General features: G+C 61.4%; 54 protein-coding genes and 1 other RNA gene. 32 read left to right on the top strand and 23 right to left on the bottom strand.

Annotated features, from left to right (window positions below):
* Positions 1-5 precede the first annotated feature (5 nt).
* Positions 6-887 (top strand): acetylxylan esterase, encoded by an 882-nt coding sequence (locus IH881_02995; protein ID MCH7866636.1) that lies wholly within the window; start codon positions 6-8, stop codon positions 885-887.
* A gap of 10 nt (positions 888-897) precedes the next feature.
* On the opposite strand, the gene IH881_02990 is transcribed toward IH881_02995, so the two are convergent.
* The 5 genes from IH881_02990 to IH881_02970 all read right to left on the bottom strand — a co-directional run bounded on the left by IH881_02990 (position 898) and on the right by IH881_02970 (position 4,002).
* Positions 898-1,737 carry an EI24 domain-containing protein gene (locus IH881_02990; GenBank protein ID MCH7866635.1) on the bottom strand — a complete coding sequence of 280 codons (840 nt, stop codon included), beginning with the start codon at positions 1,735-1,737 and terminating at the stop codon, positions 898-900.
* Positions 1,738-1,797: 60 nt separating this feature from the next.
* Positions 1,798-2,661 carry an ATP phosphoribosyltransferase gene (gene hisG / locus IH881_02985; protein MCH7866634.1) on the bottom strand — a complete coding sequence of 288 codons (864 nt, stop codon included), beginning with the start codon at positions 2,659-2,661 and terminating at the stop codon, positions 1,798-1,800.
* Complete coding sequence (locus IH881_02980) at positions 2,661-3,008, bottom strand: phosphoribosyl-ATP diphosphatase (GenBank protein MCH7866633.1); 348 nt, start codon at positions 3,006-3,008, stop codon at positions 2,661-2,663. The genes hisG and IH881_02980 overlap by 1 nt, the downstream gene beginning before the upstream one ends.
* 101 nt (positions 3,009-3,109) lie before the next feature.
* Positions 3,110-3,388, bottom strand: coding sequence for a hypothetical protein (locus IH881_02975; protein ID MCH7866632.1), 279 nt, complete (start codon positions 3,386-3,388; stop codon positions 3,110-3,112).
* Between the two features lie 143 nt (positions 3,389-3,531).
* Positions 3,532-4,002 carry a nucleoside deaminase gene (locus IH881_02970; protein ID MCH7866631.1) on the bottom strand — a complete coding sequence of 157 codons (471 nt, stop codon included), beginning with the start codon at positions 4,000-4,002 and terminating at the stop codon, positions 3,532-3,534.
* A gap of 99 nt (positions 4,003-4,101) precedes the next feature.
* Here IH881_02970 and IH881_02965 point away from each other — a divergent pair, with 99 nt between their 5' ends.
* The gene (locus IH881_02965; GenBank protein ID MCH7866630.1) at positions 4,102-5,184 is read left to right on the top strand and encodes a thioredoxin domain-containing protein; all 1,083 of its coding nucleotides are present in this window, start codon (positions 4,102-4,104) and stop codon (positions 5,182-5,184) included.
* A gap of 90 nt (positions 5,185-5,274) precedes the next feature.
* Positions 5,275-5,472, top strand: coding sequence for a twin-arginine translocase TatA/TatE family subunit (locus tag IH881_02960; GenBank protein MCH7866629.1), 198 nt, complete (start codon positions 5,275-5,277; stop codon positions 5,470-5,472).
* Here the strand turns inward: IH881_02960 and IH881_02955 are convergent.
* Positions 5,469-7,058, bottom strand: a complete 1,590-nt coding sequence (locus IH881_02955; GenBank protein ID MCH7866628.1) for a zinc-ribbon domain-containing protein — start codon at positions 7,056-7,058, stop codon at positions 5,469-5,471. The genes IH881_02960 and IH881_02955 overlap by 4 nt on opposite strands.
* A gap of 243 nt (positions 7,059-7,301) precedes the next feature.
* On the opposite strand from IH881_02955, the gene IH881_02950 reads away from it, so the two are divergent.
* The 4 genes from IH881_02950 to IH881_02935 all read left to right on the top strand — a co-directional run bounded on the left by IH881_02950 (position 7,302) and on the right by IH881_02935 (position 10,770).
* Entirely contained in the window at positions 7,302-8,282 is a 981-nt protein-coding gene (locus IH881_02950; protein MCH7866627.1) for an ArsA family ATPase, read from the top strand.
* Complete coding sequence (locus IH881_02945) at positions 8,279-9,445, top strand: ArsA family ATPase (GenBank protein MCH7866626.1); 1,167 nt, start codon at positions 8,279-8,281, stop codon at positions 9,443-9,445. The genes IH881_02950 and IH881_02945 overlap by 4 nt, the downstream gene beginning before the upstream one ends.
* The gene (locus tag IH881_02940; protein MCH7866625.1) at positions 9,442-10,002 is read left to right on the top strand and encodes a hypothetical protein; all 561 of its coding nucleotides are present in this window, start codon (positions 9,442-9,444) and stop codon (positions 10,000-10,002) included. The genes IH881_02945 and IH881_02940 overlap by 4 nt, the downstream gene beginning before the upstream one ends.
* Before the next feature lie 120 nt (positions 10,003-10,122).
* Complete coding sequence (locus IH881_02935; GenBank protein ID MCH7866624.1) at positions 10,123-10,770, top strand: hypothetical protein; 648 nt, start codon at positions 10,123-10,125, stop codon at positions 10,768-10,770.
* Between the two features lie 18 nt (positions 10,771-10,788).
* On the opposite strand, the gene IH881_02930 is transcribed toward IH881_02935, so the two are convergent.
* A complete protein-coding gene (locus IH881_02930; GenBank protein ID MCH7866623.1) occupies positions 10,789-11,811 on the bottom strand; it encodes an acyltransferase family protein in 1,023 nt (340 codons plus the stop codon).
* Between the two features lie 32 nt (positions 11,812-11,843).
* Complete coding sequence (locus IH881_02925; GenBank protein ID MCH7866622.1) at positions 11,844-12,812, bottom strand: NAD-dependent epimerase/dehydratase family protein; 969 nt, start codon at positions 12,810-12,812, stop codon at positions 11,844-11,846.
* 79 nt (positions 12,813-12,891) lie between these two features.
* On the opposite strand from IH881_02925, the gene IH881_02920 reads away from it, so the two are divergent.
* From IH881_02920 to IH881_02840, 17 genes are all read left to right on the top strand, one after another.
* Positions 12,892-13,983 carry a histone deacetylase gene (locus tag IH881_02920; GenBank protein ID MCH7866621.1) on the top strand — a complete coding sequence of 364 codons (1,092 nt, stop codon included), beginning with the start codon at positions 12,892-12,894 and terminating at the stop codon, positions 13,981-13,983.
* Between the two features lie 193 nt (positions 13,984-14,176).
* Complete coding sequence (mraZ, locus tag IH881_02915; GenBank protein ID MCH7866620.1) at positions 14,177-14,620, top strand: division/cell wall cluster transcriptional repressor MraZ; 444 nt, start codon at positions 14,177-14,179, stop codon at positions 14,618-14,620.
* Positions 14,621-14,818: 198 nt separating this feature from the next.
* Positions 14,819-15,766, top strand: a complete 948-nt coding sequence (gene rsmH, locus IH881_02910; protein ID MCH7866619.1) for a 16S rRNA (cytosine(1402)-N(4))-methyltransferase RsmH — start codon at positions 14,819-14,821, stop codon at positions 15,764-15,766.
* The gene (locus tag IH881_02905) at positions 15,763-16,185 is read left to right on the top strand and encodes a hypothetical protein (protein MCH7866618.1); all 423 of its coding nucleotides are present in this window, start codon (positions 15,763-15,765) and stop codon (positions 16,183-16,185) included. Before rsmH ends, IH881_02905 begins: the two co-directional genes overlap by 4 nt.
* Entirely contained in the window at positions 16,182-18,284 is a 2,103-nt protein-coding gene (locus IH881_02900) for a penicillin-binding protein 2 (protein MCH7866617.1), read from the top strand. The genes IH881_02905 and IH881_02900 overlap by 4 nt, the downstream gene beginning before the upstream one ends.
* Entirely contained in the window at positions 18,284-19,831 is a 1,548-nt protein-coding gene (locus IH881_02895) for a UDP-N-acetylmuramoyl-L-alanyl-D-glutamate--2,6-diaminopimelate ligase (GenBank protein MCH7866616.1), read from the top strand. The genes IH881_02900 and IH881_02895 overlap by 1 nt, the downstream gene beginning before the upstream one ends.
* On the top strand, positions 19,828-21,231 hold the full coding sequence (locus IH881_02890; protein ID MCH7866615.1) for a UDP-N-acetylmuramoyl-tripeptide--D-alanyl-D-alanine ligase: 1,404 nt from the start codon (positions 19,828-19,830) through the stop codon (positions 21,229-21,231). Before IH881_02895 ends, IH881_02890 begins: the two co-directional genes overlap by 4 nt.
* On the top strand, positions 21,232-22,305 hold the full coding sequence (locus tag IH881_02885) for a phospho-N-acetylmuramoyl-pentapeptide-transferase (GenBank protein MCH7866614.1): 1,074 nt from the start codon (positions 21,232-21,234) through the stop codon (positions 22,303-22,305).
* Between the two features lie 84 nt (positions 22,306-22,389).
* Entirely contained in the window at positions 22,390-23,739 is a 1,350-nt protein-coding gene (murD, locus tag IH881_02880) for a UDP-N-acetylmuramoyl-L-alanine--D-glutamate ligase (protein MCH7866613.1), read from the top strand.
* Positions 23,739-24,941 carry a putative lipid II flippase FtsW gene (ftsW, locus tag IH881_02875; protein MCH7866612.1) on the top strand — a complete coding sequence of 401 codons (1,203 nt, stop codon included), beginning with the start codon at positions 23,739-23,741 and terminating at the stop codon, positions 24,939-24,941. Before murD ends, ftsW begins: the two co-directional genes overlap by 1 nt.
* Entirely contained in the window at positions 24,938-26,077 is a 1,140-nt protein-coding gene (gene murG / locus IH881_02870; protein ID MCH7866611.1) for an undecaprenyldiphospho-muramoylpentapeptide beta-N-acetylglucosaminyltransferase, read from the top strand. Before ftsW ends, murG begins: the two co-directional genes overlap by 4 nt.
* Positions 26,074-27,465: a UDP-N-acetylmuramate--L-alanine ligase gene (locus IH881_02865; protein ID MCH7866610.1), complete on the top strand. Its 1,392-nt coding sequence runs from the start codon at positions 26,074-26,076 to the stop codon at positions 27,463-27,465. The genes murG and IH881_02865 overlap by 4 nt, the downstream gene beginning before the upstream one ends.
* Positions 27,465-28,382: a UDP-N-acetylmuramate dehydrogenase gene (gene murB / locus IH881_02860; GenBank protein MCH7866609.1), complete on the top strand. Its 918-nt coding sequence runs from the start codon at positions 27,465-27,467 to the stop codon at positions 28,380-28,382. The genes IH881_02865 and murB overlap by 1 nt, the downstream gene beginning before the upstream one ends.
* Positions 28,379-29,344 (top strand): FtsQ-type POTRA domain-containing protein, encoded by a 966-nt coding sequence (locus IH881_02855; protein MCH7866608.1) that lies wholly within the window; start codon positions 28,379-28,381, stop codon positions 29,342-29,344. The genes murB and IH881_02855 overlap by 4 nt, the downstream gene beginning before the upstream one ends.
* Positions 29,345-29,439: 95 nt before the next feature.
* On the top strand, positions 29,440-30,675 hold the full coding sequence (gene ftsA, locus IH881_02850) for a cell division protein FtsA (GenBank protein MCH7866607.1): 1,236 nt from the start codon (positions 29,440-29,442) through the stop codon (positions 30,673-30,675).
* 116 nt (positions 30,676-30,791) lie between these two features.
* On the top strand, positions 30,792-32,156 hold the full coding sequence (ftsZ, locus tag IH881_02845) for a cell division protein FtsZ (GenBank protein ID MCH7866606.1): 1,365 nt from the start codon (positions 30,792-30,794) through the stop codon (positions 32,154-32,156).
* 172 nt (positions 32,157-32,328) lie between these two features.
* Positions 32,329-33,117 (top strand): enoyl-CoA hydratase/isomerase family protein, encoded by a 789-nt coding sequence (locus tag IH881_02840; GenBank protein ID MCH7866605.1) that lies wholly within the window; start codon positions 32,329-32,331, stop codon positions 33,115-33,117.
* Between the two features lie 431 nt (positions 33,118-33,548).
* On the opposite strand, the gene ndk is transcribed toward IH881_02840, so the two are convergent.
* Both ndk and IH881_02830 read right to left on the bottom strand, forming a co-directional pair.
* Complete coding sequence (gene ndk / locus IH881_02835; protein ID MCH7866604.1) at positions 33,549-33,989, bottom strand: nucleoside-diphosphate kinase; 441 nt, start codon at positions 33,987-33,989, stop codon at positions 33,549-33,551.
* Positions 33,990-34,078: 89 nt separating this feature from the next.
* A complete protein-coding gene (locus IH881_02830) occupies positions 34,079-35,059 on the bottom strand; it encodes an NAD(P)H-quinone oxidoreductase (GenBank protein MCH7866603.1) in 981 nt (326 codons plus the stop codon).
* Positions 35,060-35,252: 193 nt separating this feature from the next.
* Between IH881_02830 and rnpB the strand changes: the two genes are divergently transcribed.
* An RNA gene (gene rnpB, locus IH881_02825) (RNase P RNA component class A) lies at positions 35,253-35,712 on the top strand.
* A gap of 93 nt (positions 35,713-35,805) precedes the next feature.
* Here the strand turns inward: rnpB and IH881_02820 are convergent.
* Complete coding sequence (locus IH881_02820; protein MCH7866602.1) at positions 35,806-36,921, bottom strand: GNAT family N-acetyltransferase; 1,116 nt, start codon at positions 36,919-36,921, stop codon at positions 35,806-35,808.
* 1,156 nt (positions 36,922-38,077) lie between these two features.
* Between IH881_02820 and IH881_02815 the strand changes: the two genes are divergently transcribed.
* Entirely contained in the window at positions 38,078-39,463 is a 1,386-nt protein-coding gene (locus IH881_02815) for a sigma-70 family RNA polymerase sigma factor (protein ID MCH7866601.1), read from the top strand.
* Between the two features lie 102 nt (positions 39,464-39,565).
* Here IH881_02815 and IH881_02810 read toward each other — a convergent pair whose 3' ends face one another.
* The 5 genes from IH881_02810 to IH881_02790 form a co-directional block, all read right to left on the bottom strand.
* Positions 39,566-40,384 carry a substrate-binding domain-containing protein gene (locus IH881_02810; GenBank protein MCH7866600.1) on the bottom strand — a complete coding sequence of 273 codons (819 nt, stop codon included), beginning with the start codon at positions 40,382-40,384 and terminating at the stop codon, positions 39,566-39,568.
* Positions 40,385-40,404: 20 nt separating this feature from the next.
* Positions 40,405-41,121 carry an ATP-binding cassette domain-containing protein gene (locus IH881_02805; GenBank protein MCH7866599.1) on the bottom strand — a complete coding sequence of 239 codons (717 nt, stop codon included), beginning with the start codon at positions 41,119-41,121 and terminating at the stop codon, positions 40,405-40,407.
* Positions 41,118-41,825 (bottom strand): ABC transporter permease, encoded by a 708-nt coding sequence (locus tag IH881_02800; GenBank protein MCH7866598.1) that lies wholly within the window; start codon positions 41,823-41,825, stop codon positions 41,118-41,120. The genes IH881_02805 and IH881_02800 overlap by 4 nt, the downstream gene beginning before the upstream one ends.
* Positions 41,826-41,933: 108 nt before the next feature.
* On the bottom strand, positions 41,934-42,719 hold the full coding sequence (xth, locus tag IH881_02795) for an exodeoxyribonuclease III (GenBank protein MCH7866597.1): 786 nt from the start codon (positions 42,717-42,719) through the stop codon (positions 41,934-41,936).
* A gap of 63 nt (positions 42,720-42,782) precedes the next feature.
* Positions 42,783-43,568 (bottom strand): undecaprenyl-diphosphate phosphatase, encoded by a 786-nt coding sequence (locus IH881_02790; GenBank protein MCH7866596.1) that lies wholly within the window; start codon positions 43,566-43,568, stop codon positions 42,783-42,785.
* A 207-nt stretch (positions 43,569-43,775) separates the two neighbouring features.
* Between IH881_02790 and thrH the strand changes: the two genes are divergently transcribed.
* Entirely contained in the window at positions 43,776-44,393 is a 618-nt protein-coding gene (gene thrH, locus IH881_02785; protein ID MCH7866595.1) for a bifunctional phosphoserine phosphatase/homoserine phosphotransferase ThrH, read from the top strand.
* 46 nt (positions 44,394-44,439) lie between these two features.
* Here the strand turns inward: thrH and typA are convergent, their stop codons facing one another.
* Together typA and IH881_02775 are read right to left on the bottom strand one after the other, a co-directional pair.
* A complete protein-coding gene (typA, locus tag IH881_02780) occupies positions 44,440-46,251 on the bottom strand; it encodes a translational GTPase TypA (GenBank protein MCH7866594.1) in 1,812 nt (603 codons plus the stop codon).
* A 341-nt stretch (positions 46,252-46,592) separates the two neighbouring features.
* The gene (locus IH881_02775) at positions 46,593-47,243 is read right to left on the bottom strand and encodes a hypothetical protein (GenBank protein MCH7866593.1); all 651 of its coding nucleotides are present in this window, start codon (positions 47,241-47,243) and stop codon (positions 46,593-46,595) included.
* A gap of 156 nt (positions 47,244-47,399) precedes the next feature.
* Here IH881_02775 and IH881_02770 point away from each other — a divergent pair, with 156 nt between their 5' ends.
* Both IH881_02770 and IH881_02765 read left to right on the top strand, forming a co-directional pair.
* Complete coding sequence (locus IH881_02770) at positions 47,400-47,777, top strand: (2Fe-2S) ferredoxin domain-containing protein (GenBank protein ID MCH7866592.1); 378 nt, start codon at positions 47,400-47,402, stop codon at positions 47,775-47,777.
* 5 nt (positions 47,778-47,782) lie between these two features.
* Positions 47,783-48,589: a protein phosphatase 2C domain-containing protein gene (locus IH881_02765; GenBank protein ID MCH7866591.1), complete on the top strand. Its 807-nt coding sequence runs from the start codon at positions 47,783-47,785 to the stop codon at positions 48,587-48,589.
* 15 nt (positions 48,590-48,604) lie between these two features.
* Here the strand turns inward: IH881_02765 and IH881_02760 are convergent, their stop codons facing one another.
* Genes IH881_02760 through IH881_02750 form a run of 3 tightly spaced genes read right to left on the bottom strand, consistent with a single transcriptional unit; the run spans position 48,605 to position 51,962 of the window.
* On the bottom strand, positions 48,605-49,750 hold the full coding sequence (locus IH881_02760; GenBank protein ID MCH7866590.1) for an NAD(P)/FAD-dependent oxidoreductase: 1,146 nt from the start codon (positions 49,748-49,750) through the stop codon (positions 48,605-48,607).
* Between the two features lie 8 nt (positions 49,751-49,758).
* On the bottom strand, positions 49,759-51,000 hold the full coding sequence (locus IH881_02755) for a sodium:calcium antiporter (GenBank protein ID MCH7866589.1): 1,242 nt from the start codon (positions 50,998-51,000) through the stop codon (positions 49,759-49,761).
* On the bottom strand, positions 51,000-51,962 hold the full coding sequence (locus IH881_02750) for a carbohydrate kinase family protein (protein ID MCH7866588.1): 963 nt from the start codon (positions 51,960-51,962) through the stop codon (positions 51,000-51,002). Before IH881_02750 ends, IH881_02755 begins: the two co-directional genes overlap by 1 nt.
* Positions 51,963-52,048: 86 nt before the next feature.
* Between IH881_02750 and metF the strand changes: the two genes are divergently transcribed.
* Both metF and IH881_02740 read left to right on the top strand, forming a co-directional pair.
* Entirely contained in the window at positions 52,049-52,930 is an 882-nt protein-coding gene (metF, locus tag IH881_02745) for a methylenetetrahydrofolate reductase [NAD(P)H] (protein ID MCH7866587.1), read from the top strand.
* Positions 52,931-52,973: 43 nt separating this feature from the next.
* On the top strand, positions 52,974-53,621 hold the full coding sequence (locus tag IH881_02740; GenBank protein MCH7866586.1) for a phosphoribosylglycinamide formyltransferase: 648 nt from the start codon (positions 52,974-52,976) through the stop codon (positions 53,619-53,621).
* A 21-nt stretch (positions 53,622-53,642) separates the two neighbouring features.
* Here the strand turns inward: IH881_02740 and IH881_02735 are convergent, their stop codons facing one another.
* Positions 53,643-55,649, bottom strand: coding sequence for an acyltransferase family protein (locus tag IH881_02735; protein MCH7866585.1), 2,007 nt, complete (start codon positions 55,647-55,649; stop codon positions 53,643-53,645).
* Positions 55,650-55,929: 280 nt separating this feature from the next.
* On the opposite strand from IH881_02735, the gene IH881_02730 reads away from it, so the two are divergent.
* Positions 55,930-57,357, top strand: a complete 1,428-nt coding sequence (locus IH881_02730) for a glycosyltransferase family 39 protein (GenBank protein MCH7866584.1) — start codon at positions 55,930-55,932, stop codon at positions 57,355-57,357.
* Positions 57,358-57,476: 119 nt separating this feature from the next.
* Here the strand turns inward: IH881_02730 and IH881_02725 are convergent.
* On the bottom strand, positions 57,477-57,671 hold a 195-nt coding region (locus IH881_02725; GenBank protein MCH7866583.1), incomplete at its 5' end, for a hypothetical protein.

Here is a 57,671-nt window from a genome sequence, read left to right as displayed (position 1 = left end):
CGCCTATGCCTTCCGCCCGGTCATCCGCAACATCACCCGCCCAGCCCACTCTGCCAAAGACGGTTCCCATCGCGTTCACGTCAGGCGACCCCGAAGAATCCCTGGGCCTGCTGCTGATTTCTCGCGACTGCCCAGCTGCATTCTCGCGTGCGACTTCGCACCGCTTCGAACTGAACAGCCGCGGCGACCGGGTGACGGGTCGTCTGTTGATCCCCAACGAGCGATCGGAGCCGTGCCCACTGGTCGTGATCCAGGGAGATGCCGGCGCAGGGTGCAATTCGGCGAGTCTCAATTTCGCCGGGAGTTGGGTTCGCGAAGGATTCGCCCTCGCGACCCTCGACCTTCCCCTCCACGGAGAGCGGAGCAACCCCAAGTTCAGCGAAAGACTGCTGAAAGCCATCGAGACGGTGCGGGGCAACTCGGCTTCAGACGTTCCACTCGACGCGAATGGCAAGGCACTACTGCTCGAGTTCACCCAACAGGCAGTTTGCGACCTCTCACGAACCCTCGACGGTCTCGCCGTGCTTCCCGCGATCGATGATCAACGAATCGGGGTCATGGGGTTGGGCCACGGCGCAGCCATCACTGCGATCTTCGCGAGCCTCGACCCTCGAACCAGGGCAGTCGTCCTCGCTCACTGCAGCGCAATGACACTGCCCGAGATCGATCCCATCCAGTTTGTCGGAGGTATTGGACCGCGCTCGGTGCTGCTCCTGGAGTCGCCGCAAGCGTCCTCGAAACAAGCGAGCCGTTTCGACAACGCGCTCTTTGACGCGTGCGCCGAACCCAAGCTCCGCAGCCCCTCGGACCGCGAGAACGGGATGCTCGGAAGTGCGGCCGCCAAAACGGCGCGGACATTTTTCAGCGACCTGCTCACGGCGAACTAAATCTCGCGCGTCAGACGTCGATCGGATGCCGCAGCGCGAGCAACGTGCCGGCGACGACCAGCGACGGAAGCAGCAGCAGGTTGAGCCCGGGAACCAGCGCCGTTCCCATCGCGGTGGAACCAAATCCCAACATGATCGGAAGGTTGTCGCTCAACCAGTTGCGGCGCGCGATGAACGAGATCTGGCGGCGATCGAACAAGTAACCCGCGTAGTCCAGGGGCAAGAAAATCACCGTAAAGAGCAGCAGCGCCGGAGGTGCGATCAGCTGCGCACCGGGAATCAGTACACCCGCCAGGGAAATCACTCCCCACACGGCGGCAAAGAACACCAGGCGCTGAAACTCACTGCGGATCGTCCGACCTGCCCCGGCGGCGACCGCCGCAAAGCCACGATCCCCCGGATCCGAGACCGTTCCCGCGACCATCTCCTCGACCCGCTGAGACAGCACATCGAGAAATGGGGCCGAAGCCAGATTGGCGAGAAGCAGCGAGAGAAGCAGCGAAATGCCACAAAACGCCGCGAAGAGCAGGTACTCGGTGAAGCCGAGCAAGAGCTTCGCCGGCCCCAGCCACAACCATTGGTACCACGCCTCGACTTCGAGCTCTGGCAGCCAACCCGTCAACGCCTCGGCAAGGGTTGAAGCGTTGAAGTAGATCAGGGAACCCGCGGTGATCAGGGCCAGCGCGCAAAACGTGACCGGAACTGCCGCGAGGGTCCAGAGACTCCGCTCGCGAAGCAACATCCCAACGCCTTCGAACAGCAGTCGCACTCCCGCGCCAATTCCGCCGCCGGTCGCGGCGCGGGAGATGCGAGAATCCGAAGCATGGCCATTGGGTTCGCTCGACGTCACAAATACTCGACTCCAGTGGGCGCTTGAATCAAACCCTAGCCCTGTTCGCCAGATCCGGGTCTAGAGCCGGGTGTGACGGATATCCGATTCGAGGATGGCTACGCAGCCGATGGCGGAAAGCTTGTCCAGGATCCGGTGGACGTGTGCCCGTTCGACCAGCACCCGCACCGCGTACCAGTCCTTGTCCACCAGGCTCTGCACTGTTGGCGAGCTGAAACCGGGGGTGACCTGGGTGGCTGCTTCGAGCTTGTCCGCCGGGCAGTTGTACTCCAGCAGGGAATAGCGACGCGCGGCAAGCACCCCGTCGATCCGACGCAGCAGAAGATCGCGCTCCTCCGGTTCCCGGGGATTGCGATTTCCAATCAAGACAGCCTCGGCGCTGAGCACCGGCCAGAGTTCCACGAGGTCGTTCTCGAGCAGGCTGTTGCCGGTCTCGACGATCTCCACAATGGCGTCGACGAGCCCCAGAAGCACCATGACTTCGACCGCACCCTCGATCGCGAGGATGTGAACGTCTTCGGCCCCCTCGCCGCGAAAATAGTCGGCCGCGAGGTTGGGGAAACTCGACCCCACGACCTTGCCACTCAGATCGGACGCTTTGCGAATCTCGCTGTCTTTGTGTGCCGCCACCGAAACGCGACACTGGCCAAAGCCGAGCTTGCAGTGTTCGATCACCTCGACGCGCTTCTCGAGCACCTGATCACTTCCGGTAATCCCGAGATCCACCACGCCCTCCGCCACCAACACCGGGATGTCCTGTACGTTCGAAAATATGATGCGCGTTTCGGTCTCTGTGCAGATCGAGAACAGCCGCCGTCCGGAGAGACGGAAGTGAAGCCCGGCACCCCGCAATATTTCGATTGCACTGTCGCGCAGACGCCCTTTCGACGGCACTGCGATGCGCAGCTGTTCGCCTCCCAGCATCACCCGTTCTCCCTGTTCTTGTCTCGACTGGCTTTTTCTTCGAAGCCGCCGATCCCGAATCGCGATTCGAGAACAGCCAGCACATCGTCGAGGGAAACACCTGCATGGCTCAACAATACGCAGACATGAAACAGCAGATCCGCGGCCTCGTGTGCGGTGTGAGCGGTGTCGTCAGCGGCCGCGGCCTCGATGAGTTCGTCGGCTTCTTCGCGAACCTTCGCCGCGATGGCCTCCACTCCACCATCGAGCAGCGAGACGACGTAGCTGCCCTCTGGACGCAGGCGTTTGCGTTCTTCGATCAGCTCGATCAAGCGCGAAAGAACGTCTTCCCCGGATTCCCCGGACATCGAATTGGCCCTCTCATGGCGGGTTCTCGCCGGGACCTTTTAGCCCTTTTCAGAGCGAATTTCACCTGGGGTGCTAGCAGGGTGTTCGGATCACCGATCGATCAGTCCGAACCGGCGAACCGCTCGGATCCGAGCGCGATGGAGTGCTGGACCTTTTCGCGAACGGTATCGAGGCGTCGCTTGGCCCGAGAAACCCCTTGATCTGCCCTGTCGCCAGTGGCGCGAACCGAGTCCATGACCTGCTCGGGTTCGGGTAGCGCTTTGACCATCTCCCGAACTGCGGCCGCGTCTTTTTTGATCTCTTCGGGTTTATCGAAGTAGTAGCTACCCGCGAAGTAGATCACTGCGATCAACAGCGCACTGCGAACGACCTTGATCATGGAGCCCGGTCTCCCTACCGGAACTTATCGGCAGAGCCTCCATGAGATTGAAGAATCGGGCCCCCGGAAGCGGTGTAACACGCAAGAGAGACGCAGGCGGTGCCATCATTCAACGAATTGATGCAACACATGGGAGCGCACCCTCAGTAGGAGATCTTTTTTGTGTCTTCGCGCCATGCCTGCATGGGAAGCGCAGCACCGGCAACTTCCATGTGTGTCATGGGAAGCGAACGGTCGGAGACTGGCCGCGAAAGTTCATCGTAAAAAAACTGGTCGTCGAAACCGATCGCCGCCGCATCGGCTCGGGTATTGGCGAAGTAGACGTGTTCGATACGAGCCCAGTACGTGGCCGCCAGACACATTGGGCAGGGCTCACAAGAGCTGTACAGCACACAGCCGTCGAGAGAAAAAGAGCCGAGGGATTTTGCCGCGGCCCGGATCGCAACAACCTCGGCATGAGCGGTGGGGTCATGGCTCGAAAGCACGCGATTCCAGCCCTCGGCAATTACCTCCCCCCGCCGGGCCACCACGGCACCAAAGGGGCCTCCGTCCCCCAGGCGCATCCCTTCCTGGGACAAAGCGATCGCTTGTTCCATCAATTCTCGATGTTCCATCGCCTGAGCGTTACACGTAGACCTGGACGAATCAATCGCACAGTGCTCTGCAGCGGCAGCGACGATCTTCGGATAGCGTTTCGGCGGGGGTAGAGAGCCGTGTCTCGATTTTTTGAACAGGCGATGCTGACAATTCTTCTGGTCGCCAGCTCATTTTGCTCGACGGCGTGTTCGAATCTGGCTGCCGACCGATCCCTGCCCGCGAGCGAGGAACAAGAGCCCGCCGGCGCTGTGGTCGCCCGGATCGACGGCCAACCCATCCATTTGCGAGAACTCGATCGATGGCTGAAGGACGACTGGCTTCGCAAAATTGGGAAGGACCCGGCTGAACTCTACCAGTTGCACCGGGCTGGCCTCGAGGGCGTCATCGGGGACAGACTGATCGACCGCGCCGCCGCCAGTGAGGGACTCTCTGCCGACGCATATCTCGACAAGGAGACCGCGGCCCTGGGGCTCGTGACGAACGACGAAGTCGACAAATTCTACGAGCGATACAGGGATCGCATCACCCCCGTCGAATCTCTCGAGCAGCTGCGCCCCAAGATCCGAAAGTTTCTGGTATCGGACGATTCCGTTCGCGTGGTCACCGCGCTGCGCCGCGAGGCCGATATCGAAATCCTGCTGATCCAACCGCCGCCTCCACCCGTCGAGCGGTATCGCGTTCCAGCGGGGGGCGCATCGCGCGGTCCGGCGGATGCTCCGGTCACGATCGTCGAGTTCAGCGACTACCAATGTGGGTACTGCCAACGCGCGGAAGCGACCCTACGTGAACTCGACCAGCTCTTCCCTGGAAAGCTCCGCTTCGTCTACCGGCACCTCCCCTTGGATTTTCACAAAAACGCTCTGCCGGCCGCGAAAGCCGCAGTTTGCGCCGAACGACAATCGCGCTTCTGGGACTACCACGATCTCCTGTTTGCCAATCAGCGTTCTCTTTTCGCCGCAAATCTGTTGCAGTACGCGGAACAAATTGGACTGGATTCGGCGGCCTTCCAGACCTGCCTCGAAGCCGATGGCACTCGCCAACGGATCGAAGAGGACGTAGCGGCCGCAGTGGCACTGGGGGCCAGGGCAACCCCAACCTTCTTCATCAACGGAATCTTGTTGCACGGCGCCCAGGATCTTCAGACATTTCAAAGCATTGTCGAGCGGGAACTCGCCGCGACGGATCACGCCACCCAATGAGGGGTCGGACCCTCCCCGCCAGACTGGCTTGACCCCGAGAGGTTCGAACGGCACATTCCCCTCTGGTTGGACAACTAAGGGGACGTCGGCATGTTTGGTTTGGGACCGTTGGAACTCGGAATCATCCTGGCAATCGTCGTCGTGCTCTTCGGCGCGAAGCGCCTGCCCGAACTCGGCTCGGGGATCGGCAAGGCGATCAAGAATTTCAAGAGCGGGATGTCGGGCCAAGACGAGATCGACGTGACGCCCGAAAAAGAAAGCGTCGAAGAAGGCGAGACCAAGCCCTAGGGAGCTTGCAGCGACTCCGGTTGCGGCTCTGGCCCCGCATCGCTCAGCGAGACTTCAACGCTGTCCGGAACCGCCAGCTCGGTCGGCGGTTCTGACTTCACTGTCCGGATTTGAAAATGCGAAGCCTCTTCCGGCAGCGCGACAAACGCCGCCGCAAAGGTGGCCGATTGTCCGGGACCAATTTCCTGCATCGCCAACGCTTGCGAAGCAATCAGTTGGCTCTCTTGCAGTTCGTCGACCGTCATTTCGCGCAGCAGGTTGAGTGCAACGTCGCGACCGGCAAAGGCGGGGGGCGCATCGAGCACGCGACCGTCCGCTCCGAGCAGGTTCACGTACACCGTGTGATGCAGCGCCCTGGCAGCGTTGCCGGGGTTGACGAGATCGCCGGTGACCACGTAGAGGGTTCCGGCCCGAGCGGTCTCCAAAAACTGTCCGCGAATGTTGGCGACCCGCATCTCTCCGACGCTGACGAACGCGGGGGCGCTCACGCTCCGATCGACCGATCCCGTGACACCGAGGAAGACCCCCGCCGCCAGCAGGCCGAGAATCGCGACCCAGGCCAGAGCGGAGGCAATCGCCACAATTCCGCTGGCGGGGCGGTGGCCGTCGATTCTCTTCCAGTCATTCGGTGCTTCGCGTTCTACAGGTTGCGTGTGTTCGGCGGATGTGGCGGTTTCGGGGAGCGTGTTCGTCGGCGCAGGAGGCTCCGCCGACTTTGCGCCGGGAGCCTTCGCGTCCGCATCGCCGAAGAAGTCCCATTCTTCGGGATTATCTGAGATTTCTACCTGGCTTGCGGCCGGTGTCGCGGCCGGTGTCGCGGCCGGCGGCTCGTCGGAATCGATCAAATTGGAAAAATCGTCTACCGAGCCAAAGGCCTCTTCGCGCGCTCCCGCGATACCGAGTTCGGGCTGCGATGCTTTCTCGATTTCGACCGCGGCGGGGACCGGGGGCGGGGGCGTTTCGATCGACATGTTCGAGGCGATCAGGTCGTCGGCGCCCATTTCCATCGAGTTCGAAAGCGTGCCGGCTGGCGCTTCTTCCGATTCGAAGGAGCTGGCCGCAATGGAGGCGCTCGCCTCCGGATCGGTCGTAAACGAGCGGTCGTGATCTAGATCGATCGAACCGACGTCCTGGAAATCATCCTCGAAGTCACTGGCGTCGAACTCTCCGCTATTCTCGCCGCCAGCCAAGCCGACTTCAGAAACGTCATCTTCTGAAAATTCATCTTCAGGATCGTCCTCTGCTGGCTCGTCCTCATCCAACTCGGGCGGATCTTCGTTGAATTCCCAGTTGTCATCGTCTTCGTAGTCGCCGAATTCATCTTCATCGTCGGACGCAACGCTCGTAGCCGGAGTTTCCGACTGCGGCGCGATCGGCAAATCCTGGGTGCTGCCGGGGGGTGCCAGTCCTTCGTGCGCGACGGCCTCTTCGACCACCGCCTCGACTGCGTTCACCTGGCTCTGTGAAGGATGCTGGAGGAAGAAGGCGTTCTTGCAGCGCGAGCAACGCACCCGAATCCCGTCGTCGGGAATCCGCGCCGAATCGAGCTGAAATCTCGTCCCACATTTCTTGCATTCAACGACCAAGGCATTCTCCCCAGCTTCGGTACACATTCCGCTGGTTCACGTGGGTGTTTCGGACGGACTCGCGCACCGCTTGAGCGCCGCGAGAACGGACCGGCCCCGGGCGCCCCGATTCTCCCTCAATCCGCCGCAGCTCTCCGTTTCTTTGAATCGCGGAAGCGGTGCAGGCTCGTTTGGGGCTGATCTATGATCGTACAGCGGTAATGTGCTGCGAGACTTCCCCTGGTTCGAACCGGAAGGCAAAAGATGCCGGAAACTCCTCAGCGACCCCTGCTCGATTGCAGGCTGATCGTCGTGACTGGAAAGGGCGGCTGCGGAAAGACCACCGTGGCGGCCGCCACTGCCCTGGCCGCCGCGGAGAGTGGTCGTCGTGTCGCCCTCATCGAACTGGGCCGGGACGAGCATCTCCACCGCCTGCTCGATCCCGATTCCCGGCCGGTCGGCTATGCGGGTCGCGAACTTCAGCCCTCGCTCTGGGTCTTCCACATCGACCCCTTCGAGGCCCTGGCGGAATACCTCAGCATGCAGATCGGCCTCGAGTCGCTGGTGAAACGAAGTCTGCGACATGCCACCTTCCACCAGCTGCTCGCGGCCGCCCCCGGTTGGCGAGAACTCGTGATCCTGGGAAAAATCGATCAGCTCGAGAGGCTCGGCCGAGATCGCGCTCGCCCCGAATACGATTTGATCGTGGTCGACGCTCCGGCCAGCGGCCACGGTCTGACGTTTCTCGACGTGCCGCGCGTGGTTCAGTCGGCGATCAAATCCGGCCCCCTGCGCCGCCGCGCCCGAGACATCGAGGCATTGCTTCAGGATTCGGATCGAACCCGTCTGCTGCCCGTGACCCTAGCCGAGGAACTCCCGGTGCGAGAGACTGTCGAACTCGTCGCGCGGGCGAGCAACGACCTGGGTGTGCCTCTCGATCGCGTCGTGGTCAACCGCGTGGTCCCCGCCCCCTTTGCGAAGGAGTTCGACGATCTGGAAGCCCGAATCGAAGCATTGCCAGCCGGGACGACGTTCGGATCCCTGCCCGCTCCGCGTGTGCTCGCCCACTGCTGCGCTGCGCGACGCGCCCGCTTTGAACTCAACCACGCCTACGTCTCCGAACTGGCCGAGCGGATCGCGCTTCCGATCGTTCCACTGTCCGACATCCCCGGCAGTATCGAAGCTCCGCGAGACCTCTTGCGGCTCGGACGCGAACTGCTGCGCAAATCGGGAAGCCGAGCGTGATGCCCCCTCGAAACCCCGCAGACCTCATCCGCGAGCGCAGCATTGTCGTATGCGTCGGAACCGGCGGGGTAGGGAAAACAACAGTGGCCGCGGCTCTGGCCCTGGCCGCGGCACGCATGGGACGCAAGACCCTGGTGCTGACCATTGATCCCGCCAAACGACTGGCCGACGCGATGGGGATTCGCGAACTGGGAAACGAACCCCAGCGAGTCCAGCTTCGCGAGGACGAATCCGAATTCGAGCTCTACGCCATGATGCTCGACACCAAGCGCACCTTCGATGCCGTGATCGCGCGCTTCGCCCCCGACGATGCTTCTCATCGCAGAATTCTCGACAACCCGATCTACCAGCACGTTTCCGGGGCGCTCGCCGGGAGCGGCGAATACGCGGCGATGGAAAAGGTTCTGGAAATGTCCGAATCGGGGCGCTTTGACCTCGTGGTCGTCGATACGCCACCGGCGCAACACCTGCTGGACTTTCTCGACGCACCCAAGCGACTGGTCGAGTTTCTCGACAGCCGTCTTGTCCGGTTGCTGGTGCATCCCGCGGTGACAGCGGGTCGCTTCGGTGTGCGCTTGTTTCAGCGACCGGTTCAGGGGGTGCTGCAACTCGTCGAACGCTTGACGGGCGTGGGTTTTCTCGAGGACCTCGCGGCTTTCTTGAAGGCGATCGACGACATGTCGGACGGATTCAAACAGCGGGCCAACCGAATCCAGAAAACCCTGTTGGGAAGCGATGCGGCTTTTGTCCTGGTCGCGGGGCCCGGCCGGGAATCCAGTTACAACGCCGAGCTGTTTCTCGAACACCTCGACGAAGCCCACGCCTCCGTGCAGGGAGTCGTGATCAACCGAATGCACCTGTGGCCCGGGTCGCAGCCGCCGCCGCGGGATCTCGCTGCGGGGAGAGTCGCCCGACGAGACCTCGAGCAGCTCGCGACCGCACTGGGCGATCCGGCCGCAGCCGAGGCAGCCGCCGCTGCGACCAGCGAATACGCGCACGAAGCACTCCGCGACTACGAAAACACCCGGGTCCTGTGTGGCCGTGCAGAGCGGAGCGGCTGTTTTTTTCGCATGGTGCCGGAACAGTCCCGGGACATAAGCGACCTCGAGGGTCTCAGCCAGATCGCCAGCGAATTGTTGATCGGCAGCGAGGTCGCCACATGAGCGCAGACTCAAAACGGAAACAAAGAGACGGCAAGCGTGAGAAGCGCGAAACCGACGGGTCCGTCCGACAGGCCATCGAACGCGCCGCGCACCACGCGGGGCTTGCGCTTGCCGAAGGCGTGGCGAGCGCCCGGGCGCTGCTCGACGCCGCCAGCATCGGCATGAGCGGCGAGTCGGCACAGACGCATCCACATCTCTCCGAATTCGCGCAGGCCCTGGATCAAATGACCGAGGCGCTTTCGGGAGCGACGTCCTCCCCGAATAACGCAGCCCTCTCCGCTCTGCTCGAGGCTCTCGATGCCGAGATTTCGCGCTGGGATGTTCGCTCTCGGGCGGACGATGATGCCCGCGCGGTCCTGCGCGCATTTCTCGGCCTGCGCGAATTTTTATGGGAGTTGGGCGTTCGGCCCCAGACCGCCGGGAGCGACCGGGCGTCTGCCGAGGGCGACGAGCCCTGCTCCGAAGCGAACGAGGCAGCTCCTGCAGCAGAGAAGAAGTCGCCTGACGAGTGTGTGCAGAGGACGCCAAGGGTGCAGCGCATCAAGATCGAGGGGTAGGCTCCGACCCCCTGCGCGTGCTAGTTTGACAGCTTGCAGCGGAGCCGCGGACCGCCTGGGTCCTCTCCGCGAAACCCGAGATTCCACGCCGAGTTTGGCCGAGACAGATCGAGAAACACCATGTCGATTTTGATCAAACGCTACGCCAACCGGAAGCTCTACAACACCAAATCAAGCCGCTATATCACGCTGAAGGGAATCGCCGAACTACTCGACGAAGGCGAAGAAGTTCGCGTCATCGACAACGAGACCGGCGATGACATCACTTCGATCGCGCTTTCCCAGATCCTGGTCGATTCGAAGCGTTCCAACAGTCCCCCTCCTTCGAGCTTGCTCTCACAGATCATGGAACGCGGCGGCGACGCCCTGTACGACGTGCTGAAAAAAGGCGTGGGTGACGCCAGCGAAAACTTGGAAGAGATCCAGGACCGTTTTCGGCGCATCATCCAGGGACCCCATTCGGAAGCGCGGCCCGACGGGGACAAAGATGCCCAATCGCAGCAGGAAAACGCTTCGGGCGGAGAGCGGCGCGGCTTGGGAGATTGGATTGCCTATGCATCTCCGGACCTCGACGCCGCGGTCCAAAGCGCCGTCGAACGCGTCTTCAAGCTTCTCGACCTGCCCCGACGCAAAGACGTAGAGGCGCTCAATCAAAACCTCGAACGCGTGGCTCAAGCCGTGCGCGATCTCGAAAAAGCTTTTGCCAATTCGCCGAGCCAACAACCGGCCCGAGATGAAGGGCGGGGAGATTCGGCGCAGGAGCGCTAGCGGCCTGCTAACAGGCTGCTAGAGCCAAGTCGAGGATCGCGCTTCGAGTCCGCGTTCAACCAGGCGTTGGACTTCTTCGCGCAGTGCCTCCGTGAGATGGGAGACGGAGACATCGTCGTTGGCCGCGTCAGGTTCCAGTTCGAGCAACGAGATGGGTTCGCCGATCGTGATCACCCACTTGGACGGCAGCGGTAGCAGGCCGAGTGGCCCGAGCAGCGGAAAGGTCGGCGTGATGGGCAATACTGGCAGGCCGAGATCCCGGGATGCCAGTCTTCCCAGGGTAGACGTGTCGCCGAGCCGCGGGTAAGCCTCTTCTGCGCCGACGATGCCCACCGGAACCAGTGGAATTCGATTTTCGATCGCCGCTCGAATCGCGCCACCCCGTCCGAAGCGACCCACCTGGTAGCGATCGCGAAAGGAACGCGCCGCGCCGCGCGCGCCTTCGGGAAAAACGACTACTGAATGGCCTCGGGAGATCAGCTGATCGAGGTTCTCGCGGCAGGCCCGTACCCCGCCTACCCGAGCCAGCTGTGCCTGGGCAAACGGGAGTCGCAACAGCTCGTCTTCGACCAGGAATCGCGGCCGCTCGAGTTGCACAGGACTTCGATCAATTGCGTGGGACAGCATCATCCCGTCCCAGGGCAGCAGCCCCGAGCGGTTGGAAACGAACAGCACGGGGCCCTTGCTCGGAAGCGACTCATCTCCCGTCAGTTGGACGCGCCAGTAGCGTTCATAGAGGAAATCGAATAGTGGCTGGAGTCGTTTGAGATAATCCGCCTCCATGCCAAAGTCATCCACCCCGGGGTATTGCTCGACCATGCCGAGGATGCCGACCCACCGGCGCAACTCATCGAACAACGCTCCCCACTCGGTCCCGCTGCCGGCTTTTCGCTGCGGGTCGGGCGCGCGACGCTGCTGGGAGCGAATCTCGTCTCCCAAGCCGGTGAGTGCCTTTCGCAGTTGCTCGATCTGTGGAGCCGCATGCTGGCTTCGCTCGTCTCGCTGAAATCCTGTGGGTCGCGCAGAGTCGTCGGGAGTCATCTTCCTCGAATCCTCGGGCTAACGCGCACTTCCTATCGATAGTGCTGCAGTCTCCGGGAACTCACCATCGCAGACCAGGCTTCCTGGCTCGTGTAGGCGAGCGGGCCGAATTCTGTCCGAAGGCGTTCTCCAGACGCGACCCATATGTATTTCAGGTAGTCGTAAAATCCGTCCTCAGAATCAGCGCTGCTGAGGGCAATCGGCGCTCCCGGGATACGGGAGAGCAATATCCTGGGAAGTGAGACATTGCGTTTGCCCGCCAGGCGGAGATACCCCGAAAGCGGCAGTACGCCCTCGCCCACTACGTTGAAGACTCCCGGATGAGACTCGAAAATCGCCGCCTCGAGCACCGCCAGCAAATCATCTTCGTGCACGAACTGCAGCAGCGGGTCGTAACCCAGGAGCGTGGGGACCCACTGCGCCTCGAAGAAACGCACGATGGGATCGACGAATTGCGGCCCCATGATCCAACAGTGACGCAATACGGTGACGCTGCAAGCGGGCGTCGATTTGCGGTAGCGTTCGACAGCGCGCTCGACCTGCACTCGATTCGAAATCCAGTGCGCGCCGGCGTGACCGCGGAGCGGTGCGTCTTCGCAGAGTTGATGGGCGTTCTCGAGACGCGGGCCGTAGCACATGGTGGTAGAGGGAATGACGAGCTTGCCGACGTTGGCCTCGGCACAGGCGTTCAAAATTTCCAGGCTGCCCGAAACCTCGATCTCGTGATCGGCATCGCGATTTGCGCTCGGCACTTCCTTGAACGCCAGATGGACGACCACATCGACCTGTTCCTTGCAGAGAATTTCCGCGATGTGCGCGCCGATCCCCGGCTGGGTCAAATCCACTCGATGAAAATGGATCAGCGGCGCGGGATTCGGCGGATCGTGGGAGTCCAGGCCGACAATCCGCAGCGGACCTGGACGCGCCGCCAGCCGGTCGATCAGCCGTCGGCCGAAGTAGGTGTCGATCCCTGTAAAGGCAATGCTGCGCGGTGGTTCCACGGGCCTGTCTCTCCCGTCCCCAGGAGCATTCGAGACTAGTCCCTCGACGCTCTCCTTCTGTCAGATACCATCCCTTGCCATGGACGTCACGCGACGAATCGGCGTGATCGAAGACCCTCGATTTCAGACCCATACGGCCCCGGATGGCCATCCGGAAGCCGCCGCCCGAATGGTCGCGGTGGGACAGGCCTTGAGCGCTTGGGAGAAGCGCTCGCCGGGCTCGATCGAGCGCATCGAGCCCCGCCTCGCGAGCGACGAGGAAATCCTCAGCGTCCACACCCTCGACCATCTGCACCGGGTCGAGGCGGCGGTCGCTCGGGCTCCGACGCACCTGGACGCCGATACTTTCGTGTCAGCCGAGAGCTTGAACGTCGCCCTGCTTGCGGCCGGGAGCTGTGTGGATTTGGCCATGCATGTGGCTCGAGCTGAACTGGATTCTGGTTTTGCGGCCTTGCGCCCCCCCGGCCACCACGCGGAATCCGATCGCGCGATGGGCTTCTGCCTCTTCAACAGCGTCGCGATCACGGCGCGCGCACTTCAGCAAGTCGCTGGAATTGAAAAGGTTTTAATCCTCGACTGGGATGTCCACCACGGCAACGGCAGCCAGCACAGCTTCGAAGACGATCCCTCGGTCCTCTACATGTCTACCCATCAGTTTCCCTTCTACCCGGGCACTGGTGCTGCCGGAGAGGTGGGGATCGACCGGGGACGCGGTGCGACCGTGAACATCCCCATGCCACCGGGCTGTGGAGACTACGAATACATCGGCGTCCTCACGCGTTTGTTCGCGCCGATCGCGATCGAGTTCGATCCGGACTTCATCCTGATTTCCTGCGGCTTCGACGCCCATCAAGCAGACCCCCTCGGATCGATGCAGCTCAGTGCAGCGGGCTTTCTGGGCATGACCCAGATCGTCAGAGAAGTGGCGGAAACCGTCTGTGGAGGCAGAATCGTGTACATCCTCGAGGGTGGGTACTCCGCGTCGGGTCTCTTTGAAGGAACCACAGCGGTGCTGGAAGGGATGCTCGCAGCCGATCTCGAACGCGCGACGCCGCCCCCCGCAGCGGCGCCCAGGGAAGGAAGCAACTTGAACCAGATCGCCTCCCTGGTTTCGCAGGCACATTCCGAGACCTACTCGAGCATCAGCCCGAGCCGCAGTGTTCACTCGTAGCGGAGCACCCTTCGGAAAATGACCGAATTCAGTAGTCTAAATGTTGTGTATCGTGGCGAGACATCGTTTGACGCAGAAGTTTTTTTAAGAAAGTGGATCAAAGTAGATTCAAAGGGTTACAAAGTGGTTTCAAGTGGCTTAAGGTGGGGTCCGCATCACGGAGGTAGCGAACTGACGGAGTAGGAATCCCAACATGTTTCGTGGCCGGCACGATCACACTATAGACGCAAAGGGACGGCTCAAAATCCCGACCGGCTTTCGAAACGAAATCCTGCGACGCAGCGAGAAACCTCCGATTTTGACGAACTACAAGAACTACCTGGCGCTCTATCCCTACGAGGACTGGCTAGTGATTGAGCAAAACCTGCAGGCAAAGTCGAGACTCCAACCCGACGTCATAGCGTACACACGCTTCGTGATTTCCGGGTCGACCGAATGCCCCATCGACAGCCAGGGACGTATTCTCGTGCCGCCCTCAATGCGGTCGCACGCCATGCTCAAGAGCAAGGTCACGATCGCAGGCGTACTCGACTGCATCGAGATCTGGGACACACAACTCTTTGAAACAACAAAGCTCGAAACAATGAGCCGGCTCGAGGAGATTCAGCTCTCGGTGGACGGAAGTCCTCCGAGCTAGGGAAACACAGGTGGGGGACAGGAAGAGCTCGCTCTTCCTGTAGAGAGGCTGGGGTGTCCTGGGACACCCATCGTGATTTGGCGTGGTTACTGGGGGGTACGCGCCATTTCACGGGTGACCCAGGGCCCCCAGCACCTCTCCACCCGGAAACAGGTTTTCCCCAATCCCGGTGCAGGCGGGAGGCAAGCGGCTCTCGTAATGACTGACTTCGAACACCGCCCCGTTCTCCTCGACGAAAGCCTCCACCAACTCAATCTCACCCCGGGTGCAACGATCGTGGACGGAACCCTCGGTGGCGGGGGGCACGCCGGTGCGATCCTCGAACGGACCTCACCCGACGGAATCCTGATCGGCCTGGACCTCGACCCCGAAGCGCGCAACGCGGCCCGGGCTCGGCTCGCTCGCTTTGGCGAACGGCTGCGGACAGTGCCGGCCTCGTTTCGCAAGCTCGAAATTGTCCTCGAGGAACTCGAAATCGACCATGTCGACGGCGTGTTGTTCGATCTCGGCGTCTCTTCCCATCAGCTCGACTCCACGACCCGCGGCTTTCGCTTTTCACACGACGCATCTCCGCTGGACATGCGCATGGACCCGGAGTCGGGCAATACCGCCGAGCAGCTGCTGAGAACCGCCAGCGCCGAGCAGCTGCAAAACTGGTTTCAGAACTACGGCGAGCTTCCCGGCTCCAAGCGCCTGGCCCAGGCCATCGTCGAAACCCGCAAGGACGCGCCGATCAAGACCAGCGCCGATCTTCTGCGGGTGATCCAGCAAGCTCGAATCGGTCGGGGGCGCTCGCACAACCCGGCCACTTTAGTTTTTCAGGCCCTACGCATCGCGGTCAACGATGAGCTGGGTGCATTGCGCGACGGCCTGGATGCAGCAATACGGGTCCTCCGACCTGGGGGTCGCCTGGTGGTGATCGCGTACCACTCTCTCGAAGATCGCATTGTGAAGCACTCTATGCGCGTGGCGGCAAAGGGATGCACCTGTCCACCTGCCACGCCGATTTGCATTTGTGGCGGGAGGATCACGTTGCGCGTCATCACCAGGCGACCCATTCAACCCAAAGCCTCTGAGATCCAGATCAACCCTCGCGCGCGCTCGGGTAAATTGCGCGCGGCAGAGCGCATTGGGGAAGCGGCATGAACATCGCCGATCCCATCAGCGCCTGGATGCGCGCCGTGGCCGGGCTCAACCGGAGCGATACCGGGCACTCGAACCGTCTCGACTTGATCGGAGTCGACATGGCCCGATGGAGCGAGACCCGGCGAAATCAAACTCTCGTACCCGCGATTGCCGCGGTTGTGATCGCGGCACTATTTCTGGTGGGCTTGAGGATGGACGTCGTGCGCATGAGCTACGCCAGCGCCCAGGCCGTCAGCCTCGAGCAAGAATTGCTCGATGAAAAACGCAACATCACTGTCCAACTCCTGCGCCTGCGCGAGCCCAAATTGCTGAGCGAGCGAGCGGCGGCGCTGGGTTTTGCAAAGCCCGACCGCGTGATCACGCTTTCGACGCGATTCGACTTCGATGCAGCCCCGGTGGGCGCTGAGCCTCGACCATGAGAGGGGCAGAATTGGGGGCCGCCGGTCGCAGGGTCGCCTTGCTCCGGGTCGTCTTTCTCGCGCTCTTCGTCGTACTCGCCGCCCGCGCTGCCCACCTCACGGTGGTCACCAGCCGCGGTGAAATTCGCGCCAAGGGACAGCTCGAAGGCGTGATCGTGCTGCCCGCGATGCGCGGCCAGATCGTGGATCGCAACGGGATCGAACTGGCCCTCACCCTGCACGCGCCGTCCATTTACGTGCGACCGCGCGACTTCGACGGAAATCGAGCGAATCTCGCCGCGCTGGCCAGGGCCATGGGCAGCAAGACCAGCAGCCTCGCTCGCCGCTTGCAAGAACGCGAACGCTTCACCTTTGTCGGCCGTTGGGTCAGCGAGAAGGTCGCCGAGCGGGTCAAGGCGCTCAACCTGCCCGGGGTTGGCATCGTGCTCGAACCGCGACGCGCCTACCCGGCCGACGAACTCGCGGGGTCCGTCCTCGGATTCGCAAACATCGATGGCGAGGGAGTTCGCGGCATCGAACAACAAGAAGACCAATGGCTGCGCGGCACTCCGATCCGCACCCCGGTCGAACGAGACGCCCGGGGACAATTGATGACGCGCGAATCCATTGCACCCCTTTCCTCTTCCGGGGGCGACGTCGCCCTGACGATCGACCTGGCCATGCAGGCCGAGGCGGAAACGGCCCTGCGCAACGCGATCAAGAAGAGCGGTGCAAAGGGCGGCTGTGTCATCACCTACGATCCACTCAGTGGAGAAATCCTGGCGCTGGCCGAAGCTCCAGGCTTCAGCCCGAACGACTTTCGTACGGTCAAGTACAGCGAAACGCGCTCGCCGGCCTTTCAGGATGCGGTTGAGCCGGGTTCAGTGCTCAAGGCGTTTTTGGTCGCTGCCGCACTGGACGCCGGTGCGATCGGCCCGGAACAGCGCATCGACACGGGTGACGGGAGTATGAAAATTCCGGGCATGACGATCCGCGATCATCGGCCCTATGGCGTGATCGATCCGACCGGGGTGCTCAAATTTTCGAGCAACGTCGGTGCGGTTCAAATTGCTGTACTGCTCGGGCGCGAGGAATATCATCGGGCGCTGCTGCGCTTCGGATTTGGGAAGAAAACCGGAAGCGGCTTCCCCAGCGAATCCAGTGGCCTGCTGCGAGCCTGGCAGGACTGGAAACCCGTCGATCAAGCAACCGCGGCCTACGGACAGGGACTCGGAGTGACGGCGATTCAACTGGTCGCCGCCATGGGCGTACTCGCCGGAGATGGAATGCTGCGCACCCCACATCTGGTGTCGGCGCGGCGGGAGGCGGGGGGGAAATGGCGGAGTGTGGCGAACCATAAGCCGAAACCGGTAATCAGCCGAGCGGTGGCGACCCGGACCCTGAAGATGCTCGAATCCGTGGTGAGCGCAGAGGGAACCGGTCGCAAAGCTGCACTCAGAGGCGTGCGGGTCGCGGGCAAGACCGGCACGGCCCAGAAGCTCGACACCAAGCGAGGCCGATACTCGAAGACCCGTTACACCGCCTGGTTCATGGGTGCCGTTCCGGCCGACGATCCGAAGCTGGTCATCGTCGTGATGCTCGACGAACCCAAGGGGCGCGCCCACGGTGGAGGCGACGTGGCGGCGCCACTGTTCGCAAGCGTTGCCGCCGGCCAACTCGCTCGACTTGGAATCGTCACACGCCCCGAACCCATTCCGGCCCTGCGCCGAGTGAAGACGATTCCGGAAATGCTCGCCAAGTCCAAGGCTAAGTCCAAGACTATGTTCAAGCCAAAGGCGGCCAAGCCCAAGTCCAAGACCGTCACCGCGAGCCGAGCGAAGATCGAGCCCGCGCGAGCGCCGACTGCAAGGCCAGCTGCGGTATCGGCGCCTCCGAAGCGCGCACTCGCGACACAACAGAGCGACGATCCCGTCTTGATACCCAACTTCCGCGGCGAAACCCTCGAGTCGGTTCGCCGAATGGCGGCCCACAACAAACTCAACCTCGAGATCAGGGGAACCGGTCTCGCGATCGATCAGCGCCCCACTCCGGGCACCATTGTGATGGGCTCTCAGCGGCAGGTTCTCGTATCGTTCAGCAATGGGGGCCGCGAAAGCTGATGCAGCTATCGAACCTGCTCGCAGCCCTGCCGGACGAACTCGCGACCTCCCAGCAGTTTGGCGCCGAAGCCGAACGCGACCCGTTGATTCGCGGCATTACCTACGACTCCCGCAAGGTTTCCCCGGGCGATCTGTTCATCGCGCTGCGCGGCAGCGTGAGCGACGGCCACGACTACCTCGAACGCGCCATTGCCCTGGGTGCGGTGGCGCTCCTGCTAGAAGCCGCCCCGGACAAAAAGCTCCCTGCAGGCTGCACCGCGGCTGTGGTTCCCGATACCCGACGGGCCCTGGCGCACATCGCCACGCGATTCTTCGGCGAACCCAGCAAGGAAGTCACACTGATCGGCATTACCGGAACCAACGGCAAGACCAGCACGAGTTACCTGGTGGAGTCGATCCTCGCCAAAGCCCACAAATGCACCGGCCTGATCGGAACTGTCGAGGTGCGCTTTGCAGGGGTTGCACAACCCGCAGTCAACACCACGCCCGAGAGCCTCGACCTCCAGAGCATCCTGCGCCGCATGCGCACCCAAAACGTGGACAGCGTCGTGATGGAGGTTTCCTCTCACGGGCTCAAACTCGAACGAGTTTGCGGTTGCGAGTTCCAGGTCGCGGCCATCACGAACGTCACCCAGGACCATCTCGACTTTCATGGCGACATGGAATCGTATCTCTCGTCCAAGTTGTTGCTCTTTGGACGCTATCTCGCGAGGGATGGCACGGCGGTGGTCAACCTGGACGATGCGAGCGCGTCACGGTTCATAGACGCCGCGCGCGCTGGTGGGGCCCGAGTGATCCAGGTTACGCGCAATCTGGATCTCAACGCCGAAGTAAAGCTGTTGAACGCTGACGTCACGCTCTCGGGAAGCCACGTTCAGCTCGCACTGCCTTCGGGAGTTTGCGATTTTGAGTTGCCATTGGTCGGTGACTTCAATCTCGAAAACCTGCTCGTCGCGTGTGGCATCTGCGTGGCACTCGACATCGCACCGGAGATCATCGCCGAGGGAGTTGCCGCCTGCCCCCAGGTTCCCGGCCGCATGGAAGTCGTGGGCGCAGAGCTTGCGAACGCGCCGACCGTGATCGTCGACTATGCCCATACACCGGACGCAGTGGAAAAGTTGTTGACCGCGATTCGACCCCTTTCGGAGGGTCGCCTGATCACCGTCTTCGGCTGCGGTGGCGACCGCGACCGCAGCAAGCGCCCTTTGATGGCCGAGGCAGTGGCGCGCCACAGCGACCGTACCCTCGCGACCAGCGACAATCCGCGCACCGAGGACCCGCTGGCCATTCTCAACGACGTCGAAAAGGGCCTCGGCCAACTCGACCGCGTCGAGCCCGAAGCGCTGGACGCGAACGAGCGATCCTATGCCGTGGTTTCCGACCGCCGCGAAGCGATCGCTTACGCGATGTCGATTGCTCGTCCCGAAGACACCGTCATTCTGGCGGGCAAGGGACATGAGGACTACCAGATTATCGGCAGTACAAAGCTGCCCTTCGACGACCGCGAAGAAGCGCGCAGCGCGCTCCGCAAGTGGGAGACTGCATGAGCACTCGCTACACCGCTGCCGACGTTGTGACCTGGTGCGGAGGCACGCTATTGCAAGGATCGCCCGACGCCCCGCTGTCGGGACTGTCGATCGATTCCCGCAGCATCGAGTCCGGACAGCTATTCGCAGCGATCGTCGGCCCCAATCACGATGCCCACGGATACCTCTCCCAGGCGATCGGCGCCGGCGCCGGCGGACTTCTCGTCGAAGCGGGTCGCGAGGCCAACTGGGGCAATGCGAGCGACCTGCCCGTCATTGCGGTTCCGAACACCACTCGCGGCATCGGAGATCTCGCAGCGGGTCATCGGCGCGGCTTCAATGGCACGCTGGTCGCCTTGACGGGCAGCAGCGGAAAGACCACGACCAAGGAGATGACCGCGTCCGTGCTCGAAAGCGAGGGCCCGTGTCTCAAAAACCGAGGCAATCTGAACAACGACTACGGCGTCCCCTTGACCTTGCTGTCCCGGGAAGAAACGCACCTGCGCGCGGTGATCGAAATGGGCATGAACCATCGAGGTGAAATTGCGCGACTCGCCGAAATTGCCCAACCCGACATCGGGCTCGTCATCAATATCGGGACGGCACACATCGAATACCTCGGCAGCCAGGCGGAGATCGCCGCAGAAAAGGGAGATCTCTTCGCCGCCCTGCCTGCAGAGGGTCGTGCCGTTGCCAATTGGGACGACGCCAACGTGCGCCAGCAGTCCCAGCGCGCAGCGTGTGATGTCGTGTCCTTTGGCATGGATCCCGAAGCCATGGTGCGCGCCGAAGATGTGCGATTTGATCCCGAGGGACTCTTTCACTTCACGCTGGCTACCCATCGAGGAATTGCGGAGGCTCGCGTCTGCGGTCTCGGCAGTACGACCGTGATCAACGCGCTGGCCGCAGCAGCCACGGGCATTGCTTGTGGCCTCGAACCCTCGGCCGTGGCCCGGGGACTCGCAGACTACCGCGGCATCGAGGGACGTATGAGCAAGAAGTCATTGCACGGCAACGTCACCTTGATCGACGACTCCTACAACGCAAATCCTCAGTCGATGAACGCGGCGATCAAGAGCCTCGCCGATCTCCGGGGCAGCGGCCGCGCCGTCGCAGTTCTGGGTGAGATGGCCGAATTGGGCGATGCCGCAGAACAAGCCCATCACGATGCGGGCAAACTGATCTACCAAGCGGGGGTCGCAATGCTCCTCACCGTGGGAGAGGGCGCGCAGGGCATCGCCAAAGGTGCGGTATCCGCCGGCATGCCGATCCAACATGTCCACTGCTGCGGTACCCATGAAGCGGCCGTCAGCATCCTTACAAGTTCGTCACAAGAAGGCGATTGGATTCTCGTCAAGGGTTCCCGCGCCTCCAAAATGAATCGAGTCGTCGAGATGCTCGCCAACGAGGAGTCAAGCTAAATGTTGTATCACCTCCTCTATCCACTCGCCGACGTGTACGGCGGCTTCAACGTCGTGCGCTACATCACCTTCCGCACCGCTGCGGCAACGCTGACATCGCTGTTCATCTGCTTTGTGATCGGCCCCTGGCTGATCCGAAGGCTCGCAGCGCTTCGCGTCGGCCAACCCATCCGAGAGATCGGACCGGATCATCAATCCAAGGAAGGCACGCCGACCATGGGCGGGCTGCTGATCCTGTTCTCGATACTCGTCTCCGTACTGCTCTGGAGCGAACTCGACAATCGAATGGTCTGGATCCTGATCTCACTCACCGGGGGCTACGCGATCCTCGGTTTCATCGACGACTACAAAAAAGTGAAGCATGGCAGCAGTGCCGGAGTCTCCGCGCGCATGAAGATCGTCTGGCAGGTGGTCCTCGCACTCGGCGTCGCAGTAGCGATCTATACCGACCCGAACTTCGACAAGGAAATCGCGGTGCCGTTCTTCAAGAACTTCACCCCGAACCTCGGCATCTTCTACGTACCGCTGGCGGTCTTCATCATCGTAGCCACAAGCAACGGCGTCAATCTCACCGACGGACTCGACGGTCTGGCCATCGGGCCCGTGATGATCACCGCGGCGACCTTTCTGATGCTTTCCTATGCCGCCGGCCACGCGGGGATCGCCGAGTATTTGAACATCAAGCACGTCTCCGGTGCCGGGCAGCTCGCGATCTTCTGCGGTGCCATGGTTGGGGGCGGACTCGGTTTCTTGTGGTTCAACACGTCTCCGGCGGAACTCTTCATGGGCGATGTCGGCTCCCTGGCTCTCGGAGGCGCACTCGGAACCATCGCAGTATTAATCCGTCAGGAGATCTTGTTGGCGGTGGTGGGAGGCATCTTTGTCGTGGAGACCATCTCCGTGATCATTCAGGTGGCCTCGTTCCAGCTCACCGGGAAGCGTGTCTTTCTGATGGCACCGATCCACCACCACTTCGAGAAACTCGGCTGGGCGGAACAAAAGATTGTAGTTCGCTTCTGGATCATCTCGATCATTCTCGCGCTGGTAGCGCTTTCGTCGCTCAAGCTCCGCTGAACTGGCGGGCAAGTTCGACGTGGATGATCCGGGACGATTCCGGAGTGATGGACTGCTTTGCGCGGTGAGGAGCACCGGGTCGGCATGGACCTGTCGGGAAAAAAAGTTTTGATATTGGGGCTTGGAATTTCGGGAACCAGTGCGGCGAATTTTTGCGCCGCAAAGGGAGCCCTGGTGCTCGCCGCCGACGAGGCGCCAGCATCAGAGATCAGCGGCTTCGACGCCCTGGCACCGGGTATCGAGACCGTAACCGGAACCGCGCTGCCGGATCCCGCCGACTTTGATCTCGTCGTGCCCAGCCCCGGGATTCCCAACGCACGATACGCCGAGCGCGCTCGTGCGGTCGCGGGGGACATCGAACTCGCCGGGCAGTTTCTCGAGATTCCGATCGTGGCCGTCACGGGCACCAATGGAAAGTCGACCACGGTGCGTCTCATCGAAGCGATGTTGCAGGGCGCAGGGCTGCGGGCCAGGGCGGCCGGCAATCTCGGCACCCCGGCGCTTTCGCTCGTCGGCGAACCCCTGGATGCCGCGGTGCTCGAAGTCTCGTCGTTCCAGCTCGAGGCCGTCGAACACTTTCGTCCCCGGGTGGCGGTCGTCTTGAACATCAGCCCGGACCACCTGGATCGACACGGCGACTTCGAAGCCTATCGCCGGGCCAAGCTGCGCATCGTCGAACGACAGGGGCCCGACGACGTGGTGATCCTCAATTTCGATGATCCCGTGACCCGCGAGTTTGAAAATCGCTGCGAGGCGCAGATCTGGGGCTTCAGCCGACGGCAACCGGTCGAGAACGGCGTCTGCCTCGATGCCGGCGTCGCCTTGATTCGCGACGGCAAACAGGTCCGGCGCGTTTCCATCGACGGCCTGCGCCTTGCCGGCGTGCACAATCTCGAAAATGTTCTCGCTGCCCTCGCCGCGGTCACGGCGCTGGGGGTCGATCCCAGTCGCGCGATCGGCGCGGTGCTCGACTTCCCTGGCCTGCCCCATCGCTCTGAGTACGTTGCATCCGTTTCGGGAGTGACCTTCATCAACGACTCAAAGGCCACGAACCCGGGCGCCGCCGTTCGCTCGCTCGAAGGCTTCGACTCACCGGTGGTCTGGATCGCCGGGGGCCGGGACAAGGGGCTCGACTTCGCGGAACTCGCGGACATGGCGGCCGCGCGGGTGAAGTCTGCGCTGTTCTACGGCGAGTCCGCAGGGCTCCTGGCAGAGGCCCTCGCCGGCCGCATCGATGTACGTCGAGTCGAAGATCTGGCCGAAGCTGTCGCGCTGGCGGCAACGATCGCGCAATCGGGTGACACCGTACTGCTGGCGCCCGCCTGCGCGAGCTTCGATCAATTCAAGAGCTTCGAAGACCGCGGCGATCACTTTCGTCTCGCCGTCCGCGCTATCGCACAGACCGAACAGACCGCGCAGGAGACAAAAAACTGATGGGTGTCCGCGAAGCGCGCAGAAGCAGAAACGGACGAATCACCGCAGCGGCCGGCCGCGAGAGTGCGATCTCCCACTCGCACATCGACAGTGGGCTCTTGCTCTCCGCACTGGTGCTGGTCGGGATCGGTGTCGTGATGAGTTACAGCACCACAGCACCGCTCTCCATCGACCAAACCATCCCACCGCTCTTCGTACACCACATGACCGCTCTTGCGATCGGGCTAATGACCGCAACCGCGGCGGCTTTCGTACCGCTCGTCATGTGGCACCGAATCGCGCTACCGATCTGGATCCTGGGCGTCCTGATGTTGTTCGCCACCTTCTTGTTCGGCGTAGAGGTCAATGGAGCGCAGCGTTGGCTCGCGATCCCGGGTACGGGTATCCGCTTTCAGCCCGTTGAGCCCGTCAAGTTTGCAACCCTGCTCGCGGTCGCCGCGATCATCGCGCCCCAGGACGGCCGCACTCAACTCAGCCGCGGGCGCGCACTCGCCGCAATCGGCGTCGCACTGCCCGCAATCTTGTTTCTTCTCATGCAGCCCGATCTCGGCAATGCGATCTTGCTCGCAGCGCTGGTCGCAATGCTCCTGATCGTGGCGGGCATTCCTCTCCGGACCCTGGTGGCACCTGGACTCGTGGCCTGTCTCGGAATTGCGACCTATATCGCCTTCAACCCCTACGCGATGCGCCGGGTGGTCGCCTTTCTCGATCCCTGGAAGGATCCCCAGGGTGCGGGCTTTCAACTCGTTCAGTCGTTCATCGCGTTCAACCAGGGCGGTTTTTTCGGCGTCGGCCTGGGCAACGGCAGACAAAAACTCTTCTACCTCCCCGAAGCCCACACGGATTTCATTCTTTCCCTGGTCGCCGAAGAACTCGGACTGGTCGGCATTCTCGTGGTGCTCGGCGCATTCGCCGCATTGCTGATCTCTGGAACTCGAATCGCCCGACGCGCCAATTCACGCTTCGCCCTGCTGATGGCGTTCGAAACGACCTGTCTGCTCGCAGTCCCGGCGATCGTGAACGCGGCGGTGGTGATGGGCATGCTGCCGACCAAGGGACTCACGCTGCCATTTCTCTCGTACGGGGGAACCTCCCTCGTAATCTGTTGCACGATCCTGGGGGTCCTGCTCGGAATCTCTCGCCAACGCGGTCCCGCCATCATCGTCAGCAATCGGCGGCGCAGTCCGGGGGGCGGCGTATGACGCTTTCCTGGGTCATCGCCGGCGGCGGCACCGGGGGTCATGTGACCATGGCGATCGCCCTGGCCGAAGCGCTGCAGCGTCGGGGCGAACGCGTCCTCGTACTGGGTTCACAAAGCGGGCTCGAGACCGAACTCGTCCCCAGCGCCGGATTCGAACTGGTCGCGTTGTCGAGTCGACAGGTGGTGGGACGCGGGGTGCTCGGGAGTTTGTTCGGGGCACTTTGGATCGTGGCCGCAGCCTTCTCCGCCAGGCGCGCGCTCAACAAGTGCGGGGCGGACGCAGTGATCTCGGTCGGGGGATACGCGGCCATGCCCTCGCTGTTGGCCGCCATCTGCATGAGAATTCCGATCGCGCTGGTCGAACCCAACGCGATTCCCGGGCGAGTCAATCGCTTGACCGCGCGCTTTGCACGTCTCGTCTTTCCGGGCTTCGAGATCACGGCAAAACGTCTCGCAGTGGAGTCGCGCAGTCACTCGCTCGGCGTACCGTTGCGCGAGTCGTTGATCGAGGCTTTCGATCGCGAAGATGAGCGGCGCGCCGCGACCGCACCTTTTCGACTGCTCGTATTCGGAGGCAGCCAAGGCGCCCGCCAAATCAACGAGGCCATGATGACGGCCGCTCCGGGTCTCGCGGAACTCGAGGTCGAGGTCTTCCACTCAGCGGGGAAAGCCGATCGAGATCGCGTCGCCGAGAGCTACGAAAAGGCCGGGGTGAGGGCCGAGACCGTAGCCTTCGAATCCGACCTCCCCGCTCGCTACCGCTGGGCTGACATCGCCATCTGTCGCGCCGGGGCACTCACGATCGCCGAACTCGCCCTGTCGGGTCTCCCCGCCCTGCTCGTTCCCTATCCCTACGCGGCCGACGATCACCAGACGGCAAACGCAGTGGAACTCGAAAACATCGGCGCGGCTCTCAGGCTTACCGGTCTCGAGGAGCCCGTGGCGGGTGGCGAGCGCGTGGTATCGGCATTGCGGAATATCTTTTCGGACCCGACGCGACTCGTCGCCATGGGAACCGCGGCGCGCAGCATGGCCCACCCCCAGGCTGCACGCGAAATCATCGAAACCTGCACGGCGGAGATGTTCTCCGCGACTGTGACCGCAAGCGCTGGGAATACGGGGGGCCCGTCCACGTGAAACACCGCGTGCGACACATGCACTTCGTGGGAATCGCTGGGGTCGGCATGTCCGGACTCGCCGAACTGATGCACAGCCGGGGCTACGAAGTCAGCGGTTCGGATCTCACGGGCGGCCGCATCGTCGATCATCTGAAGCAGCTGGGGATTGCGGTTGGGGTAGGCCATAGCGCGGAACGGGTTCGCGATGCGGATGTCGTGATCCATTCGACCGCGATCGATGCCCAGAACGCCGAACTCGTGGAAGCCAGACGCCGCGGAATTCCGGTCATCCGGCGCGCCGAAATGTTGGCGGAAGCCATGCGAGGGATGCAGGGCATTGCGATCGCTGGAACCCACGGCAAGACGACCACCACCGCACTGATCGCCCATCTACTGGTCCAGGCCAAACTCGACCCGACCGCCCTGGTCGGAGGTCGGCTTCAGGGTCATCCCGGCCGCACGGAAGGGGCGATCATCGGCGGCGGCGATTGGCTCGTGACCGAAGCGGATGAGAGCGACGGCTCATTCCTCGAACTGTCACCGTGCATCAGCGTCGTTACCAATATCGACGCGGACCACCTCGACCACTACGGGAAGATGGAAATCCTCGAAGCCGCGTTCCTTCGTTTCGCGCGCAACATCCCCTTCTGGGGCCTGTGCGTCGTGTGTTCCGATCATCCTCGTGTGCGCTCGCTTTCTCGGCAACTCAGCGGCCGGGTACTCCGCTACGGAACACAAGAGGGCGCAGAACTCCGAGCCCGAGACCTGGTGAGCGACGCCATGGGCATGCGCTTTGGCGTCGAGCGAGGGGGTTCGCAACTCGGCGAGGTCGAACTCCCGCTGCCCGGAATCCACAATGTCGAAAACGCCCTGGCGGCCTTGGGCGTGGCCCTCGAAGTCGGCGTTCCGTTCGCCCAGGCGGCCGCTGGCCTGGCGAGCTTCCGCGGCGTGGCTCGCCGCTTTGAAGACAAGGGAAGCGTCGGCGGCGTGCGAGTGATCGACGACTACGGACATCATCCGATCGAAGTCCGGGCCACTCTCCGCGCCGCGCGCGCACTCCATTCGGGCCGAATCGTCACGATCTTTCAGCCCCACCGCTTTTCGCGAACCCGAGACTGCATGGACGAGTTCAGCCACGCATTTGCGGATTGCGATGTGTTGATCGTGACCGACACCTACGCGGCGGGTGAGTCGCCGATCCAGGGCGCGTCGGCGAGCGATCTCGCGCGCGATATCCAGAAGGCCGGTCATCCGGATGTTCGCTATATGGATCGCTTCGCAGACATCATCGATGCCCTGCAAGCTTCGCTCAAGAGCGGAGACCTCGTCCTCACCCTGGGTGCAGGAGACGTCACTCAACTCGGGCCCAGGCTGCTCGAACGACTGCGTACGGGGGCGTCGACGTGATGGAACAGCGGGCCCAAGAAGCGTTGGTGCAGTTGCTCGGAGAGCGAATCTCCTTCGATGTTCCCATGTCCCGCCACACTTCCCTGCGCATTGGCGGTCGGGCAGACGCGGTCGCAGCACCGGCGAGCGCTGACGAAACCGCTGCCCTGCTCCGGATCTGCCATCGCTTCCGGCTCCCTCACACGGTGCTGGGCAACGGATTCAATACGCTGGTGCTCGACGGCGGGATCGAAGGAGTCACGCTCTTGACCAACAAGCTGCGCAGTCTGGAAGAACGCCCGGGCGGAGGCTTACGCGCCCAGGCCGGTGTTTCTCACGCGAGCCTTATGCGCCTGTGCACCCAAAAGGGTTACAGCGGACTCGAATTCGGAGCCGGCATTCCCGGGACCGTAGGGGGTTGGATCGCGATGAACGCCGGTATCGGGTCGCGCGAAGCCAAGGACGTGGTGATCGAAGTCGAAGTCGTGAGCCCAACCGGGCGCAAGCGTTCCCACCTCGGCCGCGACGCGCTGCGGTTTTCGTATCGCTCCCTGCGCGGCCTCGCAGCGGGAAGCGTGATCGTCTCCGCGCTGCTCGCCGTCGAAATTGCAGATCCCGATGCGGTCAAAGATGAAGTCAAGCGACTGCTCGCAGCGCGTGCGGGTTCGCAACCGCTGGACGTACCCACTTGCGGCTCCGTGTTCAAGAACCCGGCGGGAGACTTCGCGGGCAGGTTGATCGAAGCCGCCGGACTGAAGGGCGCCGTGCGCGGAGGCGCCCAGATCTCCACCATCCATGCAAACTTCATTGCCAACACCGGCGGCGCCAAAGCCGCAGACGTGCTGGCCCTGATGCGCGAAGTCCAGGAACAGGTCAAAGCAAAGACCGGCATCCAGTTGCAACCCGAGGTGCGAATCCTCGGCAGGGAGGCGGCATGAGTCCAAAACGCACGACTCGGGGAAAAGCCAGCGGCAAGGCCAGACGCCAGAGTTCGTGGGTCAGCCGACTGACGCAACGCTGGCCCCCGCTCGGACGCGGGGTCCGCGGTGCAGGGCGCAGTCGCGGTCGCGTCGGACCCGGGCGAATTCAGCGAGGTTCCTTTGCTGTTTACTTTCGTCCCGCCGTCGCGGGACTGTTCTTCATTGCGCTGGTGCTTGGCGTTTTGGTCAGCCACCCGGTCATCGAAAGTTCCCGGGGAGACAAGCAGAGCGCGCTGCAGGTCCGGGTTCAATCCGTTGCAGTGTTGGGCAACCATCGGCTTTCATTGGCCGACGTTGCCCGGGCGAGTGGCGTCGCACCCGACAGCCTCGCCAGTGAAGTCGATTCCGCGCAGGTCGCAAAGACTCTCGAACAACATCCCTGGATAAGACGTGCCGAGGCGACCCTGCTGCCCGACGGCAAATTGCTCGTCCGCATCAAAGAGCGCAAACCGATCGCATTGGTACGAGAAGTGGTGCGAGACTCCCGAAACGCCGACAACACCGAAAACCAAACCGTCTGGCGTCTTGTGGATGCAACCGGCACGCCCTTTGCGCGAACCCGGGCCGAGGATTGGAGTCGCCTGCCCCGCTTGCGCAGTCAGCGGACCCTGGCGACGGGCGAGATCGATCCCACCCTGGTCGAGGCACTCTCGATCGTGAGGTTCATGCGCAGCCACGCCGGGCGACGCCTGGGGGCGCGCGAAATCGAACTTCCCGCGCGCGACGCGGGCCGGGGCTGGGTGCTGCACTCCCAGACGCTTCCCCACACCGTCATCCTGGGCGAGAAAGAACTCGAACCTCGCCTCGAAAGACTCGCTCTGCTGCTCGCTTCCGACCTGCCGTCGGCGCGAGGAGCGGAGGAAATCGATCTTCGCTTCGCAGACCGTGCAGTTCTGAGGAGTCGGTCTCCGTCTCGGTGAGGGAGGAGACTAATAGTGGCGGTTTCGCGCGGATGCGCGGGGTCGTCCATCGAGTGCCATGCGGGAAACCGGTGGCCGCTTAAGGGGGGTGAGGCATGACACGCAAGGAAGACTTGATCGTCGGGTTGGACATCGGCACCACCAAGATCTGCGCAATCGTGGGAGAACGAACGGAGAACGGTGTGAATATCATCGGCATCGGGACTCACGTTTCGAAGGGCCTGCGCAAGGGTGTCGTGATTGACATCGATGCCACTGTCCACTCAATCAAGATGGCGGTTGAAGAAGCCGAGATGATGGCGGATTGCGAAATTGCCTCGGTCTATGCCGGAATCGCGGGAGGTCATATTCGCGGTTTCAACTCCAACGGCGTCGTGGCACTCAAGGATCGCGAGGTTCGCCAAAGCGACATCCGTCGCGTGATCGACGCCGCCAAGGCCGTAGCCATTCCGATGGATCGCGAGGTCATCCACATCATCCCCCAGGAGTTCGTGATCGACGAACAGGATGGAATCCGCGAACCCCTCGGCATGAGCGGCGTGCGACTCGAAGCGAAGATCCACATCGTCACGGCGGCCGTGACGAGCGCGCAAAATATCGTGAAGTCGTGCAACAAGGCCGGGCTCAACGTCATCGATATCGTGCTCGAACCCCTGGCTTCAGCCCAGGCCGTGCTGGCGAGTGACGAGCGGGAACTCGGCGTGTGCATGATCGACATCGGCGGCGGCACGACGGACATCGCTGTATTCGCCGACGGTTCGATCAAGAACACCTCGGTGCTCGGATTTGGCGGGTATCACCTGACCAACGACATCGCGGTCGGTCTGCGCACACCCTTCAACGAAGCCGAGCGCATCAAGAAGACCTTCGGTGTGGCGTCGGCGCGTTTTCTCTCGAGCGACGACGTGCTCACGGTTCCGTCGGTCGGGGGGCGACGGCCACGGGAGGTGTCGCGCAAGATCTTGTGCGAAATCATCGAGCCCCGGGCGGAAGAAATCCTCACCTTGGCGAGACAGGAGATCGTGCGCTCGAATCTCGCCGATCGCATTCCGTCGGGGGTAGTCCTCACCGGCGGAGCGGCGGCCCTGGCCGGAATTGCCGAACTCGCTGAGGAAATCTTCGAAGCGCCGGTCCGGATCGGTACGCCGATCAACGTCGGCGGACTGCTCAATGTGGTCAAGAGCCCGATGTACGCAACGGGAGTCGGCCTGGTCTGTCACGGGTTTTCCCAGGAATCAACTCGTTTCAAGGGCTTCCGAATTCGCGACGAGTCGATCTTCGGTCGGGTCAAACAGCGTATGCGCGACTGGTTCTACACCGAGTTCGCATAGCTTCGAGTCGACCCCCCAATTTCCAACCCGACCGGCAGAAAAGAATGGGCACAAAAACTTAATTTGGTGTTACATTTAGCGCGCACGAGCCATTGAGAGCGCGTAGGGGGAAAGAAATGGCGAAGAAGAAGCGGAACAAGAAGTCCGAACCTGTCGATTTGCTCGAGATCGGCCCGGACGACGGGCAGGAATTCCTGGAATTCGAAGCGTCGGCGAACCAATCGGCGACGATCAAGGTCATCGGGGTTGGCGGCGGCGGCGGGAATGCCCTGAACACGATGATCCGGTCGGGACTCCGCGGGGTCGACTTCATCGCCGCGAACACGGATGCCCAGGCTTTGAAGCACAACCTGGCTCCGATCAAGATTCAGTTGGGAGCCGAGGTCACCCGGGGTCTCGGCTGTGGAGCCAATCCTGATCGCGGTCGCGCTTCTGCCCTCGAGGCGCGGGAGCGCTTGCGAGAGCTTCTCGAAGGCTCCGACATGATCTTCGTGACTGCCGGAATGGGCGGCGGAACCGGAACCGGTGCTGCACCGATCGTCGCGGAAGTCGCACGAGAAATTGGCGCCCTGACCGTGGGTGTGGTCACCAAACCTTTCATGTTCGAAGGCAAGGTGCGAACGAAGCACGCTGATCGCGGAATTGACGAACTGCACCAGGTCGTCGATACCCTGATCACGATTCCCAACCAGCGCCTGCTGGCCCTCGCCGGAAAGAACACCGGTATCCAAGATGCCTTCACCCTCGCCGACGATGTCTTGCTCAATGCAGTTCGCGGCATTTCCGATCTGATCACGATCCACGGCCTGATCAATCTCGACTTCGCTGATGTTCGCACGGTGATGAACGAAGCCGGTGTCGCCATGATGGGGACCGGGATCGGACGCGGCGAATCGCGTGCGGTCGACGCCGCCCAGTCGGCAATCTCGAGCCCGTTGCTCGAAGATCTTTCGATCGAGGGAGCGCGCGGCGTATTGATCAACATCACCGGCAGCGAAAGCATGAGCTTGTTCGAGGTAAACGAAGCCTCGACACTGGTTCAAGAAGCAGCGCACGAAGACGCAAACATCATCTTCGGTGCGGTGATCGATGAAACCATGGATGACGACGAGATCCGGGTCACCGTCATTGCGACCGGTCTCGAAGGGGTCCAATCGCGAACGCGACCACCTCGGCGGCGCAGCTACGACGACGAGATCTGCACACCTCTGACGGCTCCGGCCAACGTCACGTCCCTGCATATGGAATCCGAAGTTGCGCAACAGGAGCGGCAAAGCGAACCCGCGGCTCAGATTGACGAATCGGAACTCGAACCCATCCCGATGAGCGCCGACGAGATGGCACACGCGGAGGCGAGCGCGGGGGAGTTCGCCTCACCTTTTGAAGACGAACTCGATACTCCGGCGTTCCTGCGACGCAGACAAAGCGAACGGGAGGAAGACCCGGAGGAACCGGCGTTCTTGCGCCGCGCCCAGGACTAATCCCTCTGCTGAAGGTTCGGTATTTGCACCCGTGCGACTTGACGCACCGGAGGGACGCTACTCTCCGGTGCGTTTTGTTTTGTTTCGCGTACGCGCGGATTTGGTGTGACGAGTCGGGAGAAGAGCCGTGACGGACAATCTATCGGGCCATGAATCGAATCGTGACGCGTGGATTCTCGAGGCGTGTGAGGACGAGATCGTCACGCTGACGTTCAACGATCAGGCCCATCTCAATGCCATGACCCAACCCATGGGCGAAGCGTTCCGCGACTGCATCCAGCGGTTGAAGGACGACGCGGCCGTGCGTGCGGTCGTCATCACCGGAAGCGGCAGCGCATTTTCTGCCGGGGGTGACCTCGACATGATCGAGGGACTCGCCCAGCAGGCCCGACGAGGCGATGCGCGAGCGTCGATCCAGGCCTTCATGCGATCGTTCTACGAACTCTTCCTGTCGCTCCGCACGCTGCCCGTCCCGACTCTGGCGGCGATCAACGGCCATGCGATCGGGGCCGGGCTGGGCGTCGCCCTCGCCTGCGACATTCGCTACGTCGCCCGAGAAGCCAAACTGGGGCTCAACTTCACCAAACTCGGGCTGCACCCGGGCATGGGCGTTTCCTGGACCCTGCCCCGCCTGATCGGCCCGTCCCTGGCCGCTGAATTGCTCTACACGAGCCGTACGGTGACTGGAGAGGAGGCCGCCGCACTGGGACTCGCCAGCCGCTGCCTGCCGGCGGCCGAAGTACTGCCCGCGACCCTGAAAGTTGCCCGGGAAATCGCCAGCTGCTCTCCTGTGGCCGTCCGCTCCCTCAAAAAGGGCCTCGCCCACTCGCCCGAAGTCGATCTGGCCGCCCAGTTGGACTTCGAATCGTCCGAGCAAGCGACTTGTTTCGAGAGTGATGACATGCTGGAGGGGCTCGCCGCAGCACTGGAGCGCCGCACACCCGAATTCGAGGGGCGTTGACCTGTTTCGTCAGTACCTAATGTGGATAGATGGCGCAGACGTCTCTCGAGTTCCGTCCAATGGACACCAAATTGACGATTCTCGCCGTCTCCCAGCGTAAATCCATCACACCCAGCATCGAATCGTCTCTTCTCATGTGACTTCTGCCACATTGAGAATTTTATTTCGCCCGATACCTAAAGAACATTGGATGAAACGCGAAAGAGACTCTAAGTTCCCGCGCAACGACGATGCAACAATAAGTCGTCAGCACATCGCGAGAACCGAGGATCGTTCGAAAAGAATCACAGGGGGGAGCTCTCGTGAGCCGCGCACTTCGAAGTCACAATCTGTGGTTGGCCGTCACCTATGTCGGCCTGCTGCTACTGATGGCCCGGGCATACGCCTGAGATTTCGCTGAGATATCGCCCTTCCGGTCCGCCCTTGAGGTGCTAGAGCGCCTCGCTCGGGGCCTGAATTTCCATCGCATTGAAGAAATAGGAAATTTCTAGATTCGCGGTTTCCGGGGCATCGCTGCCGTGGGATGCATTGCGTTCGATGTCGGTGCCGAAGTCGCCGCGAATCGTTCCGGCGGGCGCCTCTTCAGAGTTGGTGGGGCCCATCAAATCGCGCCAGCGAGCGATGGCGTCATCGCCTTCCATGACGATCGCGACGACCGGCCCTTCCGTCATGAATTTGACCAGATCTCCGAAAAATGGCCGCTCCTTGTGAACGGCGTAGAAGCCCTGCGCCTGGGCTTCGCTCAGTCTCATCAGTTTCATTGCAATGATTTTGAGACCACTTTCGTCGATCTTCGCGAGAATCTTCCCCGCACTGCCCGCCGCGACGGCGTCCGGCTTGATGATTCCAAATGTTCGTTGTTGCTTCGCCATGAAATTCCTCTGCTCGCGCCGTCACCTGGCGGACGCTTGTGTTTGCCTCTCCCCTTTCGCGGGCCGGTAACGTAGCGGCTGCACTATCGCTAGGAAAGCGAGAGCACCACCTTGCCAAAGTGTTCACCGGCTTTCATGACCCGATGGGCCTCGGGCGCTTGCTCCAAGGGCAACACCCGGTCCACGACCGGGCCGATCGCGCCGTTCTCGAGGGCGTCTGCAAAGCGAGCCATCAGGCCTTGAACGATTGCAGCCTTTTCGAGGTCTGTGCGGCCGCGCAGGGTCGAACCCATGATCTGAAGTCGCTTGAGCAAAAGTTGGCCGAGTGATATTTCTGCCTTGGCACCACCCATCAAGCCGATCAGCACAAGCCGCCCGCCGGTCGCGAGACTACTCAGGTTCTGTCCCAAATAGGGACCGCCGATCGAATCGAGAATTACATCGACTCCGTCACCTCCCGTCGCCTCGCGCGCCGCCGCGACAAAGTCGCCCGTGCGATAGTTGACCGCGACATCGGCACCGAGATCCAGACAACGCTCGCACTTTTCATCACTGCCCGCGGTCACGACACAAGTCGCTCCCGCGGCCTTCACGAGTTGGATGAAGGCCGTGCCAATGCCGCTGCCTCCCCCGTGTACCAGGGCGCTACCTCCGTCGGGGAGTCCGGCGAGTTGAAACACATTGAGGAAGACCGTCAGGAAGACCTCGGAAAACCCAGCCGCCTCCAGGTAGCTGAGTCTCTCTGGAATCCGCATCACACTGCCCGCTGCGACGACGACTTCTTCGGCGTATCCCCCTCCGGAGAGCAAAGCCATCACGCGATCACCGACTGCAAAATCCGCGGCATCGTCGGCAATTTCGATGACCTCACCTGCGCATTCGAGTCCCAAGATCGGAGAGGCACCGGGAGGTGGAGGATAAAGCCCCTGACGCTGCAGCAGATCAGCGCGGTTGACCGAGGTTGCCGCTACGCGGATGCGCACGCACCCGGGACGCATCGCCGGTGCTTCGACCTCTGCGAGCTTCATGCACGACTCGTCACCGGGTTCTTCTATCGTGATGGCCTTCAAAACCGACTCCTCTGCGAAATTTTGCTCTTCTCGACCCGCGGGCCCGGGTCACAGATACCATTCAATTGGCTCCCAACACTAGCCCGCGTTCAAAAACCCTCAGGAACGAACTCATTTCGAGGCTCCGACCGCCCCATTCCCCAGAGCCAGCGCGGCGCGCTATTCCGGGGCATGGGTTACGTTCTCGCCCGTTGGAGGTGGACGGAGGATCGCCGGCGGACACTTATCGTTCGCGGGAGGAAAGTCCGGGCTCCGCAGGGTGGGGAAGTCGCTAACAGCGACCCGGGGCAACCCGAGGGAAAGCGCAACAGAAATCACACCGCCGATGGCTTTGTAACTGCAAGTTCAATTGAGCTTGCCGTTCGGGTTGGCGCTTCGCGCCAACCCAGCACAGGTAAGGTTGAAATCGTGGGGTAAGAGCCCACGCGCGACAGCCGGGTGACCGGCGGCGAGGCAAGCCCTTCCCGGAGCAAGCTCGAATAGGGATACCGTAGAGGATGACCCGTCCTAATAGATCGGCTCGCGCCGATCTAGGGTATCCGGGTGAGAGCGCTCGAGCGGCACGGCAACGTGTCGCCTAGATGAATGATCCTCACTGTGGAGGGCGAGAGCCCTTTGCAGAACAGGACCCGGCTTACAGTCCACTGCTGGCCGATTGAATGGGTCAGGACCCGGCGGGAGGAAGTCGAGAAATCGATCATTCCCGCTGGGCTCCCACATTTTGCCCCGGAACTCCCTCGACCCGATCAGTCCAGGTCCAGCCTGAGACAGCGAATCTCCCCGAGGCGGTCCGGGTTGTACGCATTCCATTTGGCGTCGGGCAACTCAGCGTGGGACGCAGTGCAAAAGCCTGCTCGGCGAAAGAAGTCAACGACCCGGGGCGACGTCGTGCAGGCAAATACGTACTTCATGCCCTGGTCTTTCGCGCGAGAGACCGCAAACCGGAGCAGATGAGCGCCGACACCTTCTCCGAGAAATCGCGTGAGCGCATAGAGCGAGGCGATCTCTCCGGCCCGATCCTCGGGATAGGGCAACAGCGCGCAAATTCCAGCGAGGTAGCGCCCTTCGACGAAGGCCCCGAATCCGTTGGTCAGCGCGAGTTCGACCTCTCGATCGGACCGAAACAGCAGATATTCTTCTTCGATACCCCGCTGTATCAAGTTCTCTGCCGCGTCGTATTCGTCGAGAGCGAGCGCCCGCACTTCGGTGTATCCCTCGGGCGAATAGAAGGTGCCCGAGCCCACATAGGTAAAGAGCTCGTCTGCGAGCGCACCGGGTAGACACGCGCTGACCGAAGCGAGTCCGCCGGAGATCATTTTTTCGATCTCGCGCAACAACTCGACATCGAGGTCTCCAGCAGCCGCAGCTGCTTCAGTCCCCTCTCCGGATCCCAGCGCTGGCGCACAGAGTTCGGCGAGATCGGCCAGATCAACCAACGACCGCCGCCGTCCTTCCGGCAGCCACAACACACCGCGGCTTCCGAGCCACACGAGCTTGGCCAGTTTGAGCTCGAGGGTGACCCGGGAACACAGTGCGGGCAGGCTCTCGCCGGGCGAGCCCACGAGACCGATCGACGGATGCTTCTGAAGCTGGCGCCACGCCGTCCCCACCCAATCGGAGCCGAGTGTCTCGAGCGCAGCCGTGCCTGAAAACTCGCTCAGCAGCCGTGTATCAGCTCCCAGCAAGATCACCCGGGTGTCGTTGGCGGCGAGGTCGGCCAGGACCTGTTCCACTACCAGACGATCTTCTCCGGCGACCGCGGGCTCTTCAGGCAGGGCGATTGCGAGGGTGCGCCCGCGAAATTCGGCGAGATAAAAGTCTCGTTCAGAGAACGGAACAGGTATTTGAGAATTGGACTCCACCGCGCGCAGTGTGACGAATTGAGCGAGACCTGCACGGGAATCCTTCGGACCTGGCCCCAGCGCAAAACCCGCGGGGACGCCAGATTTACGGATTTTATGGCGAACTCAGAGCCACGACCGGAATCAGACTACCTGGACCGTTTGAATTCGTTGCAGGATTGATTCTCTCGTCACCAGCCCGGGCTCCACGGCCACCTTAAGATAGAGGCTTCTTGGCCTTATTACAGAGATGTTGTAAAAAGCACCCGGTTGACAAACGCGACAAGGAATCTCTTGGGGTAAGGGGGTGCCGGTCCGATGAAGAAGCATGTGGGCAAAAGACCCCGTAATTGTACGAAGCTCTGAGGCGCCGCTCATAGCACTGAGTTAGGTGCTGTAATACTAAAGGAGAATCAAATAGTTAAGACGACACTTGCGGTCATCGGCGAGTCTTGGGTATAAAGACAGCCCGGGAAGCATCATCGGAGTTCCATTTTGTAGGCAGAATTTGCCCGACCAGGGTCAGGTTGTCTCCAAAAGCACCGGAACAAGCTCCTACTTAATTCCGTAGGAAGACCTGAGAACCGAGGAACCGCAAGGTTTTCGTCCGACAGCCAAATTAATGCTGGCAAACTAGGCGCTGAGCCTTCAAACTCCGAGGTCGCTTGACGCGCCCCAAGCAGCGGGCAATGCCCACGAGGTGAGACGGTCGACGACACCGCAATTGGAACCACGAGACCAGAAGATCGCGACGCCGATGGGGGCGGCCACGATCGAACAAGCGCTCAATTCACGTGGTCAGCATCACATCTAGTGTGCCGTATTTGGATCCATCAATCACCAAGAAAGCGCAGGTTTGCGCATGACCGAGATTGATGAGTCGAAGACTGAATGAAAGACTGGACATAAGACACCGCGCGCAAGCTGGCTCTCGTCCCACGTCCCCGATGTTTCCGCCAGAGGCGGATCAAAAAAGACGGTTCGACCCAGCATAGCGGCAACATGAATTGAGAAAGACAAAAACCAGAACCGGTACCGGGCGCAGTAACACGGTCAGGCTCTGTACGTACATAGACAAGGAACAGAACGCAACCAACCAAGCAATAGAACCGGCGCGATTCAGGCGGTATCCGATCCAATTATTGGAAGTGCACTGACAAGCCGAAGGGGTGAGGAATTGAAAGCGGAACAGCAGGTTGAGACAACCTCGAAAGATGACGGCCGGCAGGCTGTGACAGGGGCGACACCCGTCGTCTCGGCGGAAGAACTCGATCCCGGTCGCGAACGGCGACCGCTGGAGTCGTACTTCCAGGAGATCGGCGGTACCCGCACGTTGAAGCGCGAAGAAGAGGTCTTCCTCGCGAAGGACCTCGAAGCGGCCACTGCGGCCCTGCGCGATGCTCTTTACTTAGTGCCGAGTTCTGCTCGACACGTGGTTTCACGCTGGGACGCGCTCCGCGCCCTGTCCCACACCGGTGCGAAACTTTCCGAGTCGGTGGGGGATGAAGAGACCGGCGAGATCGCCGCACGAGTCGAACGAGCGGTCAAGAAGTTGCGAGTTCTGCTGGCGACGCGAGCGGAGCACCACGAGGCCGCCGCCGGCGATTACAACTCCGACCTGGCGAAGGTCGACGGCAAAATCTCGAAGGAAATGCACAACGCTCGCCTTTCCCTGGTGTTGCTGGTCGAGTTGCGAGAAAACGCGCTGACCCTGGCGCGAGAGATTCGCAAGACTCGCAGGCGGACCAAGCGTCTGGCCGAACTCGAGGATGAGACGGGCGTCGACAAGGCGCGCATGCTCAAGCTCGCGGAAGACGTCGAAGATGCTCAGGAGCAGATGACCACGGTCAAGAACCGTTTCATCGAGCACAACCTGAAGTTGGTTGTGGCCATCGCCAAGGACTACCGAAATCTCGGCCTCTCCTTTCCCGATTTGATTCAGGAAGGAAATCTCGGTCTGATCCGGGCGGTTGAGAAATTCGATCATCGACGCGGCTTCAAGTTCTCGACCTACGCGGTTTGGTGGATTCGACAGGCACTGGTTCGAGCGATTCAGAATCACTCACGGACCATTCGCCTTCCGTCTCATGTGCACGATCGGCTCCAGCGAAGCCAGCGGGTTCGCGCAGAGTTGACCGGCAAGTTGGGTCGCGAACCCACCCCGGCCGAACTCGCTCCGGCGCTGGGTACCGACACCGAAGCCCTGGAGGCATTGGATCGATTGTCCCGAGAGGCAATCTCGCTCGAATCGAACGTTTCGGGCACCGAAAAGCGGCTCGAGGACTTCGTTGCGGACCAGCAGGGCGCGATGCCCGACGGCGGAATGGACAACGATCGCTTGCGCACCGGCGTGGGCACGTTGATCGGTTCACTCACCCCACGCGAACAACTGATCCTGCGGCTGCGCTACGGCCTTGCGGGCGAAGAGGAGCACACCCTCGAGCAAATCGGCCAGACGCTTGGGCTGAGCCGAGAACGTGTCCGGCAGTTGGAAGCGCGGGCGCTCAAGCGACTGCGGGAAACTCAGCCTGCATTGCGGTTGCATCCGATTCTGGAGCCGTAACTGCAGATGCAGTGAGGGGTCGGGCGACAGCCCGAGCCACTGGAAACCTCGAAGCGGCGCCTCGGCGCCGCTTCGTTTCGTTTCAGGCTCAAATTGTGCGGGTTAGTGATCCGGAATGAACAGCACTTCCCCGCTGACCCGAAAGCTCCCAATTGCTTTCTGCCCCTTGGGCGAGAGCAGCCAATCTATGAAGGCCTGCCCGGCCCCGGCCTTCACGTGTGGGTGGCGTTCGGGATTCACCAGAATGACTCCATACGGGTTGCGGAGCCTGGGGTCGCCTACCACGAGAACTTCCAGCCCCAGCCGGTTCTTGAACGCAAGCCAGGTGCCGCGGTCCACAAACGCATAGGCGTCCATTGCGGCGGCCGTGTTCAGGGTTGCCCCCATGCCGGACCCGGTTTCCCGGTACCAGCTGCCCGAGAAGGCGACCGGATCGCGTTCTGCCGCCTGCCAAAGTCGCAGTTCGGCCTTGTGGGTTCCGGAGTCATCGCCGCGGGATGTGAACGGTCTTTGTTGGTCGGCGATGCGTGCCAGCGCCTCACCGACATCGACGAGCCCGCGAATATCTGCCGGGTCTGTCTTGGGGCCGACGATGATGAAGTCGTTGTGCATGAGTGCGTGACGCGCGACTCCCCATCCGTCGGCGACGAAGCGTTCTTCCGATTTCCGGTCGTGAACCAACAAGACATCCGCGTCGCCGCTGCGCGCGAGCCGCAAGGCCTGACCCGTACCCACTGCAACGACCCGTACCGCAATGCCCGTCTCGGCTTTGAACTGCGGGAGAATGGCGTCGAGCAGCCCGGAGTTGTCGGTCGAAGTCGTCGAAGCCAGGGTGATGAACGTCTCGGCGCTGGCAGCGGCGACTCGTGTTCCGAGAATCAGCGTCAGACAGCAAGCGAGTGCGAACCCACAACACCTGATTGAATTGATCGACTGAACGTTCACCACAACAATTCACCTTTCACAAATGCACGCGCATCGTCGGACTCGGGTGCTTCGAAGAACTGTTCGGTCGGGGCGCGCTCGACCAGTTTCCCACGGTTGAAGAAAAGGATCTCATCCGAAAGACGCCGGGCCTGGGCCATGTCATGGGTGATCATGATGATCTTGGTCCCAGCTTCCACAATCGCTTCAATGATCTGTTCGACTGTTCGAGTCGCCGATGGATCGAGAGCGGCGGTGGGTTCGTCGAGAAACAGGACTTGAGGTTCGACGGCCCAGGCCCGAGCAAGGGCTAGACGCTGCTGTTCCCCGGACGATAGAACTCGGGCATTGCGCTGCGCCAATTCCATCAAACCGGTGCGCTCGAGCGCCTCCACGGCTTTGCGTCTTCCCTCGTGGCCGGTAACGCCGCGTCGGGCGAGGGCGTATTCGACGTTTGCCAATGCGCTCCGGCGCAACAGAACCGGACGTTCAAAGACCATTGCCTGCTCTCGGGCAAACGCACCCGAACTGCCCCCGTTCCAGACCACCCGACCCGCGGTCGGTTTGAGCAGACCGTGGGCGATGCGCATGGTCAGGCTCTTGCCGGCCCCATTGGGGCCGATGATGATCGAGCGACCCTCGGATTCGAAGCTCACACTGAGGGGCTCCAGCAAGACGCGGCCGTCTACCCGAAACTGGATTTCCTCGAGCGAAAGGGGAAGAATCGATGTCATGAAGTCTGCGCGCGCTGCGAGACATGACTGCTGATTGCGGCGGCTCCATTGATGAACAGGCTGATTATCAACAGCACGATTCCCAGACCGAGCGCCAGCGCGATGTCTCCCTTGCTGGTTTCCAGCGCGATCGCGGTGGTCATGACCCGAGTCACGTGAGCGATGTTTCCGCCCACGATGATCACGGCACCGACCTCGGCGATCGCGCGTCCGTAACCTGCGAGCAGGGTGGTCAGCAGCCTGTGGCGCGCGTCCCAGAGCAACGTCTGTACGGTGGCCCAACGGCCGACGTCGAGAGACTGCAGCAGTTCGCGATACTCCTCCCACAGATCCTCGATCGCCTGGCGCGACAGCGCGGCGATCAGCGGAGCGATCAGCAGAAACTGGGCGATCACCATCGCCTGGGGCGTAAAGAGCCAACCCAGAAACCCCATCGGCCCCGATCGTGAGAGCACGAGATACACGCCGAGACCTACCACCACAGGGGGCAGCCCCATCATCGCGTTCAACACGGCGACGAGGGCGCTGCGTCCGGGAAACTGGGACACCGCAATGGCGGCGCCAACCGGCAGGCCGACCAACGCCGCGAGCAATACCGCGCTGAGCGACACCTCGAGCGAGAGCGTCACGATTTCCATCAGATCCGAATCAAGTGTCACAAGCAGCTGAATTGCGGTCGAAAATGCATCGACGAGATTTTGCATGGGCCGGGAGCTTGCCCCCCTGGATTGTGAATTGCAAGCACAGCCATGAACGGGTCAAAGTGCTGGGGGGCGGTGGAAACTGGGAGCCTCGCGGGTGTTCGCGGGAGTTCAACCAAAGATCGCGGGGTCGAGATCGACACCCACCGGGCAGTGATCGGAGCCTCTCGAGTCGGGATGGATGAACGCGTTGCGCACGAACTTCATCGCCGCCGGTGAAGCCAGAACGTAGTCCAGGCGCCAACCGATATTCTTCTCCCGCACCCCAAAGCGCTGACTCCACCAGCTGTAGTGTTCGGGGCCTGCTTCGAACGCACGAAACGTGTCGACCCAACCGGCGTCAATCCAGCGATCGATCTCGGCGCATTCTTCTGGACAAAAACCGCTGATCTTCCGATTTGCCTTGGGTCGAGCGAGATCGATTTCCTTGTGGGCGGTGTTCAGATCTCCGATCACCAGCACACGATAACCGCCGCGGCGCAGACGCTGGACTTTGTCGAAGAGAGCGCGGTACCAGTCGAGTTTGTAGGGGATCCGACTGTTGTCGCGATCCTTGCCGTTGCCGTTGGGGAAGTAACCGTTTGCGACGATCAAGCGGCCGAAACGTACGATCTGCAGCCGCCCCTCTACATCGAAGCGCTCCTCTCCGAGGCTCGTCTCGACCGAGTCCGGCTTGCGTTTCGAAAACATGCCGACCCCGCTATATCCCTTTCGCTCGGGATGGGTATAGGTCTGGTGATAGTCCTCGAGGGCCCTGACTTCTTCGGGAATGTCCTCCGGCCAGGCGCGGATCTCCTGGAGCCCGACGATCTCAGCATTCGCTGCGTCGAGCCACTTGATCAGGCCTTTCTTCGTCACCGAGCGAATGCCGTTGACGTTCCAGGAGTAGAGTCGCACCGACTTTCTTGCCATCGATTGTTCTTTCCAATGCAGTGTCACACACGTGTCAGCTCGCACGTGTCAACCAAAGTAGATAAACAGCCCAAACAGCACGCCAACCGTGCAGGTGTAATAGGCAAACTGATAGAAGGTCTTGCGGCGCAGCAGCATGACGAATAGCCAGATCGCCACCAGACCCGAACTCAGCGCTGCACAGCAACCGAGGGCGATTGCCATCAGCGTTTCCGGGCTTGCGTCGCCGAGCCCCGGGAGCATGAGGACCGCCGCACCACTGATCGCGATGATTCCCATCAAGAACGAAAATTCGGCGGCCGCCGCAGGCGCCACACCCAGGGCCAGCGCCGCCGCCACGGTCGAGCCACTGCGCGAGATTCCCGGCAAGATCGCAAAGGCCTGGGCCACGCCGATCAAGAGTGCACCGGCCCAGCTGGGCTCGGTCTGATCGGCTTTCTCGAGTGTTGTGCGGGTAGACCACAGGATGGCCCCGGTAACGAGAAGCCCTGCAGAGGCGACTGCGGGGCTCGACAGAACCTGTTCGAGGATTCCCCGCGCGATCAATGCCACGGCGATGGCGGGGAGCGTCGCCACGATGAGCTTGCCGACATAGCGCAGTGCCGAGGCTTCGCGGCCCACGACACCGATCACGAGTTCGAGAATTTTTGCGCGGTAATAGAGCGCGATCGCCAGCAGGGTCGCGACGTGTACCGCCACTTCAAAGAGCAATCCCCCTTCGGATTCGAGTCCGAGCAGGGTCGAGAACATGACGAGATGGCCCGAACTCGACACCGGAAGAAACTCGGTCAGCCCCTGCACCACTCCGAGTAAAAGCGCTTCAAGGTGGCTCAAAGCGCACCCTCGAAGATCCTGGCGTTGCATTCGGGACTTTGGGACATTCTCGGATCCTACCGAATGGCCCCAAAACCCGCCCGAATCACGGGCGCCCTCGACACGGCCCCCACTGCTGCGCGAGACTCCCGCGGCATTCATCCCCGGCGGCCGTTTCAATCACTTGGCCCAACCGGAGATCGCATACACCGTAGTTGGGAGAAAGTCGTGGAATTGGCTTGTTTGGATCTAGAGGGGGTATTGATCCCCGAAATTTGGATTAGTTTTGCGGAGCGCACCGGCATCGACGAACTGCGGGCAACGACCCGTGACATCCCCGACTACGATGTCTTGATGCGTCAACGACTGGAGATCCTCGCCCAGCACAATCTCGGCCTGGCCGACATTCAGGAAGTGATCGCAGGCCTGACCCCACTCGAAGGCGCCAAAGAGTGTTTGGATTGGCTGCGCGAACGCTTCCAGGTCGTAATCCTTTCGGACACGTTTTACGAATTCGCAGAACCCTTCATGCGCCAACTCGATTGGCCGACGCTCTTCTGCCACAAGCTCGAAACCGACGACCGCGGCATGATCGTGGACTACCACATGCGCCAGGACGACCCGAAGCGAAAGGCCGTACAGGCGTTTCACGACCTGAACTTTCGGGTCATCGCCACCGGCGATTCCTACAACGACACCAACATGCTCGGCGAAGCGGACGCGGGGATCTTGTTCTGCCCTCCGCAGAACGTGATCGACGAATTCCCGCAGTTCCCCGTCGCGACGACCTACGCCGACCTGCGGACGGAGTTCAGCAAAGCCTCATCGAGAGATCTTCGGGCATAGGCGCTCTTTGGGTGGGGCGGCCTGTCAAAGCGCGGATCGAAGCGGGCTACGCCCGCTTGCGCAAATTACGTCGGAGCAGCTTCTTGCGTATGCGCAGGTTCCCCGGCGTGACTTCCAGCAGCTCGTCGTCCTCGATCCACTCCAGCGCACTCTCGATCGTGGGCTTGCGGGCTGGCGTTATGATCGGGGTGTCGTCTTTGCCCGCGGCGCGCATGTTGTCCAACTTCTTCGCCCGGCACACGTTCACCTGCATATCACCGGGTCGTCGATTCTCCCCGACGACCTGGCCCTCGTAAACCTGGACTCCGGGTTCGACGAACAGTGCGGCGCGTTCCTGGATCTTCGCGATGGCAAATGGAGTGGTCTGCCCCTGGTCTGTCGAGACGATGCCTCCGACGCTCCGCTTTGCGAGATCGCCGGCCCACGGTTCGTAACCATCGAGGGTCGCGTACATGATTCCCTCACCGCGAGTATCGGTCAAAAACTCATTGCGATAGCCAAAAAGACCCCGGCTGGGCACGACGAACTTGAAAGTCACGCGGCCGCCTTCCTGGTTCATGTCCAACATGCGTCCCTTGCGGACTGCGAGTTTCTCCATGATCGATCCGGCGGCCCACTCCGGCGCATCGATCACCACGGCTTCGACGGGTTCACACTTCTTGCCGTCGACATCACGGGGGATGATTTCGGGACGTGAAACCGAAAACTCATACGATTCTCGGCGCAAGGTCTCGACGAGAATCGCAATCTGCAACTCACCGCGACCCGAGACCTTGAAGGTATCCTGGCGATCGGTCGCTTCGACCTGGATCGAGATGTTCGTCAGTCCTTCGCGGCGCAGGCGATCTCCGATCTGGCGGCTCGTGACAAACTTCCCTTCACGGCCAGCGAACGGAGATGTATTGACGGAGAAATGCACGCTGATGGTCGGCGGATCGATCTCGATACGCGGCAGCGCCTCAGGAAACGACGGATCGCAAATCGTGTCTCCAATTTCGATCGAATCGATGCCTGCAAGAATGACGATGTCGCCCGCGCGAGCCTCTTCCAGCTCTACGCGCTCGATACCGTGGGTGCCGAACAGCTTGGTCACGCGAAACGTGTTTGCGGTGCCGTTCTTGGAGACCCGCACCACGGTGCTACCCCGTTTGAGCACGCCACGGTTGACCCGACCGATCACCAGGCGACCCACGAAAACGTCATAGCCAAAGGTCACAGCCTGAAACTGCGTAGGTCCCTCGAGATCGACCACCGGCGCATCGGCGCATTCGAGGATCGCCTCCATCAGAGGGCGAAGATCTTTGGCTTCATCCGACATATCGCGCTTTGCCAGGCCCGCCTTGGCTGAGGTGTAGACCGTTGAAAAATCGAGTTGTTCGTCATTGGCTCCGAGTTCAACGAGGAGATCGAAGACTTCATCGAGGATCTCTTCGGCGCGCTGTTCGGGTCGATCAATTTTGTTGACGACTAGAATCGGTTTGAGTCCGTGTGCGAGAGCTTTGCGCAGAACGAATCGCGTCTGCGGCATCACCCCCTCGACGGCATCGACCAACAGCAATACGGCGTCCACCATGCCGAGTATTCGCTCGACTTCACCGCCGAAGTCGGCGTGGCCGGGCGTGTCTACGAGTTGAATCCTCGTACCGTCGAATTCGATCGAGGTGCTCTTCGACGAGATCGTGATGCCGCGCTCTCGCTCGAGTTCACCCGAATCCATCACTCGTTCTGCAACCACCTGGTTGTCGCGGAATAACCCGGAAAACCGCAGCATGGCATCGACGAGGGTCGTCTTGCCGTGATCGACATGGGCGATGATGGCGATGTTTCTGAGATCTTCTCTAGGAGCGGCGTTCGACACGAGGACACTTTCTAAGCTAGGCAGCACAACACTCGCGGGTACGGAGTTGGCAGCGGTTGAGATATAGCTTGCATCCTCGGAACTCCGCGACGGATCCTGTACGCTTGCGATTTTGCGCGGGTCTTCATCGCACGGGGTTATTCTAACCGAGGACTTACCTGGCGGACCGTGGACAACCTGCCCAGGAACTGCCGGTAATTACCAAAATTGTTTTGGGGGTCTCTGGGTCTGAGGCGACGCAAAATCCACCGAGGCGGGCGCAAGCTAGCAAAATCTACGGAAATTGATAGTTGGCGGACCGTGGTGGAGAGTTGGCGGACCGTGGTGGAGAGCCAGCCAGCTCAGACCCGCGGCGCGGCGATCTCAGTGCGGGTGCAGTCGGCGAGGCGATTCACTTCGAAACGCGCGCCCCGCTTCGTCAGGATGTGATGTGCCAGCGCACTCTCGAGCACCCGTCCTCTCAGACTCGACTTCCACCACGTGAGATGCTGATCATCTGCCGGTGCGCGATCTTCGATCGCGAAGACCACTTCCTTCTCACTGGCGGTAACCTCGATGCGGAGCCGCCCACCAGCATCCATGGCCTCCATCGCGCCAAATGCGTGACAGAGCAGGAGGTAGTGAAACACCTCGGGTTCGGCGCAGACGTCGGGCAACTCGGGTTCGATCTCGAAGACAATCTCGAACCCTCTTTCACCATGCTCGACCAGGGCCCGCTCAAAACCCAACGCGATGACTCCGGACCCAATGGGCGGGATTTCTTCCGGGGGTGCACTCAGCACCGGTCGGACGAGAGCCAGCATCCACGCCGTCCTCGCCGAGAGATCATCAATTTCGAGCGATGCCACCGCGAGACCCCGCGCGTCCAGCTCTTCGTCGAGCAGGTGGGCCTGAAGCCGGACGGCCGCCACGAGATTCGAGATCTCGTGACACATGGCGAATACGAGATCCGCCGAGTCCGTAGCGGGCTCGCGAAATGACCGGGCCGACATTGAGTTCTCCTCGATCCTCGTCCGCGCGGTCACCATGTTCCGAAAGAACCCGCAGGCGCAAAAATCGTTCGATCTCCCGGTTCATTGTGGCGCAGTTGGCGAGCAATTACCCGGGTCTGTTTTTTCCCTCAGCTACCCATGGTAAATTCCGGCGCGATGAACTTTGACAAGCAGCTCGCTCGCATGTCGAAAAAGCTCGAACTCGAGAGCATTCGACGCCACATCTTCCTCTGCGTGGGAGGGACGTGCGCCGACGAGGAGGAACAGGCGCGTTCCTGGTCTTTCCTAAAACAGCGGCTCGCCGAACTGCAACTCGTCGACGTGGAGCGAGGCATCTTTCGATCAAAGGCCCAGTGTCTGCGCGTCTGTATCGACGGTCCGATCGCGCTGGTCTATCCAGAGGGCACCTGGTACCGACAGTGCACGACAGAAAACCTGGAGCGCATCATCCAAGAACACCTGATAGGCGGTACCCCGGTCGCGGACCTCGCGTTCAGCCGGAGTCCGCTTTCCCCACAAGCGGAACGCGAGTAGCCGAAATGCGCTCTGCACTCCTGGCGGGTCGCGAACACAACGAAATTGGAGCCATTGACGTGGTTGCCGAGGGGCCCTGCGCGATTTCGATTTCCCGGGGCGGCGCGGCAAAGAACTACTCCCACACCGAACCCAACGAAGACGCGTGCCTGTTCGCGATGGGTCCCGGCGGTGCGCTGATTGCCGTCGCAGATGGCCATCACGGGGCCGCGGGAGCCGAAATCGCCATGCGCCATTTACTCGATCACGCGGCGCCCGCCTGGACCCGGGAGAGCGCGGGTTCGGTAGATACGCTGGCGGGCGAAGCCGCCGAAGCACTTGCGGCCATCAATCGCGCGATCCTGGTCGAAGCCGAGCGCTGCAAGCTACCCCCATCTCCAACCACCCTCTGCTTTGTCCTGGTGCGACCCGGCGAAGACCTTTTGCTGCACGTATCCGTGGGCGACAGCCACATTTTCTGGACCCGTGAAGCTGCCCCACTCGACCTCGGTTGGGCTGCGCACGCAAGCGAGCGGCCGGCCTACATGGGCTACTTCGATGCAGTAGAACACGAGGCCAGACATACGATCGCCTGGGAATCGCTGGCCGGTACACGATCCCTCGTGCTCATCACAGACGGATTCTCCGAGGAAGGGATTGGTCACGACTCGCCGGCAGCGGAACTCCACACCATTCAGACCCGCAGCCTGACGTGCGAAGGCGAACTTCGCCCGGTCGAAACATGTCGCGGCGTTGCCGAATCCACCGTGTCAATTCAAAGAAAAAACAAGGCTGGCGATAATCTTGCCTGCGCAACCTGGATCCACCCCTGACACAAGACCTCCGCGTCACTCTCCATCGAGCAGAGAGACCACCCGTTCGGCGATCGCCCCTGACGCAGTCAGTCCCGGCGATTCAATCCCAATGCAATTGATCAACCCCGCAAGCCCATCGCCACTCTCTTCCGCGACGACGAAGTCTCGAAACCCCTCACCGGGTCCCGCGAGCTTGGTGCGAATGCCCGCAAAGTCTGGGGTCAGCCACTCACCGCGCATCTGCGGTAAATAGCACCGGATCGCTTCGGCAAACTCAGCCGCCCGCGAGGCCACAACGGCGTAGTCGGGTTCGGAAGCATCGGCATTTGAAATGTAGTGTGCGTTTGGACCGAAGCGGATCCGGCCCCCAAGATCCAAGGTCGCATGAATCCCCAACCCCGCCCCCGAGGCACTTCCGACTGGATAGATCAACCGGTCGAGTGCGATCGGTGCGTCGCTCGTCAAGGCAAAGTACTCGCCCTTGCAAAGATGCAAGCGATAGCCCCGGGCCTCGACATCGATCCCGGCCAGCGCGGCCACGCGATCGGCGTCGAGCCCCGCCGCGTTGACAATCTCTCGACAGCGCAGGGATTGTTCTTCGTCGCCCCCCGCCAGGCGAACCACGACCCGCCAGAGAGACGAGTCGCGTTCGAGGGCAATCACCGTGTGCCCCACCAACAAGCTGGCACCGTGCTCCTCGGCCTCGGCGAGATACGAGAGCGCGAGTCCGTGAGCATCGACAATGCCAGTGGATGGAGACTCGAGTGCGGCGACCCCGTCGACCGAAGGTTCGAGCTCGCGCAACCGCGCGCGGTCGATCAAACGAATTTCCGGCACGTCGTTGTCCAACGCGGCTTCGAGCAGGCTCTCGAGTCTGGGCAACTCGTCGTCTCGAGTCGCAACGATCAACTTGCCGGTCCGCCGATGTTCGACCCCCCGCGCAGCGCAGCGACGGTAGAGCAGATCGGCTCCGCGCCGACAAAGCAGGGCCTTGAGACTCTCTTTGGGATAGTAGATTCCGGCGTGGATCACTTCGCTGTTGCGGCTGGTCCCCAGCTGGGCGATTGCATCGCGCGCTTCGAAAATCACGACCGTTCGCCCGCTCGCCGACAATGCTGCGGCGGCCGCGAGTCCAACCACCCCGGCACCGATCACCGCAGTATCGAAGTCTGCGTCCACTGGGGAAGTCAACCTCCCGGGGCTGGGTCGCCCCCTCGATGCAGGGAACCTCGTCCCCAGAGGAGTGCGAAAAACGCTCGCCGCCGGTTGACCGACCCAAATGCGAGCAACCCAACCGAAAGCATCAGATAGATCACCGTAAAGCCACTCCGAACAGCCATGCTGGTCATGAAGAGTTGAGCCAGGAAGAGCCCGGCAAGTCCGAGTGCTGCGTTGCGGCTGACACGCAGGTCCGAAAGCAAGATCACCGCGAACAGAGACTGTGCCGAAGTGAGCAAGAGTTCTTCGGTCTGTCGTTCGTCCAGGGGCAAGCCGGAAAACCCTCCCGCAGAAATCGCATACGCGATGGGCAACGCGCCGACCAGGAGTGTCCACTGATTGACCTTGGAGGACACCAATGTGCCGATTCCAGTCGAAGCGCGCATGCGCAGGGCAAACAACACCGCCACGATGAACTCCGGGGACTCGGAGGCCAGCGGCGCAATCCACTGAACCAGCAAGAATTCGTCTACGTCGTAGCGACGCCCCATCGTGACCAGGCTCTCGGCGAAGGGTTCCGCCGAAACATAAATGGCGTATCCGGCGAAGAGAAAGAGCAAGAGCGCCCAGATTCTCCGCCCCGTGTCTTTGAATTCCCGATCGATCAGTGCAGCGGGACCTTCGAGATCAACCTCCGCGGTTTCGCCACCCATCGCAGCCCGCACATAGGCCGCGAACAGCAGGAACAGGACACCCGCATCGATCAGGCTGATCTCTCCGCCGAGGGGAATGAAGAACGAATAGACGGTGGCCCAGATCAGGTAGCGCAGTTCGAGATTTTGCCGCGGGTGAACCACGAGATGATCCGAACCGCTGCGCCAACATCCCACCAGAATCACGGCCGTCCAGCCGAGACCAATCAACATGCGATTGGCGCCAGTCATGTTTGCGGTCGCGTAGGGGGCGTAGCTGGGATCGAATCCGGCCCGCCAGGCAAAGTGCAGATCAATCGCGTACTCGGGAAGGACACTGACCAGCGCCAGCACCAACAAAGCCAGGGACTGGGGGATGTCCCGCTCGGCGATCTCGCAGGACCACGCCAACAGGAACGCGGCACCGAGAATTGCCATGCCGGCGAGCGGCGCCACCATTTCGGCTTGAATTCCGAGACCGTGCAGCGCTTCGGCAATCACCCAGGGCAAGGGCAGACCCAGGCCCAGGGTGAACCAGATGAGATCTCGGCGGCGAGCGCGAGGGCCGTCCCGGTGCATCAGAACTCTTCGCCGTACTCTTTGCGATAAGCAGCGCGGAACCCTTCGAGGTCGAGTTCGAGGCCCTGGGGTCCGGCAACGGCGACTTTGAGGGAGCCGATCAGGCTGCCGATGCGAGCACCGGCTTCGAGGGACAGCCCCTTTTCCAATGCATAGAGAATCCCCGAACGATAGGCGTCACCACAGCCGGTGGGGTCCACCACTTGTGCCGCACTTACAGCGGGCACGTCACTGCGCTCTTGTTCGATGAGCACGCTCGCCGCCCCCGTTCCTTTGCGCAGCGTCGAGCCCGCAGCTCCCCGGGTCATCACGATCGCGCCAACACGTTCTGCGATCTCGTCTTCAGTGAGCCCAGTCTTTTCCTGGGTCATCGACCATTCGTAGTCGTTCACGATGTAGACCGAAGCGCCGTCGAGCAGCGATATCAGTTCTTCCCCGTCGAAGATCCCCATCGCCTGCCCGGGATCGATCACGCAAATCTTGCCCTGGGCTTTGAGCCCGGCCGCGTATTCCACCATGGCTCGCTTCCCGTTGGGCGACACGATCCCGACGCAATAGGGTTCGTCCACGCTCTCGAGGGTGGCCTCGTGTGCCCGGTCCATCGCACCTGGATGAAAGGAGTTGATCTGATTGTGATCGAGATCGGTGGTAATGAAGCACTGCGCGGTATAGACGTCGTCGATTGTCTTGATCCAGTCGCGGCGCAAACCGTGCGCGTCCATCCAATCGGCGTAGACTCCGAAGTCGCTGCCCACCGCCGCGAGCAAAATGGGGTCGGCTCCGAGAATTTTCACATGAAAAGCAATATTGGCGGCCGTACCGCCATAGCGCTTTTCCAGTGAGGGCACGTAGAACGATACGTTCACCTTATCAATCTTGTCGGGCAAGATGTGGTTTTTGAAGTGATCTTGGAAAATCATGATTTGGTCGATAGCGATCGACCCAGTGCACAAAATCGACATTGCAGAACCTCCGGGGTCGGCAGTCTCGCGACCCCGTACCCGGGCGTCAATGGTGTCGGACCTGTTGGCGCGTTAATATGCGCCCAATGAGGATCAGTGGGCGTTTCAAAGCGGATAAACCGGTAATTTCTTTTGAGTTCTTTCCGCCAAAGACGGACGGCGGCTTTGACTCGTTGTTTCGCACCATCGAAGAACTGCAATCGCTGGAGCCGGCCTTCGTTTCCGTAACGATGGGCGCAGGAGGTTCGACCCGAAGCAAGACGGTCGATCTGGTGATTCGAATCGAGCGCGAAACTGGACTCACCGCGATGGCTCATCTCCCCTGTGTTGGATTCGAGCGAGATCAGATTGGCACGATTCTCGAACAACTCGACAGCAATGGAATCTGCAACGTTCTCGCCCTGCGCGGTGATCTCCCCAAGGACAACACGGATTTCGTCGTCCCGGGCGACGGCTTCGGCCACGCAAACGACTTGATTGACTACATCCAACAGCAAGATCGCGGCTTTTGCGTGGTGGCGGCCTGCTACCCCGAAGTGCATCCGGAGGCGCAGAGTGCCGAAGTGGATATGGACAATCTCAAGCGCAAGGTCGACGCCGGCGCTGAATTGTTGATCACCCAGCTGTTCTTCGACAATGAAAAGTTCTTTTCGTTCATGGACCGGGTACGCGCCGCGGGAATCGAAGTGCCGATCGTTCCGGGAATCATGCCCATCGTCAGTCATACGGGAGTCAGGCGCATGACGACAATGTGTGGCTGCGTCATTCCCGAGGAACTCGACAAAAAACTCGCGAGAATCGGGGACGATGAAGTGGCCACCCAGAGACTGGGCGTGAATTGGGGCACGCTGCAGTGCCAGGAATTGCTGGAAAACGGCGTGCCGGGCATTCACTTCTATACGCTGAACAAGAGTTCAGCGGCTCGGAATATTTTCGAGAACCTGTTCCCAAAAGAGCAACCCAAATAGCGGCTCCAAGACCAAACAGCGGCGTAAGGACTGACTAGTGGCAGTGGTAAGCCATGAGCATGACGAGCAGGCCGTCCGGCCACTTCGGATCGCGGTGCTGCTTTCCGGCGGTGGAACGAGTCTCGAAAACCTCTTCGACCACATCGACAAAGGCCTGCCGGCGCAAGTCGAGGTCGTGATCTCTTCCAAGCAGAACGCGTACGGACTCGAACGGGCGCGTTTGCACGGCGTCCCGGCCGTGGCGGTGTCGCGCAAAAAGCTACCGGATCTCACATCCTTCAATGACGCCATTCACGCGGAGCTAGCCAAACACGAGGTCGATCTCGTCGCTCTGCTCGGCTTCCTCTCGCTCTTTGAACTGCGAGGGAAATTCGAAGGCCGCACGCTCAACGTTCACCCAGCCCTGATTCCGGCATTCTGCGGCCAGGGTTTCTATGGCGAGCGAGTGCACCAAGCGGTGCTGGACTCGGGAGTCAAGATTTCGGGCGCCACGGTTCACTTCGTCGACGAAGAGTACGACAAGGGCCCGATCATCTCCCAGGAGGCCGTTCCGGTGTTGGAGGGTGACACTATCTCGCGTCTGTCCGCGCGGGTAATTGCCGCCGAACGCAGATTGGTCCCCGAAGCCATCAGGCTGATCGCCGAAGGCCGGGTCAAGCTGGTAAATCAGCAAACTCATATTATTCGCTGACCCCCGACACGGCATCATGGGTCAGCGGCGAATCGCTTCGCTGATGGCTTCCAGTTGCTCACTCAGACCCGCGTAGACCACGCTGCTTCCATAGCGGGATAGATGGTTGTCGTCACGGTAGTAGAAGCCCTCTTCATCTCGATACCGGCAGCGTGAACTCGGGCATAGAACAGGGGTGGGGTCGAGTACCAGGACCCCGCGACCGTCGACCAACTGCTCGAATTGCGCCAGGCCGTGACGCTGCCAATCGAGATGCTCCGCCAGCACAGTCTCCACCCGCCTTCCTCGCTTCTCGCTCCAATAGAGTTTGGTCGGAGAGTCTCCCAGGACAGGAACGGTCTTGACGAGCACCACCGGGATTCCGTGCTTCCGCAGGGCTTCGACGGTTCGACGCAGAGCGCGGGCGAATACTTGCTGCGCATCCTCGGCGGTAGCCGAGGTGAGCTCGGCGTCGGAAAGGTAATGGGTGTCTCCGTGGAGGACGCCGTTACTGATCCAGCCTCGGTTGTAGATACTCCAACGAGAAACCAGAAAGACCGTGACTGGGTCGAATCCGACGGCAATTTTTTCGAACTCTTCGGTAATGCCGGCTATACACTTATTACTTTTGATTCGAGTGCTCGGCCGGAAAGCCCCAACCAATGGGGGGCAGCCCGTCGAGCTCAGGAGAATCCCCTTCATCCGATTATCGCGCGCATAACGCGCGAAGACCGGATACCAGGCGACAGCATGGGAGTCGCCCCAGACGACGATGGTCTGTTCTGCGTCTACGTCACCGAAGCTGCAGTGGGCTCGAATCTCATCGACGTCAAGACTGTAGGGATCGCAATCCGTAAGTCGTTCGATCTTGTCGAACTCTGGACCAGCGACAAGCGCTTCCACGCTGGGATTGCGGCTCGGGATTCCGCTCGAGGCCACGACCCCGAACCCGAAGACCAGCGTGGTCGCCGTAGCGGTGGCCGAGGCCGAGAAGATCGACTTGCGCGAAAACACGACCTCGTCTTCACGCGTCTGCTTGGCTTTGCGAAATGGTCTTTCGACAAAGCGCCAGGACAAGGTCGCGATGATCCCGGAAAAAGCCAGGACGGCCATCGCCGAAGAGACGGACAGGGGTTCGGGTGAAAGGTACCTCGCGAACACGAGCAGTGGCCAGTGCCATAAATAGAGCGAGTACGAAATCAATCCAATGAAGACAACGGGTCGCCAGCTGAGAACACGCCCGACCAGGGAACTGCCGCCCTGCCCCGCATGAATGATGAGTCCCGCGCCTGCACAGGGGAGGATTGCATTGATGCCGGGAAAGTGCGTGGTGTCGGTAAACATCGTGATGCTGAACGCGATGCAGACGATGCCGAGAAACGCGGCACCTTCGCGCAGGCGGCGACTCTGCAGGGGCGGAACCATTCCGAGCGCCAGGGCCGAGCCAACCAGCAGCTCCCATGCGCGAGTGGGAGCGAGATAGAACGCGGCAGTCGGATGTGACTCGACCCACCAGATGCTCAGCGCGAGCGAAGCGAGCGTGACCGCAGGAATCCAGAGTTCAAATCGACCTCGCAGGTAGCGATAGGTGAGCCAAACGGAGATCGGGAACAACACATAGAACTGTTCTTCGACGGACAGGGACCAGGTATGGAGCAGAGGCCGATTTTCGGCCAGCACATCGAAGTAGCCCGTCTCTTTCCAGAAAAGCATATTGGAGACGAAGAACGTCGTCGCAATGACGCTTCTGCCGAAGGCCTCGAACTCCCTGGCGGGAAAATAGATAAAGGTCGCGACGCAGGTGAACGCGATCATGGTGAACAGAGCTGGAAAAATTCGTCGCGCACGCCGTTCGTAGAAGGAGAGCAGCGAGAAGGATCCATCCCGTCCCTCTTTGGCGAGGATCGAGGTGATGAGAAACCCGGAGATAACGAAGAAGATGTCGACGCCGACGAATCCGCCGCTGAAGAACCCAAAATGAGCATGGGCCAGCAATACAGGCAGAACCGCTAGCGCCCTGAGACCGTCTATGTCCGCCCGATACTTCATGCCCGCTACATCCTGAGAACACCGTTCCGGGCGTAGTGGCGCGGGTCGGTTCTTTCTGATGCGGTTCCCGATTTACCGAACTTGAGGTGTGGCGCCTGAGGGCTCGCGTGGGGCCATAGAGTTCCAGCTCGACTGCCGGCCCACATCTGAATCTGCTTTCGGCAGTTTCAGCAATGCGCAACTGATACTCACGCTGAAGGGAAAACTGGACGAAACGAGGTCTTGCGGAGAGCGGGACCCCCAGCGCAACACTGGGGTGAGATCTCCGCGAGGAGGCGGCTTGGAAGCCGAACCAGAAAATCAGCCGATCTGGTCGGCGGAAGATAAGCTCGGGGAAGGGATACAGCCGCCCATTTCTCAGGGTGTCGTTGGCCCGTTGGTGGGAGGCGTCCGCAGGGCCGACGCCATCTGCGTCGCAATCTTGATCCTCGCCTGCGCGCTTCGCTTCTTTGCCTACTACGAAATCAACTACGAGGATCTCAGTCGGCCGCCGGTAATGGGGAACGGCGACCAGATCGATCTGTTCCGGATCGCTCACGCGATCGCCCACGGTCGAGGTTTTTCCCGGGACGATTCCCCCGAACTGACGCAACTCTTCCAGAACTATCAAACCAAGGAAGGCGCCGTCCCCTACAGCGAGGACGAGATCGACGCCCTGTCGAAACGCGGACTGCTCGACGACGAGTACCCCGATCGCCCCGATCGCACCGCCTACCGTGACATTCTGTATCCCTATGTGGCGTCGATCTTTGCGGACGCCAGTGATCCATTCCTGGCGCTGCGCCTGCTGAACTTCTTCCTTGTCTGCTTCAACGCGCTACTCATCTTCTTTGTCGCAAAGCGGATCGGCGTCGGGCACACACTCTCCGTCCTCTGCGCCGGCCTCTACCTCGTCCACCCCTATACGCCACTCCACGCCTCACTACTCATGACCGAGACCCTGGCTACAAGCGTCGTCGCGGGACTCGTGCTGGTCTGCCTGCAGATCGACGATTCCAGATCGCTTCGCACGTGCGTCTTGCTCGGCATCGGAGTTGGACTCTTGATTCTGGCAAAGAAACAGTTCTTGCTGCTCCTGCCTGTATACGCCCTGATCTTTCTGGCCGGCTTTTGGCGCAAGGACTTCACCCTGCGCCAGGGGGCGGTCGCGGCCGTTACGACCCTGATTGTTTCCCTGCCGCTCTTCATCAACAGCTGGCAAGTCACCCACGATCTCGTCTTCATCACCGGCACGAACGGCTGGAACGACATGCCAGCCGCCTACTCGCGCGAACTCGCTCGATCGGGAATGAGCGACTTCTACAAGATTCGCACAGCGAGCTTTGACTACTATCGGGCACAGACGGGACGCACGATCAAAGGCGAACTCGAGATGGCCCGAGCGGGCAAGGAACTCTTCCACTACATGCTGCGGGAAGACGGTTTTGTCGCCAGGATCCCCAGGCTCGTCGTCCTCAAGCTCGTCAACGAGATCTTCCCGGGCAAGAACCTCTACATCCTCGCTCTCATCGTCGCCTCGCTGGCAGGCTTCGCCCTGACGCTTCGACGCTACTCCTCTCAACTCTGTCTCGCGATTCTGCTCTCCTGCATGCTCGCCGTGGCGCTGACGCACGGGGGATATGGGCGAATGCTTTTCAGTACTGTGATCGTTCAGTGTGTTGGGGTTGCGCTGCTTTTGAAGGTTCAGCTGATTCGCGCGGGGGATTAGGGGGAGGGTGTTGCGGGGATTCCTTCCTCCCGGCTTGGTTGCCCGTTGGGCGGTTAGGGAAAAGGGCCGGTCTGGTAGTGCGGACGGGTTGGGCGACGGGGCTGGGTGGGGGAGTGTTTTTAGCCGGGAATTGTGGAGAGGTTGATTAGGCCGCGTTTGCGCCAGCCTTTGCTGAGGAGCCAGCTTGCTGCCTTGGCGACTCCTACATCTTCTTGGGTGGATGCCTTCACGCGCAAGCTCTCAGAGCTTGCGCGCCAACCGTCGAACTGGCTGCCCGAAGAAGCCTCGTCAATCTTCACCGGCGGCGCATGACC

It is taken from the genome of Myxococcales bacterium (assembly GCA_022563535.1).
Classification (GTDB): domain Bacteria; phylum Myxococcota_A; class UBA9160; order UBA9160; family UBA4427; genus DUBZ01.
Note: the sequence above shows the minus strand (reverse complement) of the source record. Positions and strands in the feature narration are given on the sequence as shown.

What these genes read in the sequence shown, in the direction of transcription:
- IH881_02995 (MCH7866636.1), top strand. Translation starts at nt 6, where the DNA reads ATGCCTTCCGCCCGGTCATCCGCAACATCACCCGCCCAGCCCACTCTG.
- hisG (MCH7866634.1), bottom strand. Translation starts at nt 2,661, where the DNA reads ATGCTGGGAGGCGAACAGCTGCGCATCGCAGTGCCGTCGAAAGGGCGT.
- IH881_02980 (MCH7866633.1), bottom strand. Translation starts at nt 3,008, where the DNA reads ATGTCCGGGGAATCCGGGGAAGACGTTCTTTCGCGCTTGATCGAGCTG.
- IH881_02975 (MCH7866632.1), bottom strand. Translation starts at nt 3,388, where the DNA reads ATGATCAAGGTCGTTCGCAGTGCGCTGTTGATCGCAGTGATCTACTTC.
- IH881_02970 (MCH7866631.1), bottom strand. Translation starts at nt 4,002, where the DNA reads ATGGAACATCGAGAATTGATGGAACAAGCGATCGCTTTGTCCCAGGAA.
- IH881_02960 (MCH7866629.1), top strand. Translation starts at nt 5,275, where the DNA reads ATGTTTGGTTTGGGACCGTTGGAACTCGGAATCATCCTGGCAATCGTC.
- IH881_02950 (MCH7866627.1), top strand. Translation starts at nt 7,302, where the DNA reads ATGCCGGAAACTCCTCAGCGACCCCTGCTCGATTGCAGGCTGATCGTC.
- IH881_02940 (MCH7866625.1), top strand. Translation starts at nt 9,442, where the DNA reads ATGAGCGCAGACTCAAAACGGAAACAAAGAGACGGCAAGCGTGAGAAG.
- IH881_02935 (MCH7866624.1), top strand. Translation starts at nt 10,123, where the DNA reads ATGTCGATTTTGATCAAACGCTACGCCAACCGGAAGCTCTACAACACC.
- IH881_02930 (MCH7866623.1), bottom strand. Translation starts at nt 11,811, where the DNA reads ATGACTCCCGACGACTCTGCGCGACCCACAGGATTTCAGCGAGACGAG.
- IH881_02920 (MCH7866621.1), top strand. Translation starts at nt 12,892, where the DNA reads ATGGACGTCACGCGACGAATCGGCGTGATCGAAGACCCTCGATTTCAG.
- mraZ (MCH7866620.1), top strand. Translation starts at nt 14,177, where the DNA reads ATGTTTCGTGGCCGGCACGATCACACTATAGACGCAAAGGGACGGCTC.
- rsmH (MCH7866619.1), top strand. Translation starts at nt 14,819, where the DNA reads ATGACTGACTTCGAACACCGCCCCGTTCTCCTCGACGAAAGCCTCCAC.
- IH881_02905 (MCH7866618.1), top strand. Translation starts at nt 15,763, where the DNA reads ATGAACATCGCCGATCCCATCAGCGCCTGGATGCGCGCCGTGGCCGGG.
- IH881_02900 (MCH7866617.1), top strand. Translation starts at nt 16,182, where the DNA reads ATGAGAGGGGCAGAATTGGGGGCCGCCGGTCGCAGGGTCGCCTTGCTC.
- IH881_02895 (MCH7866616.1), top strand. Translation starts at nt 18,284, where the DNA reads ATGCAGCTATCGAACCTGCTCGCAGCCCTGCCGGACGAACTCGCGACC.
- IH881_02890 (MCH7866615.1), top strand. Translation starts at nt 19,828, where the DNA reads ATGAGCACTCGCTACACCGCTGCCGACGTTGTGACCTGGTGCGGAGGC.
- IH881_02885 (MCH7866614.1), top strand. Translation starts at nt 21,232, where the DNA reads ATGTTGTATCACCTCCTCTATCCACTCGCCGACGTGTACGGCGGCTTC.
- murD (MCH7866613.1), top strand. Translation starts at nt 22,390, where the DNA reads ATGGACCTGTCGGGAAAAAAAGTTTTGATATTGGGGCTTGGAATTTCG.
- ftsW (MCH7866612.1), top strand. Translation starts at nt 23,739, where the DNA reads ATGGGTGTCCGCGAAGCGCGCAGAAGCAGAAACGGACGAATCACCGCA.
- murG (MCH7866611.1), top strand. Translation starts at nt 24,938, where the DNA reads ATGACGCTTTCCTGGGTCATCGCCGGCGGCGGCACCGGGGGTCATGTG.
- murB (MCH7866609.1), top strand. Translation starts at nt 27,465, where the DNA reads ATGGAACAGCGGGCCCAAGAAGCGTTGGTGCAGTTGCTCGGAGAGCGA.
- IH881_02855 (MCH7866608.1), top strand. Translation starts at nt 28,379, where the DNA reads ATGAGTCCAAAACGCACGACTCGGGGAAAAGCCAGCGGCAAGGCCAGA.
- ftsA (MCH7866607.1), top strand. Translation starts at nt 29,440, where the DNA reads ATGACACGCAAGGAAGACTTGATCGTCGGGTTGGACATCGGCACCACC.
- ftsZ (MCH7866606.1), top strand. Translation starts at nt 30,792, where the DNA reads ATGGCGAAGAAGAAGCGGAACAAGAAGTCCGAACCTGTCGATTTGCTC.
- ndk (MCH7866604.1), bottom strand. Translation starts at nt 33,989, where the DNA reads ATGGCGAAGCAACAACGAACATTTGGAATCATCAAGCCGGACGCCGTC.
- IH881_02805 (MCH7866599.1), bottom strand. Translation starts at nt 41,121, where the DNA reads ATGACATCGATTCTTCCCCTTTCGCTCGAGGAAATCCAGTTTCGGGTA.
- IH881_02800 (MCH7866598.1), bottom strand. Translation starts at nt 41,825, where the DNA reads ATGCAAAATCTCGTCGATGCATTTTCGACCGCAATTCAGCTGCTTGTG.
- IH881_02775 (MCH7866593.1), bottom strand. Translation starts at nt 47,243, where the DNA reads ATGTCGGCCCGGTCATTTCGCGAGCCCGCTACGGACTCGGCGGATCTC.
- IH881_02770 (MCH7866592.1), top strand. Translation starts at nt 47,400, where the DNA reads ATGAACTTTGACAAGCAGCTCGCTCGCATGTCGAAAAAGCTCGAACTC.
- IH881_02765 (MCH7866591.1), top strand. Translation starts at nt 47,783, where the DNA reads ATGCGCTCTGCACTCCTGGCGGGTCGCGAACACAACGAAATTGGAGCC.
- IH881_02755 (MCH7866589.1), bottom strand. Translation starts at nt 51,000, where the DNA reads ATGCACCGGGACGGCCCTCGCGCTCGCCGCCGAGATCTCATCTGGTTC.
- IH881_02750 (MCH7866588.1), bottom strand. Translation starts at nt 51,962, where the DNA reads ATGTCGATTTTGTGCACTGGGTCGATCGCTATCGACCAAATCATGATT.
- metF (MCH7866587.1), top strand. Translation starts at nt 52,049, where the DNA reads ATGAGGATCAGTGGGCGTTTCAAAGCGGATAAACCGGTAATTTCTTTT.
- IH881_02735 (MCH7866585.1), bottom strand. Translation starts at nt 55,649, where the DNA reads ATGAAGTATCGGGCGGACATAGACGGTCTCAGGGCGCTAGCGGTTCTG.